Origin of the sequence: Flavobacterium sp. 9AF, assembly GCF_902506265.1 — a bacterium.
Taxonomy (GTDB): Bacteria; Bacteroidota; Bacteroidia; order Flavobacteriales; family Flavobacteriaceae; genus Flavobacterium.
Genome location: NZ_LR733559.1, coordinates 1 through 47,772, shown reverse-complemented (window position 1 = coordinate 47,772; position 47,772 = coordinate 1). Strand labels below are relative to the sequence as shown.

The following is a 47,772-nucleotide window of genomic DNA, read 5'->3' as shown; positions in this document are numbered from 1 at the left end:
TCTTGTGCTCCACCTTTTAAACTAGACATTTGAGACTCTTGTAATTTTGTGATTGCCTCTTTGTTTAATGTTAACCCTTTGTTTAAATTGATTTTTTTCATCTTGTTTTTGTTTTAATGATTAATTAATTATTTAGTTTGATTACATGATAATAATACACATGATCCAGCAGCTGCTTCTTGTGCTCCACCTTTTAAACTAGACATTTGAGACTCTTGTAATTTTGTGATTGCCTCTTTGTTTAATGTTAACCCTTTGTTTAAATTGATTTTTTTCATCTTGTTTTTGTTTAAAAATTTAATAATCAATCCTAGTTTTATGACATCAATTGCTTATCGGTCTATTCTCGGCCAAGAATTTTATTTTTATCTATTTAGTTGCTCTATCTTGTATTTCTTCATTACTAGATCGGTTTGATTTTGAAGAAATATTTTTATTCCCAAATGTGTAACTCACATTTAATCGCACATATCGCGTATCGTAATAATTTTTATAATTTGTTTTTATATCATTATAATAAGTTGTAACCAAAGTTCTGCTGGTATATAAAATATCACTAGCATATAAAGAAATATTTAAATTGTCATCTAGAAGTTTACAGGATAAAGAAAGATCTAGTGGTCCATAACCTTCTATTTTTGCCAATCCTATTTTTGCTGGTAAAACGTAATAGTAAGTAATCCCAAGTGAAAGTGTTTTCTTTTTATTTAATTGAATAGTATTTTGAGTTTGTAAAACCCCATTAAATCCTTCTTGTTCTGCTATAGTTTGGGGAATAGAGGAAGACATTTTGGAATATCCTAAATCAATTGTATTATAAGAAGTTAACCAGCGTAGCTTATCATAAATGTAAGTATTGCTTACACCATAACTTTTCGTTTTTATATAATTATAATAAGTATAATTAATTACTTTAGTAGAAGGATTAATCTCCCCAATTTGTTCATAACCGTTATCTAACCAATTAGTATATAATTTAAATTCATTTTTATGGGTATTAAAAATCAATTCTCCTGAAGTAATAAATGATGGATTTAAAAAAGGATTTCCTTGAATTGTTTTATAAGGATTGAGAACAATTTTGAATGGATCTAGACTTTCAAAAATGGGTCTTTCAAATCGTCTGCTTACATTAAAAGCAATTGATTTATTATCTTCTAAATTATAATTAAGAAAAAGTGTTGGAAATAATTTAGTATATTCATTTTTAAATGTTTGATTTAGTGATTTTGAAAAAGACTTAGTTACGGTATTTTCGGTTCTCAAACCTATTGTTGCGTTTATTTTTTCCGATATATTAAATGTACCTGAAGCATACAAAGCATAAATGTTTTCATCATAATTAAATAAATTAGATTGATTTTCATCTAATACTGCTGTGCCAGTAAACGTATCGTAAAATTTAAAATCATTAGTTGTTTTAGATAAAGAAATTTTTGTTCCAACTTTCATTTGAATCTTTTTAAAAGTAAATGCAAAATCAATTTTGTTAGAAAAATTTTCAAAATTATAGTCTATTCCTGTCGCATTTGAAAATAAAGGCTGAGTGGTATTATTCTCTGTTTTTTCACCTTGATTCTCTCCTGTTTTATCTGACTTTGAAGTAAAATAGTCAAAATCAAAAGAAAGATTTTTACCCAAACTATCTAATTTGATTTGATTATATAAATTGACAGCATGAATTTTTGAATCACTTAGAGTAAGTCCGTTAGAAGATATTGCATATTTAAACGTATCATTTAAGTTGTAAACATTATCTATATTATTTGTTTGATTATCTGTATTAGAATTAGTTCCAGCATAACTTGCTCCTATTTCCCAGTTTTTTGTAACGTTTTGGGTAATTGAAAATCTATAATTTAAGTAATCATTATCATATCTGTTAGGTCCTTTTCCAAGCCAAGTTTCATCTTCATAAAAATTGGTATTACTAAATACATTATTTTTAAGAAATTTACCATTAGAAACGCTGAATGTTAAGTATGTGTCTCTCTTTTTATAGTTAAAAGATAAATCTCTACCATAAGAAAATTGAGTTCTTTGAACACTTGACAATCTTGCATTTATACTCCAAAAATCGTTCTTATGTTTTTTAAGAATAATATTTATAATTCCGCCATTTCCCGCTGCATCAAATTCAGATGGAGGTACAGTTATCACTTCAATGCTAAGTATATTATTACTATTTATCGTAGCCAAATAATTCTTTAAATCATCCCCTGTAAAAGGCATCATTTTACCATTTACCATAATTTTTACAAAATTCTTTCCTAGCATGGAGAGTTTATCATCTCTCATAATAATATTAGGTGTAACTTTCAGAACATCTACTGCTGTTCCTAATTCTTGAGCCACTGTGTTTTCGATATTAAATACTAAGCGATCATTTTTTCTTATTAAAGTGGGCTTTTTAGATTGTACAATAACTTCGCTAAGTGTGTTAATATCTTCTTCTAATATTATTTTTTCTGTTTTGTATTCCTTTAAATCTATTTTTTTTGTTTTGAAACCTAAAAAACTAATTTCTAGATAATAATCGCCTATTTCATTCAACTCAATTTTAAAATTTCCATTACTATCTGTAATATCTCCTCTTTTAATACTTTGATCTATTGCATTATAAATTATCACATTTGCAAACGCTACTGGTTCATTTTTTTGATCAATAACTTGTCCAGTATAAATCGTTTGTGCTTGGCCCAAAAGGACTGAAAAAAGGAAAATAAAATTTAAAATTATTTTGTTCATCGTTATTCTTGTTTAACTACATTTCAAAACTACTTAACTAATTCTTTGGGTTTGCTACACTAAAGAGTAGTTGTATGTTAGTGTATTAAAAACTACACTTTTAGGTAGTGAATGAGTTATTATAGGTTGATTTTCAATAACATTTTCAGGTACCAAAGATTTATTGGTATTATAAAAATCAATTAATCCATCATAACTCATACAAATTGGAATGGTTTCAGAACCTAAATAGTCAATAGATTCACCTACAATTGTTGCTTTTATACCTAATAATGTTAGAATTCTGAGTAATTTACTATCACACTCAGCAAAAACTATATTCCCTTTATTTTTACAAATAGGAGAAATAGCACAAATCATTAACTGTTTGAAAAGTTGGGGATCACTACCTTCTTTTTTGATAGCAAATCTTCCAATATGAAAAATATCATTCAATTCTATATCGCCAACTACGTTTAAAGGGTTAATTCCAAAGATTTTTTGAATAGGAAGAATATCCATAAAATTCCATTTTAAAACACGAATCGACCCCACAATTTCACCTGTATCATTTTTTGAAACAAAAATTTGTGAGTTATTGATGTAATTCATTTCTTCTTTATAAATAGATTTTACATCTTGCTTATATTCTTTTGGAAGAATATTATTGGAATGGTGTTTAAAATTTTCCACCACTACAAATTCAGATAATTTTTTTATCTCGTTTGTTTCTAGTCTTTCTAAATAGTTTTTTGTAAGTATCATAATTGCTTTTGTTTATACTCAAAACTATTTAACATCTACTAGCTCTACATTACACAAAATAGTAGTAATGAGTCAGTTAAATAAAAACTACTCTAAAGTGTAGTTTATAAGATTTTTTTCTTAAAAAAACCTTATATTTGATAGTAAACAAATAAACATGGAAGGCATAAACAATTTTTTTTCACTAAAAAACACAGTTAATGGTGTTTCAGATGATGAGATTTTACAAACAAGTGATTATTTAGAGCCTATAAGAGCTTTTGCAAGAACAACCTATAATAGTATCTATGTTATAGATTATGAAAAAAAAGGATTTGACTATGTGTCGGAAAATCCATTATTTCTTTGTGGTCATACAGGAGAAGAAGTAAAAGAGATGGGATACTTGTTTTATTTTAAATATGTTCTAAAACAAGATTTAGATTTATTATTAAAAATTAATGCTGTGGGTTTTGAGTTTTATGAAAAAATTCCAGTAGAAGAAAGAAAATTTCATACTATTTCTTATGATTTCCATTTAAAAAATAAAGAAGGTAAAATCATATTAATTAATCAGAAATTGACACCTCTTTTCCTTACCAATGATGGCAAAATTTGGAAAGCAATATGTATTGTTTCTCTTTCAAACGAACAAAAATCGGGAAATATTAAAATTTTCAAAAAAGGGGATAATAAAATCTTTACTTATGATTTAGAAGGCGATTTTTGGAAATCAGAAGAAAAAATAGAGTTGTCTGATAGAGAGAAAGAAGTTTTAAGTTATTCTATTAGAGGATTTACTATTACAGAAATAGCTGATGCAATATTTGTTTCTCCTGATACGGTTAAATTTCATCGTCGTAAATTATTTGATAAATTAGGGGTTAATAATATATCAGAAGCTGTTGCTTTTGCAACTAATAATAAATTGATTTAGATTTATCTTATTGAAGAAAAATAAAATTCTGGAAACTTTTTAACTTCTTTTCCTGTTGCAATGTCAAACAAGATTTGTGAACACATAGAAGCTACCATCCAAGAACCAATAGCTAATTGAGGTGGTGGTAAAATCTCAACTTCATTCTTATATTCTTGAATAATATTTTCTAACCATTCTTGAGGATTTCCCCAAAATCTCAAATATTTTGTCGCATATTCTACCATATTAACCTCATTAAAGTTTTCTTCCGATTTTTCTAAAGAACTTAATGATAAGCTATCCGAAGCAATTACACTTACTAAACCCGCCCAGCCTAAATTATATGGATGTAAAATAGGTATACCCTGTGCTTGACAAATGCGATCAAATACCAAAGGAACATCAGATGAAAAATCTAAAGCATTAATAGCTATTTTACTACCTCTTACATACTCTTCCACATTTTCTGAGGTTAAAAAAGTCGTATGAACAGTAATTTTTGCATTGCTATTTATAGCTTCTAATCTCTTTTGTAAAGCCATGGTCTTATCAGCAGAAATGTCTTCCTCTGTATAATTTTGCCGATTTAAATTGGTTAACTCAACTTGATCGCCATCAATAATTGTTATGTTTTCAAAACCCAATCTAAGAGCACATTCTGCAATAACACTTCCAATACCACTACCTCCTAAAAGAATCGGATAATCCTTAATAATTTCTTGCTCTTCCTGAGTAATATAAAGTCGGTTTCTACTATATCTCTTTTCCATTCTAATAATTTTAGTACAAAAGTAAGTCTATCTCAAAAAATACTTTTTACCCTAAAAGGTAGTTTTCATATTTATTTTATAAAATGAAAAGAATCATTTTCAAAATGGGTCAAAAAAATGTAATTTTAACCGTTTATAAGTTATAAACAATTCTTTTAATTCTAAAATATGATTATTAAACCCAAGACTATTGCTTTTGATGCAGATGATACTTTATGGCATAACGAACCTTATTTTGATGAAGCTCAAGCTCGTTTTTGCGAATTATTTCAAGATTTTGCTTCTAATCAAGAAATTTTAGGAATGATTTTAAACCATCAGGTTAAAAATTTACCTCTATATGGGTTTGGAATTAAAGCTTTTACTTTGTCAATGATTGAAACTGCTTTAAAAATTACTAATCATACTATCTCCGGAAAAGGAATTGAAAAAATAATTACTATTGGTAAAGATTTATTACAAAAACCAGTTGAACTGTTACCCAATGTAGAAGAGGTATTAAAAGAACTAAAAGGTGAATATAAATTAATTGTAGCTACCAAAGGAGATTTAAAAGATCAACATAGAAAATTACATGATTCTGGTATTGGTCATTATTTTCATCACATAGAAGTTTTAAGTGATAAAACAGAATTGGATTACACTAAAATGCTCGGCCGATTAGATATTAATGCTAAAGATTTTCTGATGATAGGCAATTCTTTAAAATCAGATGTTTTACCCATTTTAAATATTGGTGGTTATGGTGTTCACATTCCATATCATACCACATGGGAATATGAAAAAATTGATTTTGAAATTAATCATGAAAACTTCAAAGCAATAACCTCAATTACAGAAGTTTTATCTTTGTTGTCTAATTAAATTTTATGAAAAGAGAATTAGACATTAGCAATTGGAATCGAAAAGAACACTTTGAGTTTTTTTCTCAGTTTGACGAACCATTTTTTAGTATAAACTGTACAATTGATGTTACTTTTGCTTACGATAAAGCTACAGAATTACAAATTCCATTTTTCACCTATTACCTTCATAAAAGTTTAGAGGCAGTTAATTTAATTGAAAATTTTAAATATAGGATTAAAGATGAAAAAGTAATTATCTATGACATTATTCATGTTTCATCAACTATTATAAGAGAAGATAAAACTTTTGGTTTTTCCTTTATGAAATATGATGATAACATTTTTGAATTTAATAGAACTGTACAAAAAGAAATTACTAGAATTCAAAATACCTCAGGCTTACTTACTACCTCCTATCCAGAAAATATTATTCACTTCTCTACCATTCCGTGGATTAATTTTACTGGATTAACTCATGCTAGAAATTACAAACATCCTGATAGTTGTCCAAAAATTTCATTTGGAAAATTAATTAATAAGGGGCATAAAAAAAAGATGAATATTAGCGTTGCTGCTCATCATGCATTAGTCGATGGTTATCATATAGGTTTATTCATTGAAAAATTACAAGAATTGTTAACTACTTAGCGCTTCTAGTAATGTAACTTTTAGAAACTTTTAACAAGACATCCTAGGTTTTACGCTATATTTGATTAAAAATCAAAGCTTATGAAAAAAATGTTTATTACTTGTTTTTTACTAATTGGCTTTATCTTTTATGGTCAAGTTACATTGGCAGATGCATCCTTTGAATTCAAAAGAAATACCGATTATCATCAATTAATTACTCAAATGAATCCTGATACACACGAGATTTTTTCATTTGCAGCAGATAAAGAACAATTTATAGGTATAAAATTTAATAGTGCTATTTTTTTTTCAGACAGCATCGTAAGTAAAAAACCATTCAATTTTAGGTTTTTATTAGGTTGTGGCTTTTCTTCTGATCAAAAGCCAATTGCTTATTGGGCAACCGAAGATTTTGAAAAAATTACAGGTGTAGAATTTGATTTTATTTCCCATACTACTAAAACCATTTTATACCCTATATCTTTCAAGAACTATACTATTTTTACCCAATTCTATGAAAATGGTTCGCTTTATTTCATTACAGAACAAAAGACATCAAAAGAAATTCAATTAGTTAAGCTTACAGGTCATGAAATATTGATAAATACTCTAAATTTTACAAGTTTTACTTTTGAAAATGCGAGTAAAAATAAAACAACTTTAAATGACTTATTTGATTTGTATGGTTTAGCTAAAATTGATTTAAATGCTTTTAACTCTTTTTTAGAAGGAGCCAATCCAATTAAGTATTATGTAAGAAATGATTCTCTAATAATTAGTTTAAATCACAATCCATCTAAAACCCAAATTTATACAATAGACTTAAAAAGTTTTGAAATAAAAGAGAATAATTTTATAGCTAATTTAGCTAGTGTAACCCAATCCAATTCTTTATTGTTTGATAAAAATATTGTTATTCTTTCTTTAAATGAAGAAGAATTAGATATTCAGATTTTAGATTTCGAAACAAAAAAAAATATAAAAAAATATAAAATCATAGAAGATTCTATTTCTCCTTTTACTGCTAATTTTTTAGTTCAAACCGAAAATAATTCTCCTAAGAAAATTAAAAACTCTAAGCAGTTTATAAGTAAACTTGCTTCTACTCGCTTAGGAGCATCTTTTTATAAACATAATAACACATATTATGTGACTTTTGGTGGAACCAAAGATGTGGTAAGAAATAGCGATATACTAATGAATATTGGTTTAGAAATGGCTGGTGTAGGAGGAAATTACGGTAATAATTATATTCCTCAAAATGTCTTTTTTGATGTATTATTGGATACAAATTTTAATGAAAAAGAAACAGGTTATCAACCTTTATATATAGATAAAATAGCTCGATTTACTTCTCAAAATAGGTTTGTAAATTATGAATCTTATTTTCCATATAAAAAATTTTATATCTTGAGCTATTATGATTCTAAAACAAAAGAAATTATATTAAGTAAATTTACTAATGGTTATGATTATTAAATCATGTTTCCTATAGCTTATCATCCTATTTACAAACATCCTTTACCAGATGGTCATCGTTTTCCAATGTTGAAATACGAATTGTTACCCCAACAATTACTTTATGAAGGAACAGTTCAACCCAACGATTTTTTTGAACCTAAAATTTGTGATTTAGAATATGTTTTAGCTGTTCATACAAAAGAATATGTAAATCAATTGATTAATTTAAGTTTAGAGCCAAGAGCTATTAGAAAAATTGGGTTTCCTCTTTCTGCAGATTTAGTCGAAAGAGAACTGCGAATTGCTCAAGGAACTCTTTTAGGTTGCCAAAAATCTTTTGATACAAAAATTTCATTTAACATAGCTGGTGGAACTCATCACGCTTATGCTACACACGGAGAAGCATTTTGTTTGCTTAATGATCAAGCCATTGCAACACAGTTTCTACTTAATAATAAATTAGCAAAAAAAATATTAATTATTGATTTAGATGTACATCAAGGGAATGGAACAGCCGAAATATTTAAAAGTAATTCTAATGTTTTTACATTTTCTACACATGGAAAATCAAACTATCCTTTTAAAAAAGAAAAATCAGATCTGGATATTGAATTCCTTGATAATACTAATGATGATGTATTTCTTAAAACCATTTCGGAAATTATCCCAAGATTAATAGAACAACAAAAACCCGATTTTATATTCTATTTAGCTGGTGTTGATATTTTAGCAAGTGATAAATTAGGAAAACTTTCCTGCACAATTGATGGTTGCAAAAAAAGAGATGAAATTGTCTTCGAATTATGCCATGAATATCAAATACCCGTGCAAGTTTCAATGGGTGGTGGTTATTCCCCAGAAATAAAAACGATAATTGAAGCACATACTAATACATATCGAGTGGCTAAATCTATTTTTTAAAAAGTATTCAATTTATGCTTAGATAATTAGAAAATATAGGTCCAATTAATACCATCACTAATTAATATCAATGTCTTTAAATCACCATTAAAAGGCATAACTATTGGGGAAGCTGTTGGGTCTTTTGAATTTTTCGAAAAAAACAAATTTCCCGATGTTGTATATAATAAAACATCTTCACTACCTGAAATATTTCTAAGTATATACGTTCTACCTGGAAAGTTAACAGCATTGGGTAATGAAAAACTATTATTGGCTCCACTTGGAGTTAAAGAAATATAAATTCCATCGTTAATTAAGCTTGGGCTACTTGTAGTACCACCTAAAAAAGTTCCAGAACCAGGAATATTAGCATTTGCAATTCCAATTTCTTTTACAGTTAAATTTCCATTTATATCTAATGTACTTAATGGTACTGTTGTATTGATACCTACTTGTGCAATTATTACTTTAAAGAATAATAAAAACAATACTGACAAAAGTTTACTCATACACTTGAATTTTATATTAAGTAAATATAAATATTTTTTTAAATACAAAATTTAAGTGTTTTATTTTTATGTATTTAACAAATTAGCACACTATTTTATGGTAATTTTACAAAAATAGTGTGCTTTACATATTATTTACCTAAAAGCAATACCTCATTAGCCACTATTTCTGTGATATAACGTTTTACACCGTCTTTATCGTCATACGTTCGATTAGTTAATTTACCTTCAACACCTATTTCTTTTCCTTTGGTTACAAATTTTTCAATAATCTCAGCTGTTTTCCCCCAAGCTGTTACTCTGTGCCATTCCGTCTTTTCTACTTTATCTCCATTATCTTTATAATAAACTTCATTGGTGGCAATAGATAAACTAGCTACTTTCTTTCCTGCTTCTAAATTTTTGATTTCAGGTTCTTGTCCTACATGTCCGATTAACTGTACTCTGTTTTTCATAAGGCTTGTAAAATTTTAAATGGTTTATATAAATTATTATTATATGTTATAAAACGTTAGAATTGAAATTAACATTCATTTTAATATTGCAATGCTTCTCGTTTCATTTCGACAGGGCAAAGATGTAACAATTTTTAAACGACATTCGGTTGTTAGTTATTTACTTTCGTTTGTAAGCGTTTGTAACCGTTTGTAAATAAATAAAACAGTAGTTATTAATTATATAAAACAGGTAAAATAATGGAAGCGACTAATAATAATACAGCTGATAAAATACCTCCAATAAGTAAAAAATGTTTGAATTTATAAATTCCCATACCATAGATAATCGCATTGGTTTGATATCCCATGGGTGTGTAAAAGCTAAAATTGGCTCCAAACATCACGGCATACAATAAGGGTTTCGGATTTAAATGCATTTTTTGGGCTACAACAATTACTATAGGTGCCAAAATAATTGCAGTTGCATTATTCGAAATAAATCCACTCATAAGCATAGTAAAAGCAAATACTAATGCTATAACTGCTGAAGTAGGTACTGATTTTAATAACAAAAACAAATGATTTCCTATAAAATCATCTGTACCCGTGTTTTTCATTGCTATTCCCAAAGGTATCATTCCTGCTAATAAAAAAATAACTTGCCAATTTATTCCTGAATAGGCTTCCTTTAATTGAATACAACCCGTAAATAAACATAAAGCAACACCAATTAGCGCACTTTTTAAAATTGAAAATGTATCTGTAGCTGAAAGGACAATAACTAAAAGGATAGCTAATAATGAAATTATTTTCTTGTAAGTAGGAATATTAGGGAGTGTTAAAACAGAATTTGTAAAAAGCAAGTTATTTGAGTGTGCTATTTTTTGTATTTCACTTACATTACCAGTTAATAAAACTCTATTGCCAGGATTTATGAATTTTTTGGAAAAAAATTTATAAATCATATTCGGATTTTGTTCGTAGTCTTTTTCACTATTTACTGCTTTAACTGTTATATTATCTGGCAATTGTTCATTAAACTCTTTCACCGACATATTTACATACCTCGAATTGGGTAAAATAATTACTTCATGATATTCATTTGTGTATTGTTCTTCTAATAAATCTTGATCAACCCCTAAAATGTTCAAACCTAAACTTTCCGATTTAGAAGTTAAGTCTTCTATTGTTAAATCGAGCCAAAGTATATCGTTTTCTTGTAAAATTTCTGATTTTAAATCACTTTTCAAATAACGTTTACCTCTTTGAATTTTAATCAAACGAATATCATTCTCATCCCATATTTCAGTTTCATAAGGCTTTTTACCAATTAATTTAGAACCTTCTCTTATCTTAACAGAAGTTATATAGGCAAATTTGCTCCCTAGATCAATATTATTTTCTTCTGCATGTTTAGGCAGAAAGAAATTAGATAAAATAAAAACAAGAGGTATAGCAATCAGTATAAAAATAATTCCTGCTAGTGAAAATTCGAAAAACGAGAATGTTCCTATGCCACTTCTATTTGATATTCCAGAAACAATTAAATTAGTGCTTGTTCCCATCAAAGTACAACTTCCTCCTAAAATTCCAGCAAATGATATAGGTAAAAGTACTTTTGATTTATCAATTTTTCCTAGTTTATCTAATTCATTGACTAATTTTATAAAGATAATAACTACAGCCGTTGTTGCAATAAAAGAAGATAAAAGACCTACAACGATCATTAACAAAGGTAAAAATAACCAAATGGGCCAATGCATTATAGGCACAATTCTTTTTGCCATTAAAGCAACTACACCATTTTTTTCTAACCCTATAGCAATAATCATTAAGCAAAGGATGGTTAAAACAGAATTATCTGAAAATCCAGATACTGATTCTTCAGGAGAAACTATCCCAAACAGAAGTAAACTTATAAGAATAAAAAATGCCGTCTTATCTACAGTAAATTTTTCACTTACAAATAACACAAATGCTACTGCTAGAATACCCAAAACAAGGCCTATTTCAAGTGTCATGTCAAAATTATTAATATGTAAAAATACCTGCTATTGGAATAATTTAATTTATATAATTATTATCACTTTTTACAACATTATTACATCACTTGATAACCGTATATAAAATTAGTATCTTTGGTAAAAACCTATTTATATGCCGAATACTATTAGTAAAGTAGAATTAAGAAATCTACAAATTGAAGATTATAAACAATTAAAAAAATCCATGATTGAGGCTTACCCTCAAATGTCTGAATCCTATTGGAAAGAAGATCATATCGAAAAACTTCTTAAAATTTTTCCCGAAGGACAACTCGTTATAGTAGCAGACGGTATCGTTGTAGGTTCCGCTTTGTCTATATTAGTAACTGAGGATTTTGCTTTTAAAACAAAGACTTATAGAGGAATAACAGGTAATTATTCTTTTTCTACTCATAATAAAGAAGGAGACGTTTTGTATGGTATAGACGTTTTTATTAATCCTAATTACAGAGGATTACGATTAGGCAGACGTTTGTACGATGCTCGAAAAGAACTAAGTGAACAATTAAATCTCCGTTCCATTGTATTTGCAGGAAGAATTCCAAATTATGGCAAATATGCAAGTGAAATTAATCCTAAACAATATTTAGAAAAGGTTAAAAGAAAAGAAATTTATGATCCGGTCTTATCTTTTCAATTAAGTAATGATTTTCATGAAGTACGCGTTTTAAAAAATTACTTAGAAGGAGATAAAGAATCTCAAGAATATGCCGTTTTATTAGAGTGGAACAATATCTATTATGAAGACAAAAAGAAACTCATAAATGTAAATAAAAGTATTGTTCGTTTAGGATTAATCCAATGGCAAATGCGTCCATTAAATAATTTAGAAGCACTTTTTGAACAAGCAGAATTTTTTATTGATGCTGTTTCTGGTTACGAAAGTGATTTTGCGCTTTTTCCAGAACTATTTACTGCTCCATTAATGGCAGATTATAATCATTTATCGGAAGCTGATGCCATTAAAGAACTTGCTAAATATACAGATGCCATTCATAAAAAATTCCAAGAGTATGCTATTTCTTATAACATCAATATCATATCTGGTAGTATGCCATATATGGAAAACGGCCATGTATATAATGTAGGCTATCTGTGTCGTAGAGATGGTACTTCAGAAATGTATCGCAAAATTCATATTACACCAAATGAAGTGTTTCATTGGGGAATGACAGGTGGTAACATGATTCAAACATTTGACACCGATTGTGGTAAAATTGGCATCGTAATTTGTTACGATGTAGAGTTTCCAGAATTAGCTCGTTTAATGGCAGATGAAGGCATGAATATTTTATTTGTCCCATTTTTAACGGATACGCAAAACGGTTATACAAGAGTAAAACATTGCGCACAAGCGCGTGCCATTGAAAATGAATGTTATGTAGCTATTGCTGGTTGTGTAGGGAATTTGCCTAAAGTAAATAATATGGATATTCAATATGCGCAAGCAGCTGTTTTTACGCCTTCCGACTTTGCCTTTCCAAGTAATGGAATTAAAGCAGAAGCTACTCCAAATACAGAAATGACGTTAATAGTAGATGTGGATCTAGACTTGTTAAAAGAATTGCATGAACACGGAAGTGTAAACACCATGAAAGACAGAAGACATGATTTATACAGTTTAAAGAAATTGAGATAAAGTTACATCGAACAGAGTCCAGATGACCCAATTAAAATTGTTCTCGACTCCTCTTGAACTGACAACTTAATAAATACAAACATGAATTCAATATTAGTAAAACGTTATCTCCAAACCATTAAAATAACATCGAAGTCTATGAAAAAGAAAATCTTTCTATTCCTATTCATTTCATCCTTAGGTTTCGCACAAAACACACTCCATTATAATGATGAAAAAGGTTCGGAAAAAGCAACCTTAAAAGATATAGAATGGCTTGTTGGAAATTGGACTGGAGAAGCTTTTGGTGGGGTTTTTCAAGAAAACTGGAGCCAAGCTTTAGGCGGTTCCATGCTCTTTGATTTTAAATTAGTGGTAGAAGGTAAAGTTGTTTTTTATGAAGTAGGTCATATCGTAGAAAAAGACAAGACACTTTTGTACCAAATCAAACACTTTGATGCTAATTTAAAAGGTTGGGAAGACAAAGACAAATCCGAAGATTTTAGGTTTATCAAAAAAGAAAAAAACAGAATGTACTTTGATAATTTTACTTTTGAAAAAGTATCTGAAAATGAAATCAACCTTTATGCTTATTTTGAAGATTCTAAAAAAGAAGTCGTTTTTAATTTTAAGAAATAAATGGATATGAAAGCTTTTTTAAAAATTTTGCTATTCATTTTTATAATTAGCTGTCAACCTAAAAAAGATGAAAATATAATTGAAAAATCTATTAACAAAATAGAACATGATACAAATTATGTACGTATCGAAAATAATAAAAAAGACACTATTATCAATCCATCTGATTCAAAAGTAAAAATTATTGTCCTCCAATGTTCAAATGGTTATGGAATGAATGATTTTAGAAAAAATATAGAGATTGAAATTAGCAAGAATAAAGAATTTGAAATTATCGCTTTTCCTAACAAAAAATTGTTAGGAGTTACTTTTCAAGGGGTTTACGATAAAAAATATTGTCAACCAATAATTGACAAATTGGATGTTGATTATATCATTATGACACGCTTTACAGGAAATGTAGAAAACAGTATAGAACCCTTTGAAGAGCCAGTAATTTGGGGTTATGAAACAAAAATTTTGAACACAAAAAGTATGAGTCAAAAAATTTCTATCAGAAAAAGAAATTTAAAAGAATATCAAGAAATTATAACCGATATCAAAAATAATGGGGAAACATTAATCAAAGATATTGAAAATTTGAAATAAGTAAAAATGAACATAGATCAACTTAAATATCCCATAGGACAATTCAATTGTCCGGAAATCATTACAGACGATATCCTTAGTACTTGGATTTCAGAAATACAACATTTTCCCGAACAAATTGTGGCTGTGACCGATGGTCTTTCTAAAGAAGAATTGCATTGGAAATACCGTCCTTATGGTTGGAACATCAAGCAAGTAGTGCATCATTGTGCAGACAGCCATAGTAATGCTTTGATCCGATTTAAATTGGCACTTACTGAAAATAACCCCACCATTAAACCCTATGCGGAAGATGTTTGGGCGGAATTAAGTGATGGCACAGATGATGATATTTCCTATTCTTTATTAATCTTAAAAGGTTTGCATCACAAGTGGCATTTGTTGATGGTAAATATGGATGAAAAAGATTGGGAAAAAACGTACTTCCATCCAGAAAGCAACAAATCGTTCACCTTAAAAAGTGTGGCCGGATTATATGCTTGGCATTGCAACCACCATTTGGCACATATTAAACAAGCTTTATTGCATAAAAATAATTTTTAAGAATGACCAAAGTTTGTTTAGAATGCAACGATAAAATTGTAGGTCGAGAAGATAAAAAATTTTGTTCTGATAGTTGTAGAAATGCCTACAATAATAAAATGAACAAAGATCAGAATAATTTGATGCGTAATGTGAACAACAAATTGCGTAAAAATTATCGAATTCTGTGCGAATTAAATCCAGAAGATAAAACCAAAACGACGAGAAATAAACTTCTAAGTAAGGGGTTTGATTTTGAGTTTTTCACCTCTATTTACCAAACTAAAACAGGTAATACCTATTATTTCTTATACGACCAAGGGTATATGGCAATTGAAAATGATGGATTTGTTCTAGTAAAAAAAGACAGTTAAATGTTTAAAAAAATTACTGATTATAAAAATTTAAATAGTATTATCGGTTTACTAATAATTACTTTTCTAATTCTATTTAATTTATATAACAAAAAAAAACAAGTAGAAATTGAAAAGTATGAGGGTAAAAGTATCGCTTATACTAAACAAATAATTCGTGGTGAAGATTTAAATTCCATAAAGTTTTATTTTTACTATAAAGAGAAACTGTTTTATAGTCAACAAATTTTAAAAGATGAAGAGAAACATAGATCAGATATTCTTAATGATTATTTTCTAGTCACATTTGATACAAATAATTTAGATAAAAATTATATTCATTTAGATAAAAAAATCAAACCTGATTCTGTTACATTAGTAAAAGCAGGGTTTACTTATAAAAAATATTACGAACATGATATTGCTACTAATACTTATATAGAACGTTATAAATGGCGATAACTAATTTTTCAAAAAGAATCCAAATTAAACCCAATATTCCTATTTCAAAATTGAGGTTTTGGTCAGGTTTAGTTATAAGTATTTTTCTAAGCTTTTTTTTATACCAATTTTTTATTTTAGGTAGAGATATTTTTCGGTCATATACGTTTACACCAAATTTTAACTATTTAGAATTTACAGAAAACGAACTCCTTTTTTATAATTTATTTTATGCTTTTTTAGCTTTAATTATTGCACAAACTTTTTTCCTAAAAATAATTTTTGATACCAATAAAAAATTGTGGGAAAAAAGAATTCAATTTAGCCGTAAAAAAATAGTTCACAACCAAAATATATGGATTTGGTTCTTTCTATTTTGTTTTATAAAATTAGCTGTGTTCTACGGAGTTATGAATATGAATAGTCTTTATTGGAGAGATTATACCTTTTCAATTTATGAGCATCTCAATTTTAGTGAAGAATATCCTTATTTATTTGTATTATTTATTTTAGTCTTGTTTTTACAATCCTGGCAAAGTTTAGGAATAATTAGTCGGCATTACTTCAAATACATGATACTTTCTTTTAGCATCATTTCTATTGTAGCATTTGCCTTTTCTAAAATTAACTTAGTCGATTTTGAAAGCTATTTCAAGAAACAACATGCCGAAAACCCTTATATTAAAGGAAATATCGAGTTGCCTAATATTCCTTTTACCGAAGTTCTTTATTCACGAAATAAAACATTACAACTATATGTTTCAAAAAAAGGAGAACTATACTTTTATGGAAAAAAAAGAAATTTCAGTCAACTAAAAGAAATAGTAGTAGCGCTTAATAATGAAGGATTTTATTTTGAAAATCTCAATTACTTTGTACAACTTAATATTGATAAGAATACTTCTTTAAAACAGTTATATAAATTACAAAAAGTTATTACGACTTACTCCGATTTTAAGATTGCTTATAACGCGTATCCTGAAAATCCAAAATTTCCCAAAAGATACTATCAAGACAATCCTGAAGGCATTTTTGAAGAGAGAAGAGTTGCATCTTTTGAAAATGAAATTATGGTTCAATTAACCAAAGAAAATGACATTTTAATTAATAACAGTCCTGTTAATTGTAATGAAATAGCAGAAAATATAGCATTACATATTTTAAAAAACAAGCAGTATACATTAGTAGTAAAACTTAAAGAAGATGCCGTTTTTTCAGATTATATAAACGTTTTATCTTATACTCGAGCAGGTTATTTAAAGGCTTGCAAAATAGTTGCTAGAGAAAAAAATGTAGATGATTATACTTTATATAATAATCCAGAATCAATTTTGCCTTTTAATATTATATATAACTACGCGTTTGAAACTGATAATTTATTAAAATTACCTTTACCTCCTAAACGTCCAGAAGATGACTAAACAAATCTCTTTATTAGGCTGTGGTTGGCTAGGATTGCCCTTAGCCAAAACATTAATTGAAAACGGTTTTTCAGTTAAAGGTTCCACAACTTCAGTGCATAAACTCGAATTATTGCAAGAAAAGGGCATCCAACCTTATTTAATTGCTCTTTACGAAAATACCATTGAAGGAGACATAACTGGTTTTTTAAAGGATTCGGAAGTTTTAGTTATAGACATTCCGCCTGGTTTGAGAAAAGACACTTCCATTTCTTTTGTGGATAGAATAAAAACTTTGGTTACCCAAATAGAAAAATCTGAAATTAAAAAAGTCCTTTTTGTTAGTTCGACTTCTGTCTATGAAGATGTAGAAATCTTCTCAACTCCGCTCGAAGTGACAGAAGAAACACCTACAAATCCGGAAACAGAAAGCGGAAAACAATTAGTTGAAGTAGAACAATTACTATTGGGTAATCCCCATTTTCAAACTATAATTCTACGCTTTGGTGGTTTAATTGGAGAAGATAGACATCCTATAAAATATTTGGCTGGCAAAGAAAATGTAGAAAACCCTGATGGCCCAATTAATTTTATACATCAAGAAGATTGTATTGGGATTATTACAGCAATTATAAATTTTCTTCTCGACTCCGCTCGAAGTGACAATAAACAGCGTAATAAGATGCTGAAAAAAGTTCAGCACGACAATATTATTTTTAATGCAGTAGCACCTCAGCATCCTACACGAGAAGAATATTATCACAAAAAAGCAAAAAATATGAATTTGCCTTTGCCTATCTTTGTTCAAAATTCAATGAGTAAAGGCAAAATCATTTCTAGTGCTAAAATAGAAAAGCTTTTGGGTTATACTTTTAAAAAAGAGATTTAATTAAATGGCCTATTTTAGTGTTTTTCACGAATATATCAAGCAGAAAAAAAAGGCAATTGGGTTGCCTTTTCTTGCATTATGTTGGATTAGTTTTTTTTGGGGAACTACATGGATTGCTTCTAAAGAAGGAGTTAAACATATGCCTGCCATGCAGTTGGTTGTTTTACGTCAATTTTTTGGTGGTATTATCTACTTAACTTATTTTCTTATAAAGAAAGCACCTTGGCCTACACAAAGACAATGGCGTAATATTTTAGTATTAAGTATATTAAATTTCATGTTGAGTAACGGCTTAAGTACTTGGGGTGTGAAATATATTTCCAGTGGTTTGGGTGCTATAATAGGTTCCATATTTCCGCTATGGATTGTGATTATTAGTTTTTTTAGAGGAGAAAAAGTTTCATGGAGAGCCGTATTAGGATTGATTATCTGTTTTTTTGGAATTTGTGTTATATTCTATGACTATCTGCATGATTTTCTAAATCCTGAATTTCGTTTTGGGATTATTCTTTCTGTTATTGCAACCTTTACTTGGGCATTATCTTCTATTTATATTAGAGAAAATAGAACGAATTTCAACCCTTATTTTAGTTTAGGCTTACAAATGTTAATTTCCTGTGTGGCTATTTTTGGGGTAATTCAATCGACAGGAGAAACGGTTCCTTTAAGTGAAATACCTGCTGTTTCTTGGTGGTCAATTGCTTATTTAGTTGTCTTTGGATCCGTTCTAACGTTTATTGCTTTTATTTATGCTTTAGAACATTTACCTAAAGAAGTAAGTAGTTTGTACGCCTATATTAACCCTATGGTGGCTTTGTTTTTTGGATATATTTTATTCAACGAACCTTTAACAGTATCTATTGCTATTGGTGGGTTAGTTACTCTTTTCGGATTATTTTTAGTCAATAAAGCTTTAAAAAAACCATAAAAAAACACCCAAGTAAATTGTACTTGGGTGTTAGCTATTTTTATATAATTTATTAGTCTCTTAATATAACTGTTTTATAGGTTTGACATGGTAATTTAATGGAATCATTTTGCCCAACTAAGCATATTAATTCTTTACTGCAATTCCATCCTTTTATAGAATCGGTATAAAAAAACTCTGGACCACATTTCTCTTTACCCTTACATATAGTATAATTACTTCTCATAGAAGCTTCTTCATTTTCATAATTTTCTATAAAATACAGTTTATTCCCTTTCTTTTCTAACCACTTTGAAATACTAATTTCACCAGATGCATTTGTAACTTTAACAAAAAAATAAGGAAAAGGCTTGTCGCTTATACTCAATTGCTTTTTAATTTCAACCTTAGTTAAATTAATTTTTGTTTTAAATGGCAATTCATTTTCTAAAAATTGTTTAAATTCTACAGTGTCTTTTAGAATTTCATATTGGTTTTCTGATAATTCCTTTGCAAAAAGATAGTTATCACTTTCTATTAAATATTGGCTTACTTGCTTTTTACTGCTACAGGAAATTATTAATAATAAAATAATAAAGTTTACTATTTTCATTTATTTTTTTTAGGGTTCAATTGAAATTGTAGCTGTTTTAGAACAAGTTCCATCTCTTTGAGAACATGTACTACATGTCCATACTTTAACAGATTGTCCATCACTTGTAACTGTGGTTTGTACTGGTAAGCAACCTGCTATACCACAATTAGTACTTGTACAAGTTATAGTACCTCCTTTAGAGTATAAACTTAACGTATCGTTAGTTTTTTTTAATTCAATTGCAGTATTAAAATTGTGATCTTTATCATTTGCATATAATCCATAATAAACTTCTATTTCTCCACTTATTTCTATTTCTTTTTTTAAAATCTTAAAATCACTATATTCGATATGATCTAACCCTTGTTCATCATTTATTTCACTAAATAATTTTTTTAATTCTTCATTATTTAATAAAAGTACTAATTCATTGTTAATCTCTTTTCCAATTAACATTCCATCCTGCTTTATTTTTCCATCAATAACAAAACTTTTAGTTAGTGTTTCATCTTCATCCTTCCCTAGATTTTCATCTTCACATGAAATAAAAAATAGTAATCCTACTAAAAATGCAATTGAACTAATTTTAATTATTTTTCTCATTTTTTTTTATTTATTTTTTGTAAATATAAATGTATGTTTTTAAAATAAATTACAATTTTTCTGTAGTTTTTGTTAAATGTATTTTAGACATTCAACAAATAAATTACCAGATTTTAACTCGTTTTTCTGGAGCTACATACATACCATCACCTGCTTCTACATCAAATGCTTGATAGAAAGCATCTACATTTTGTAACGGCACATAAGCACGATACATTCCTGGAGAATGTGGATCTGTTTTTACTTGGTTTTTAATGGCTTCATCTCTCATTTTACTTCTCCAAATGGTTGCCCAAGAAATAAAGAAACGTTGTTCTGGTGTAAAGCCATCTATTAAACCTGGGTTACCGTTTTCTTTTAAATAGATTTGTAACCCATCATAAGCAGCATTTACACCTCCTAAATCACCAATATTTTCTCCTAGAGTAAATTTACCATCCACATAAATTCCTGGTAAAGGTTGTAACGCAGAGTATTGATCTGCTAAAGCAGTTCCTAAAGAAGTAAATTGCGTTAAATCTTCATCGCTCCACCAGTTTACTAAATTTCCATCTGCATTATATCTTGAACCTGAATCGTCAAATCCATGAGAAATTTCATGACCGATTACGGCACCTATTCCTCCATAATTTACCGCTTCGTCTGCTCTGTAATCGTAGAAAGGCGGTTGTAAAATAGCCGCAGGAAACACAATTTCGTTATAAGAAGGATTAAAATAAGCATTTACCGTTTGTGGTGACATTCCCCATTCTTCTTTATCCACTGGTTTTCCTAATTTATCCAAATTCTCTTGATGTCTCCATAAAGCATATTGTCTTGAGTTTTGGAAATATGTACCTCCGTCTTTTGGATCTGTGATAGTCAATTTAGAATAATCTTCCCATACATCTGGATAACCAATTTTAACTCTTGATTTTTTTAATTTTAATTTGGCATTTTCTTTAGTTTCTTTGGTCATCCATGGTAAATTATCAATTCTGTTTTCAAAGGCTTTAAAAACATTCGCAATCATAGCTTGTGCTTTTGCTTTTGCCTCTGGTGGGAATTTTTTAGCAACATATAATTTCCCGATAGCTTCACCCATTCTTCTATTTACCACTTGCAATGCTCTTTCATCGGCTGGTCTTTGTTTAACAGCTCCTGTTAAGGTTTTACCATAAAATTCAAAATTAGCATTTTCAATTGCAGTACTTAATTCATCTGATGCGCCTCTTAATAGAGTCCATCTCATATAAGCTTTCCAAGAATCTAAATCATTTTCTTTGAAAATAGTTTCTAGAGTAGCCATGTATTTCGGTTGAGATACAATTAATGAATCTATTTTACCTATTCCTACACTTTCTAAATATGTATTCCATTTTACAGTAGGTGTAATTTTCTCTAAATCAGCTACGGTCATAGGGTTATAGCTCTTCCTTCTATCTCTTCTTTCTACTCTATCAAAAGTTGCTTCAGACATTTTTGTTTCTAAAGCCAAAATTTTAGTTGCATTATTTTTTGCTACCGTTTCATTATCTCCAATAAACTGAAGCATTTTTGCTATATGTAATACATATTTTTCTCTTTTCTCTTTATTATCAGGTGCATCAGAAACATAATAATCTCGATCCGGTAAACCTAAACTACCTGTTCCTACATATACTACATTTCGTGTACTGTTTTTAGCATCTGTACCTATATAACTACCAAAAAAACCAACACCTGCTTGAGGTTCCATCTCGGCTATAAAAGCTACTACTTCTTGTGTGTTTTTTAAATTATTTATTTTATCTAAATAGGGTTTTAACGGTGTAATCCCTTTTTTATCTCTACTAATGGTATCTAAAATAGAACGATACAAACTTAAAGCTTTCCCTTGATCTGATTTTGGATCTATCGTTTTATCTTTCAATGCATCCTTAAGAATAATCATTACATCTTCATCTGTTTTTTTACGTAGTTCATCAAAACTTCCCCAACGTGTTCTATCTGCTGGAATTTCAGTTTTATCAAACCATTGTCCGTTTACATAGCGAAAAAAATCATCTGCTGGATCTACTGATTTATCCATAAAATTAGTATTGATACCAACTGGTTGATTCTTGGTTGCTGTTGAAACTTCTCCTGACTTGCAAGAGTTTAGTATCGAAACCAAAAAAAGGAAGCCCAAACTTCCTTTAAAAATTGTTTTTTTCATTTTAAAATGGGTTTAAAGAGTTTAGTTGTTAGACAAATATACCTTATTTGCTTCTTCCTTAAAAAAATGTTATTATTCTTTAACAATTCTTTTAGAAACGATGCCTTTATCTGTATAAACTTGTATAAAATATATTCCTTTTGAAAGCGTGGTTAAATCTATTTCAGTGCTCTCTTGATTCAGTAAAAGATTGGATTTAAATGCAACACATTTTCCACTTATATCGTAAACCTTAATGGTATTCATTTTAAGATTGTCTAACATTACAGTATAAATACCTTTAGAAGGATTAGGAAAAATAGTTAATTCGTTTGTCATAAAACCTTCTAATGACAGCGTTCCATTTATCACAAAGTCATCAATATTCACTCCTAAAGCATTCACAGCTTGGTCGGAATGAAAAACGATTCTAAAAATCACATTAGATTCATTAGTAAGCGTTTGCAAAGGATAAGTGTAAGTGGTCAATGTAGTGTTTGTTCCTGTCCATTGAGCACCTGGACAATTGTAACAGTCATTCCCTGTTGTTAATTGTGTTCTGTCACTATTGTACCAATTGATCCAATTGATGCTATCATTATATCCCAATACTTGCCAATTAGCTCCAAAATTGGTTGAATATTCTACATATACAATATCCCAATTATTTTCTAAATCATATTTCATTGTAAAACTGATTTCTGGATTTGAAATAGTAGATAAATTATAACATTGAGAAACTAAATATGCTTTTGTATTATCTGGATAGTTTCCAGAAAAATTGGTTGTATAAACACTATTGCCATTACTATCCATATCGTTTAAAATATTGTCGGTATGCATACCTCTTTTCCATAAAAACCCTGAATCTCCTTCGATATAAGAAATTAATTCATCCGAGCTATTTGAAAACGAGTTTATCCAACCCACAGTTCCTTGGTCGTTAATTAGTAGAACATTTTCTTGAGAATTATTTTCAGGTCTTCCATCGTTCAAAATAGTAACTGTAACATTTAATAGATGAGTTCCTCTTGTTAATCCACTAATTGTAATGGGATAATTGATTTCATCACAAGGAGATAGATTCCCATTCCAAATTTCATTTACGGAAGGATTACTATCTACCATATAGGCTATTTCTATTGAAGAGATGGAGTTCAATCCTTGATTTTTTAGTATAATAGAAGAAGTAATAGAAGAAGAAGTACATGAGATAGTTTCAGGAATAGTTATAGACTCAATCGCAACATCATCGGTAAAAGCAACATATTCTTCTCCAACATTTACAGCAAACCAAGCATTAGTAACTGCGATTGCTTCAGGACTATTTGAACAATACAAATTGTTTGCTACCCAAATTGTTGCATTTCGAGCATCTATATATGTTGAATTAGGTGTTAAATAATCCCTTTCTGCTAAATAAGCAATTTCTGCTGCTTTTTCAATTCCAATACCTGTTACAGAATAAGTATCTGGTGAAGAGGCATTATTAGTTCCAGTTTCTCCTACTGAAAGTATATAAAACCAGTGATTCATAACCCCAGAATTAGTATGTACTCCTCCACTATCTCCTGTACCAATATACCAATGTGTGCCTTGATAGGTATCTGGAGCATTAATAGAATTTGGATCTTGCATAGATCGTAATGCTGAAGCGCTAATGTCTTCTCCTATTAACCATACAGAAGACGAAATTGGGTTCGTTAGACTTCCCGTTTTACCATAATGTTCAACACATGCTCCCCAAATATCTGAAAACCCTTCATTCATTGCTCCAGATTCATTTTGATAAACTAGATTTGCAGTGTAAGTACAAATAGCATGGCCTATTTCATGGCCACAAACATCTATTGATGTTAAGATATCATAAGCTGTTCCATCTCCATAACTCATTGCAAAACCATTCCAACTGGCGTTATTATAATTGGTTCCATAGTGAACATAGCTTCTTATGATACCACCATTGTCATCAAAACTATTTCTACCAAAAGTGGTGAACCAAAAATCATATGTTTTTTCAGCTCCCCAATGAGCATCTAAAGCTCCATTATCTTTAGCAACATTATCATATTCGGTTGCTGACCAATAATTATCATCGTCTGTAAAATCTAAATTTTGAAAACTGTTAGAATTTTGACAATTAAAAGTAAGAATGCCTTGTCCTCTAGTTTGGTCTCTTAAAACATATTGATTGTCTTCTTCGTTAAAGGTTGTTTCAATGTTTCTGGTTCCACTATATCTTGTATCTGCTGTACCTTGATTTAAAGTAATTTTTCTTTCTACTAATTGTTTTTCTCTTTCCATTTCTTTTTTGGATACTAAACTAATAGCGTGTTTTATAATTGGATTAGAAAATAAAATATTTCCATTTATTGCATCAACATATACCTCTTGTCTTGAAATAGGATTGGTAGCATAAATATCGTATTTGTAAGCCAAATGTATACTTTGAGAATTTGTATTTGGAAATATTACTAATTCACCTAATGGTTTTTTATATTCCATTAATTGGGATTGTATTTCATTTTCCCATAAATAAGATTTGGCATTTACTTTTTTTATTGCTATTTCCAAACCTTCATTTTTAGATACTTTAGGAATTATTGACAAGTTAGATACAGAATATAATTCTCCATTTACCATTGAGGCTTTATTCTCTTTAGAATGTACAATTGCTGTTCCAAATTCTACTTTTAAATTTTTATAAAACTCTTGAAATTTTTCATGCTTTTGACCCGTTCTATCTGTATTGCTATATATAGATTTAAAAGTATAATATTCATCCAAACCATATTCTTTTGAAAATTTAGATAATGCTTCTTGTGATGAATAATTCTTTTTTAAATAAATAGTCTTTTTGATTTCCTTTTTTTTTGCAGAATTACTACCTTTTTGAGCATAGCTGAATGAAAATAATAATACGGTAATTAAAAGTATTTTTTTGTTCATACGCATAGAAATTAAAACAAAAAAGTTGGCCTAAAGACCAACTTTTTTGTTTGATAATAATTATTTCTTTAAAATTCTTTTTGTGATTATTCCAGTTTCGGTATTTATTTTCATAAAATATACACCATTTGAAGCGTTAGATAAATTTACATCTATCTCCTCTTGAGATTGATGTATTTTTCTTTCTAATATTCTTTTACCCGTTATATCAAATACTTCAAGGGAATTAATTTCGATATTTTTAGTGTTAATCGTAAACAAACCATTTGAAGGGTTTGGATAAACAGTGATTGAATCTAATTCAAATGAAGAAGAAGACAATACGGTTCCATTAATAACAAAATCATCTATATTCGCACCCGTTTTATTAACTGATTCGTCAGAATGGAAGACAATTCTAAAAATAATATTTGTTTCAGCGTTGAAAGCATTTAAAGGATAGAAATAAGAGGTATTTACGCTATTTGTACCAGTCCATTGAGCTCCAGGACAATTTTGACAATCATCTGAAGCACCAGAAGAAGCGTTTGTTCTATCACTATTATACCAATTTGGCCCCATTTCACCAAGCACGCTCCAGTTTGAACCAAAATCTGTAGAATATTCGACATAAACTATGTCCCAGTTTAGTTCTAAATCATATTTTAAAGAAAATCTAATTTCAGGATTTGAAATCGAAGTTAAATCATAACATTGAGATACCAAATAAGATTTGATATTGTTTGGGTAATTATTTGACAAGTTTGTAGAGTAAACAGAATTGCCAGCGCTATCCATTAATCCTCCAGTGCGTACAGTTCTAACCCATTGTGAACCAGCACTCCCTTCATTAAATGAAATTAATTCATCTGTTGTGGAAGAAAATGTATTAACAATACCAATACCACCTATTTCGTTTATTTCAAATGTAATGTTTGCATCATTATTATCAGGAAATGCATCATTAGTTATTGTAGTTGATACAGATAAATTATGATCTCCTTTAGTTAATCCTGTAATAGCCGGTAAATTAATTATTGTTGTTGCTAAGGACGCTAAATTACCATTCCAAGTATAAGAATAAGGGGTAGTATCAACCGTATAGTTAAAATTTACAGAAGTAATTGTATTCTGACCATTGTTTTTGATTTCAATTTCTGGAATTACACTTGAACCACAATTATACAAAATTCTAGGACTTTGTATCTGTACTAATTTAACATCATCATTTGGAACTTGTACAGGAATATCTGTTTGCCAAATTCCTCTACCATAAGTAGCTGCCACTAATTTAGCATCATTTAAATTTATCTCTAAGTCAGTTACAGAAACATTGGGTAAATTGGTATCAAATGCTTGGAAAGTAGCCATCGTGTCGTCTTTATAAAATACACCTAAACTTGTTCCTACATAGATAGGATTATCCGTGTTTTGTCCTTGATGCACAATTACATTTTTTCCAATATTTGGAATTCCAGAGGTAATATCATTAAAATTGAATCCTGCATCATTAGATACTAAAACCTTTCCTGTCGTACCTTGAGTAGTTAAGTAAAGTATATTTGAATTACTACTATGACATTCAATTGATGTAATGGTTGATGCTGCTGTATAAACTGGATTGAAATTAATTCCTCTATCTATACTTAAAAACAAAGTTGTTCCATTAGAAACATACATAATATCGTCATTTACTGGAGAAATTTCTATATTTTCAATATCTCCGGAACCAATTGTTCCCGAACTTTGTTGTACCCAATTATTTGCAACTAATTTATATAATCTTCCGTAACCAGAGAAAATTTCTCCAGAATTATTCCCTTTTAAAGGAGTAATCCAATTTCCTCCATCGTCAAAAGTTCCAGTTTCAGCACTAGGTGCACTTACAATACTTGTGATGTTATTTCCAGCATTATTAGATAAATAAAGTGTTCCTCCATATTGAATAAATCCATAGTAGGCATTCTTATCGTTAGAATTAATAGCAGTATCCATACCATCTGCACCATAATAATTTTTCCAATTTCCACTACTATATGCATATCCTCCATTATCTTGAAGACCACCTACCATATTTCCAGCAGATTGTTTCGAAACGGCTATTTTGTAATATTGACTGATTTGAGCAGTTGCTGTTAAATCGGTAAAACTTGTTCCCGCATTTGTAGATTTATAAACACCTCCATCACTTCCACAAAATAAGTTTCCGTTATAAAATTTTAAAAAATGGATATCGGCATGGGTATATGTCGCAGCAGTTGGCGAACTCCAATTGTTTAATTTTGTGAAGTTAGTTCCTCCATTTGTAGATTTCCAAATATTTAAACATCCTGTGTACACTTCTTCAGCATTGGTATCGGAAACTGCTAAAGCCAAATCATAATAAGCCTGATTACTTTCAAGAATATTTGTTGTGTTATTTCTTAAAGTAAAGTTATCACCACTATTTTCAGATCTGTAAATCCCTTGAAAACCATTTCTGTTGTCATCTGGATCTGTAGCTGGGTCAAATGCGGGTAAATTATCCCAATGACTCAGTATATATACATAATTTGGATTTGCAGGAGTTACATCTAATCGCAAGCGGCTAGAGGTAGATGGTAATCCAGAAGTAATTTGGGTAAATGTACTTCCTGTATCTGTAGATTTATAAAATATAGTATTAGTAACACAATAAACTACGCTTGGATCATTAGGTTTAAAACGAACTGAACCTTTTGAAAAATTTCCAGACCTCACGTTTGTCCAAGTACTTCCTCCATTTGTTGTTTTATATAGTCCTACACTAGTAGCACAAAACAAAATTAAATTGTTTGTTGGGTGCATAATAATATCGCCCACATATCTATTTGTCGTAGTAAAAGATAAACCTGTAGTATTCCATGTAGTACCGCCATCTGTAGATTTTAAAACGCCTACAGAATAGGTGTCATTACCATCATTATCACCTGTGGCTATATAAATTACATTCGAATTGGTATGATCCACTACAATTCCTGAAACTCCAATTTGTGGAAGATAGTCAGACATTGGTGTCCAATTCACACCAGCATCTGTAGATTTCCAAATTCCTCCAGCTGGAGAACCAATATAAACTGTATTTGCATTGTTAGGATCTTGATAGACTACATTTACTCTTCCTTGTCCAGAAGACCAAGAACCTGTATTAGTGTGCGTTAATGGTCCTACAGGCTGCCAATTACTTGGAGGTAAAGAAAAAACAGCATTACCATTTTTATTCAATTTAACAGTATTTTTTTCTTGCCATGCTTGATAAAATTCTGATGGAGAAACGATATACCCTTGATCATCTACCAAATTTTTCCAATAATTTTCCCATCTCTTAAAAGGTTTATGCCCAGAACCTTTTACATTTTTATCTCTTGTTGACCAATATTCATTAAAAATAGCCACTTCTTCTTCAAGAGTTAATTTTTCTTTTTTTGCTACATTACTATTTATTTTCCAAGGTGCGGATGAAAAGTACTGTGAAAAGCCTATAGTAGTTGAAAGCAATAAAAGCAAGTATTTGTTTTTCATAATATTAACTATTAATTTTCAAATTTTGCAAATATAAATAGATTTGGTTAAAAAAAATTCGGTTTTTAAAAGATTAACAAGTGTATGGCTATTTATATCTTTGAAAACTTTAAATTTGCATTTTGTTATGAAGCTCTATCAAAAAAAACACTTCGGTTTTATACTTTTTTTTTCGATTTTGTGTATTGTAATTTTTATTAGTATATACCTTCTTTTACAACCTCAAAAAAGATTAAAAGTATATACTCCTAGAGATGTAAATCCAGAATTGGTAGATTCTACCATACAACATATTGGTTATAATCATACTATACCTGATTTTGCTTTTACCAATCAAAATGGAAAGATAATTACTCAAGACGATTATAAAGACAAAATATATGTGGCCGATTTTTTCTTTACCACTTGTCCTTCTATTTGCCCAATTATGACAGATAACATGGTTTGGTTACAAGAAAAAATTAAAAACAACCCTAAAGTAATGTTGCTCTCACATTCTGTTACACCAGACATTGATAGTGTTCCTGTATTGAAAGCCTATGCTAATGAAAAAGGAGTTATTGATTCTAAGTGGAATTTAGTAACTGGAGACAAAAAAGACATTTATTATATTGCGAGAAAATCCTATTTAGTTGTTAAAACAGGAAGACCAGAAGAGCTGTATGATATGGTTCATACAGAAAATTTTGTGCTCATTGATCAACAGAGGAGAATTAGAGGGTTTTATGATGGAACAAATTTAGAAGAAGTAATGAAACTTTATGAAGACATCCTTTTTCTTAGTCAAGAATAATAATTTTCTTCAAAACACTCCTACAGTTCCTAAATATTAACTATTTTTGTATTTTAATTCAATCTAAATAAGTTTGGAAAAAAAGTTGTCAGATTTAAAAAGAGGAGAGAAAGCCTACATTAGTGAAATAAATGTGGACGAGATTCCTTTAAAATTACTTGAAATGGGATGTTTACCAGGCAATTTTATTGAATTAATTCAAGTTGCACCTTTTGGTGATCCTTTTTATTTTAACATCAACGATTCTCATGTAGCTATTCGTAAAGAAACTGCTAAACAGATAATTGTTAGCTTAGAAATTAAGATTTAATTCATGTCCAAATCAATTATAAAAGTTGCATTAATTGGTAATCCTAATGTAGGTAAAACATCTGTTTTTAATCAATTAACTGGTTTAAATCAACAAGTCGGAAATTATCCAGGTATCACTGTAGAAAAGAAACAAGGGATTAGTAAACTGTCCGATGCAGTTAAAGCAAAAATTATAGATTTACCAGGAACCTATAGTTTAAATGCAAGTTCTATAGATGAAAATGTGGTTATTGAATTACTTTTAAACAAAAATGATGAAGATTTTCCAGATGTTGCTGTAGTGGTAACCGAAGTGGAAAATATTAAACGTAATTTACTCCTTTTTACCCAAATAAAAGATTTAGAGATTCCTACCATTTTAGTTATTAATATGGCTGATCGAATGTCATTAAAAGGAATTGAATTTGATATTCCTGTTTTAGAAAGAGAATTAAAAACGAAAATTGCTCTAGTAAGTTCTAGAAAAAAAACAGGAATTAATGAATTGAAATCATTGATATTAAATTATGAATCTTTGTCAACTCAACCCTGTTTAAACGCTTCTATAATAGATCCAGAATATTTCAACAATCTTAGAAGGGCTTTCCCTAACCAACTTTTGTACAAGTTATGGCTCGTAATCACACAGGATGTTAATTTTCTAAATCTAGAGCGGAATCAAATTAAAAGTTCGTTTACAAAATCGCATTCCGATTTAAAAAGATTACAACAAAAAGAAACCATTAAAAGATATCAATTTATTAATGATACTTTAAAAATTGGTCAAAAAATTGATGCAACTAAAGCTTCCGATTTAAGAGCTAAATTAGACCGCATTCTTACTCATAAAATTTTTGGCTACTTAATATTTTTTAGCATTTTACTTCTCATTTTTCAATCTATTTTTGATTGGAGTACCGTACCCATGGATTTTATAGATTCCTCTTTTACTTCATTAAGTGCTTATGCTAAAAATCATTTACCAGCGGGTGAATTTACCAACTTGTTAAGTGAAGGAATCATTCCTGGCATAAGTGGTATTGTTATTTTTATTCCACAAATTGCCTTTCTATTCTTATTTATTTCTGTTTTAGAAGAAAGTGGTTACATGAGTCGTGTGGTCTTTTTAATGGATAAAATTATGAGACGTTTTGGTCTTTCAGGTAAAAGTATTGTCCCTTTAATTTCTGGAACAGCTTGTGCTATTCCTGCCATTATGGGAGCAAGAAATATTGAAAACTGGAAAGAAAGATTGATTACTATTTTGGTTACACCCTTTACAACTTGCTCTGCTCGATTACCTGTCTATGCTATTTTAATTTCTTTAATCATTCCTGAAAAAAGAGTATTTGGTTTTTTAAGTTTACAAGGTCTAACACTTATGTTACTTTATTTGATTGGATTTGGAATGGCCGTTCTTTCTGCTAGTATTTTAAATTATTTCCTAAAACTCAATTGTAAATCTTACTTTGTAATTGAAATGCCTTCTTACAAAGTGCCAATGTTTAAAAATGTAGCTTTAAATGTGATAGAAAAAACAAAAGCTTTTGTTGCTGGTGCAGGTAAGATCATTTTAGCATTATCTATTATTTTATGGTTTTTAGGTTCTCATGGCCCAAATAAAGATTTTAAAAATGCGGAAGCAATTGTTTCATCAGAATTAAAAAAAGACAATAATTCTATCGATACAGAACAACTTGAAAATAAAATTAACAGTTATAAATTAGAACATTCTTATATTGGTATATTAGGAAAAACCATTGAACCTGTTATCAAACCATTGGGTTACGATTGGAAAATAGGGATAGCAGTCATCAGTTCTTTTGCCGCTAGAGAAGTATTTGTAGGCACTTTAGCTACTATTTATAATGTGGGAAATCATAGTGAAGAAGAAGTGACTATTAAAAACAGAATGGCTGCAGAAGTACATCCTATAACCGGAGAAAAGATATTCAATTTTGCTTCTGGAATGTCTTTATTACTTTTCTATGCTTTTGCAATGCAGTGTATGTCGACCATTGCTATCGTAAAAAAAGAGACCAATTCTTGGAAATGGCCTCTGTTACAATTTATTTTTATGAGTGGTTTTGCTTATGTCACCGCTTTAGTAGTTTATCAAATTTTAAAATAATTTGGTGTAATTTTTGATAGATATCTTTAAATTTTTCTTATGTATCGAAAAACGACTTTAATAGTTATTCTATTTTGCATGCTTTGTCCATATAAAATTTTCAGCCAAAAAAAAATTGAAAAATCGAAGCAAGAGTTAACAGAAAAATCAGCAGTTAAACAGGAAAATAATTCCACTTCAAGTAAAAATAATTCTTCCTCGAGTAATAACGAAACTTCGGGAGGTCTTGTTTTAGGAATATTTATTGACGCCACTTTTGCTGTTTTTAAATATGGCATTATAGGTGATTATAAAAATGAAGAGCACTTATTTAATAATGTGAGTCGCTATCCCTATTATGACGGCAATTATGGCAATTTCAATAGTGATGATACCCTGTCTAAAAGTAAAATTAGAATTGATATTGAAGATGTTTTTATATATAGTAACAAAAACTTAATGGGAAATCATTTTAAAGCTAAAATTAGACCTTTTCAATATTTTTATTTTCAAACCGATTTTAGACAAATTTATGAGTTTGACTTTACAAATGACACAAAATATCAGCTTTACCTATCTCATTACACTATTGGTTATGATAGAATTAGAATGGATAAATTTAATTTAGGATGGAATCTAGGAATAAGTTATATTGGAAATGAAGTAAGAAAAACTGCTTTTTCATATGGTGTTTCTACTGATTTCTTCTTAGACAAAAATATTAGCTTTTTTGGAAGTGCTAAATGGAGTAAAATAAATAGTAATCCCGTTAATGCTTTTGAATTGCAAAGCAGATTTCATAAAAAAAATTATTTTATTATTTTAGGATTTGAACACCTAAAAATAGCTACTCCTACCTATAATTTTGTAACTTTAGGCGCTGGTGTTTATTTTTAAATTTTACAAAACATGGATTTTCAACAATTTTTAGTTTATGCAATACTTACAATTGCCATAGCTTTTTTAATTAAAAAACTTTTTTGGAAAAAGAAATCTAAAAAATCTAAATCTTGTGGAGAAGATTGTTCTTGCCATTAATCATACTTTATTAACAACTCATAATCAGCATCTTTAATTTCTTGATCTTTTATTCTTTTAGGTAAAACTCCTATAAATGTAATTGGTTTTTTACTGTAATTATTTGCCCAAATGATGTTTTTTTCATTAGTTTGAGAATTAACAATTAATTCTTTATCCTCAATTAAAATATTCTCTTTAAATACAGAAACAATTATTTCTACTTGCCCTTCCCAAACACAATTCAACCCTTCTGGGCACCTAGAATCAGCAATTACTTTTTTTAATTTTAATTCATAGCCTTCATTTATATACTTTTCTTGGTTTTCTGTTTTTTGATTATCGGAAGCTTCATTTTGTTTAGAAGAACATTGTGTCAAAAAAACAGATAATAGTATGACAATGGTTTTCATGTGTTTCATTTTTATGTTTGTTTGTTTATCAAAAATACATAATTAATTTCATTAATTATCCCAAAGCCACATCTAAACTCATCATTACAATAAAGCCGCCAATAAAACCCAAAGTAGCTATATCGGTATTCTTGTCTTGCTGAGTTTCTGGTATTACCTCTTCAACTACTACAAAAATCATTGCTCCTGCAGCAAAAGCTAAAGCATAAGGAAGCATTGGAGTAAAAAAGGATACGGCAACAGCGCCCAATACTCCTGCTATAGGTTCAACAATGGCAGATGCTTGTCCATACATAAAACTTTTTCTTCTACTCATACCCATTCTTCTTAAAGGCATGGAAACTGCAATACCTTCTGGAAAATTTTGAATTCCTATTCCTATAGCCAAAGTAACAGCACCCGCTATGGATGCTTCTGGTATTCCAGCTGCAACACCTCCAAATAATACACCTACAGCTAGTCCTTCAGGTATATTGTGAAGAGTTATGGCTAAAACTAACAAAGTGGTTCTTTGCCAAGGAGATTTTATTCCTTCTGTTTCTTTAAAGTTGATATGCAAATGAGGTAATGTTTTATCTAATGCAAAAAGAAACAAAGCTCCCATTAAAAATCCAATAGCAGCTGGTAGCACTTTAACAAACCCTTCTCCCTCGCTCATATCTATTGCAGGTGATAATAAACTCCAATAACTGGCCGCAACCATAACACCTCCAGTAAAACCTAACATACCATCCAAAATAGTTCTATTCATATTTTTAAAAAAGAACACGAATGAAGCACCAGCAGCAGTAACTAACCAAGTAAATAAAGTAGCATATAAAGCAGCTATAATAGGGTCTATACTTTCTAAATATTGAATTAATTGTTCAAACATAATTATTGTACATATAAATTAATAGCTATTTTGTTTGAAAGAATTACTTCTTTCTTATCCACTTCAACTTTAATTAATTCGTCAAAGGTATCTTTCTCTAAAATCTTTATTTCTGAACCCAAAGTAATCGTTTGCTTGTCTAAATATTGCAAAAAATCTGCCGAAGAATCTTTAACACCTACACATTTACACATTATTCCTATTTGCATTTCGGAAAGTAATTGTTTTTCTTGTTTTTTTATTTCTCCTTTTTCATTGGGTATTGGGTCTCCATGTGGGTCAAAAGCTGGAAAATCTAAATAAGCATCTAAACTATTAATTAGTTTTTCCGATTTTATGTGTTCTAATTCTTCCGCGATTTCGTGTACTTCGTCCCAAGTAAATTGTAATTTTTCAACTAAAAAAACTTCCCACAAACGATGTCTTCTTACAATTTTTTTGGCTTGCAATAAACCATTATTTGTTAAAGATACACCTTGGTATTTTTTATAGGTTACCACATCTTTCTCTGCTAATTTCTTAAGCATATCTGTTACGGAAGAAGCCTTAGTATCTAACATTCCAGCAATAGCATTAGTATTAACTCCTTTTGGGGAAACCAATGATAAATGATAGATAACTTTTAAATAATTTTCTTCAGAAATTGTCATTTTAAAATAAAATTTAACCAAATATAATAATTATATTCTGTTGTTTTAAAAAATATTTTTAGTTTTGTCTAAATTTTATTTTTATTATTTTGAAAAAAATACTTGTCTTTCTATTACTAATTAATTTTTCTGTTTTTGGACAAACCACTATTACGGGCAAAATAACGGATAAAAAAGATCCTTTAGACTTTGCTTCTGTTTCTATACCAGAACTTAATAGGGGTGTAAATACCAATGAAAATGGAATGTATGTTTTAGAAAATATACCTAATGGCAGTTATACCATTCATTTTTCGTTCATTGGTTATAAAACAAAAAAGAAAATAGTGGTTATAGATAATAATATTTCGATTATTTTAGATGTTGTCCTTGAAGAAAACCAAAGCTTAGATGAAGTTGTTGTTACAGGAACGCTCAAAGCCGTTTCAAGATTGGAAACACCTGTTCCTGTAGAAGTATACACCGCTGCTTTTTTGAAAAAAAATCCAACACCTAATATTTTTGAAGCCTTACAAAATGTAAATGGTGTAAGACCTCAACTGAACTGCAATATTTGCAATACGGGTGATATTCATATCAACGGATTAGAAGGGCCATATACAATGGTAACAATTGATGGAATGCCTATCGTAAGTGGTCTTTCAACGGTGTATGGTTTGTCTGGAATTCCTAATTCTTTAATTGAAAGAATCGAAATTGTAAAAGGTCCAGCTTCTTCATTATATGGAAGTGAAGCAGTGGGTGGTCTTATCAATATTATTACTAAAAGTCCAACGACTGCACCCGTACTCTATGCGGATTTTTTTAGTACGTCTTGGTTAGAAAACAATCTTGATTTAGGTGCAAAATACAATTTAGGTAAAAAAATGCATGCGTTATTAGGATTAAATTATTTCAATTATAATAACCCAGTAGATAACAATCATGATAATTTTACGGATGTGACCCTACAAGACCGAATTTCAATTTTTAACAAATTGAGTTGGGACAGAAAAAGTGAGAAAGAATTTTCAATTGCGGGTCGTTTCTTTTATGAAGACCGATGGGGCGGCGAAATGCAATGGAACAAAAGTTACAGAGGTGGTGATGAAGTGTATGGAGAAAGTATTTATACGAAACGATATGAATTTTTAGGTAAATATGAGCTACCCTTTATAAAAAATGTTACAAGCTCCATATCTTATACGAATCACAATCAAAATTCGGTATATGGAACAACTATTTTTAAGGCAAAACAAGAAATAGCGTATGGTCAGCTTACTTGGGACAAAAAAATTACAAATCACGATTTTTTGGTAGGAATCGCCTATCGCTATCAATTCTATAACGATAACACCACAGCAACAAAAGCACCAGAGAAAAATAAGATAAGTAGTGTTTTCGTTCAAGATGAAATAAAATTATCTGAAAGACATCATATTCTTCTTGGATCCAGATTGGATTATCATTCGATTCATGGCTTTATTTTTACACCAAGAATTGCTTATCGATGGAAACCTACTAAAAATGATATTTTTAGAATAAATGCAGGAACTGGTTTTAGAGTAGTTAATTTATTTACAGAAGAACATGCCGCATTAACAGGATCAAGGGACGTTATTATTAAAGAAAATCTAAATCCCGAAAAATCTTTCAACATCAATTTTAATTACTTAAAAAAAGGTTCAATAGGAGATAATATTCAATCTGTAATGGAATTTTCTAGCTGGTATACTCATTTTAAAAACCAAATCATTCCCGATTACGACACGAATGCCAATCAAATTATTTATGCAAATTTAAATGGCTATTCGAAAACCTATGGTGTTACTGGAAATGTAGAATTTCTTTTCCCATTTGGTTTAAAAACAATGACAGGATTTACCTTGTTAAATTCTAAAAACAAAAGAGATGAGATAGTATCAACCCCTATTTTAACAGAAAAATTTAGTGCTACTTGGGGTATTTCTTACACGCTTTCTAAATGGAATGCAACATTTGATTATACAGGAAATGTGTATGGACCCATGCGATTACCACTTTTAGGTGAATTAGATCCAAGAAGTGAATACTCTCCTTTTTGGAGCATCCAAAATATTCAATTTACCTATAAGAATAGAAATAATTTTGAATGGTATGTAGGGATTAAAAATCTATTAAACTGGACACCTAATAAAAAAAATCCTTTTTTAATAGCTAGAGCTAATGATCCGTTTGATAAAGATGTCGATTTTGATACCAATGGAAATCCTATGGCAACACCTAATAATCCTTATGCTTTAACTTTTGATCCTAGTTATGTGTATGCGCCAAATCAAGGAATTCGTTTGTTTTTAGGAATACGATATTCTCTGCTTTAAGCTGTTTTTTCAAAAGCAATATAGTTTAAAAAAACACCTTCAGAATTAAATTTTGGATAGGCTTCAATGTTACAAAAATACGTTGCTCCATTTTTCTTATAATTCAAAATAATCGCTTGAAAAGGTTCACGCTTACTAATCGCTTTACTTATTTTTTTTGTGGTTTCTAAAGAAGTTTCATTCCCTTGAAACATTTTTGGGGAATTGCCGATTAGTTCTTTGTGATGATACCCATTCATCTGGATTACATTACTAGAAGCAAATACAATTTTAAAATCAGAATCAGTTACAATAACAGAAAGATTATTATCTTTCTTAACTTTTGCAAAATCAACTTTTTGCGACCAATACTTCTGAATTTCATTGAACTCTTTTTGTTCTGCTCTTGGTATTTGGTAAAACTCCCATGAAATTATTGGCAGTGGTAAAAGAGACAAGCTCTCTTCATATTTAGCCCAAGCTTTATCATATTCTTTAAACATAACACATCACTTTACTATTCAAAAATAATGCATTTTTGAATTAAAAGGCTATTTAAGAGCAGGTTTAACGTTTGTTTGACCAAAAATAAAACCGTAAATTCAATATCTTTGGAGAGTGAAACACTACAATTATATATTTTCTGGTACAGGTTTAGCCGCGTTATTAACAGTTTATGAAATGAGCTTGTCTTCTTATTTTAAAGAAAAGACGATACTTCTCATTGATATAGAAGCCAAAAAAACCAACGACAGAACCTGGTGTTTTTGGGATGAAACCCATCTTTTTGATGCTATTGTTTCTAAAAAATGGGATAAAATTTCTTTTATTACTTCTTCTGAAAATAAAAAATGGGGAATTTCTCCCTACTCCTACAAAATGATAAAAGGGATTGATTTTTATGAATATATTTTTAATTTAATTCGTCAAAATCCTAATATTACTTTTCTTAAGGACGAAGTTCTTTATTTTGAAGATCTTGACAATCAATGTAAAGTAACTACAAAAAGTAGCACTTTTTCTTCAGATATTCTATTCAATTCCATATTAAAACCTGAAATTGTAACTTCTCAAAAAAAATATCCTTTACTACAACAACATTTTATTGGCTGGTTCATCAAATCTAAGGAACCTGTTTTTGATTCAGATACGGCTACTTTCATGGATTTTTCGGTAAAACAAAATAATAATACCCGTTTCATGTATTTACTTCCTTTTTCAAAAAATGAAGCTTTATTAGAATATACTTTATTCTCCAAAAAGCTCCTTAAAAAAGAAGAGTATGAGCAAGAAATTAAAAATTATATTCAAAAAATAGGAATTACAGCATATGAAATTCTTGAAAAAGAACAAGGGAATATTCCTATGACTAGCTTCCCTTTTTGGGAACAAAACACAAATAGTATTGTTCATATTGGTTCTGCCGGTGGTTGGACAAAAGCGAGCACGGGTTATACTTTTAAAAAAGCCTATAAAAAAGCTAAAAACTTAGTGCAACTTCTACAAAAAAAGGATATTGATTTTAGTAATCAAAAAGGACTTGTAAAAGATAAATTTTGGTATTATGACTTATTATTCATAGATGTTTTGTACCAAAATAATGAAATGGGAGCGCAATTATTTTCCGATTTATTTCAATCAGGCAATCCAAAATTAATCTTTAAATTTCTAGATGAAGAAACAACATTTTTTGAAGATTTACAGGTGATTTGGAACTGTCCTAAAACCCCTTTTCTAAAAGCACTTCTATCTAGACTCATTCAATAAAAACAAGGTAATTGTCTAAATATAAGTTATTTGTATTAATTTAATTATATTTGTTTTACAACTAAAAAACTAAATTTACAAATATGATTAAAAAATACTATCTGACCTTAGGTCTGATGGTGTGTTCGGTATTACTGTTTTCTTGTAGTGATGATGACTCTAATTATACTGAAATACCCTCACCTGAAGTTTCTCCAGTAACCGTTAACTTGCAGCAAGTACCATACAATAAATTATCTGAATATCATTTCTTTGAAGGACTATTAAAAAATCAATCTCCCTCTCTTGATGTATTACCTTACGCTCCTGCAAGTAGCTTATTTTCAGATTATGCCCACAAAAAAAGATTTGTATGGATGCCAAAAAACACTAAAGCTACTTATAATGGAGATGATAATATTTTAGAATTTCCGATAGGAACTGCTCTTATAAAAACTTTTTATTATGATAATGTTTTACCAAATCATACACAAAAAATAATTGAAACCAGAATATTAATTAGAAAAACAGAGGGATGGAAAGCTTATGATTATATTTGGAATGAAGAACAAACAGAAGCTAATTTAGATACGGCTGAACAAGGTGTCTTTATTCCTATTGAATGGTCTGAAAATGGAATACCTAAAAATACTACTTACAAAATTCCTTCTCAAACAGAATGTATTACTTGTCATAAAATAAATCCAAATCAATCTCAAAATGGTGAAATAACTATTCCAATAGGTGTAAAACCTCAAAATTTAAATTTTGGTTATAATTATGGTAATGAAACTATAAACCAATTGGAAAAATGGAAAAACGTTGGTTTTTTAGATACTAATACTCCTACCAATATAAATGCTACTGTAAATTGGGAAAACACAAATGAACCATTAGAAAAAAGAGTACGTTCCTATATTGATATTAACTGCGGGCATTGTCATCGAACAGGCGGACATTGTGACTATGTGGATATTAGACTTAATTTCAGCAATACAAACATCAATACTTTTGGACTTTGTATGACTCCACTATTTAGTATTCAGAATGGTCCTTTTGTAATTAATGGAGGTGATGCAGATCATTCAGAAATGATTCAGAGAATAAGTTCAACTGAAGAAAGTATTATGATGCCTATAATTGGAAGAACATTAGTACATGAAGAAGGTTTAGAATTAATTCGAACATGGATTAATTCCTTACCAGCAGATTGTCATTAGAATTAAACAACACAATAAAAAACCATAATATGAAAAAAACAATACTTCTTCTTTTCTTGAGTCTTTCTCTGCAATCCTTCGCTCAAGACACTTGTGCTTCAGCACCCGTTATAACTGCTGGAACTTACACGGTAAATCAAATTGATGGAACAGAAGCTCCAACGAGTTGTATTAATAGTACCAATGCAACAGCTGGTGAATGGTACAAATATATTCCATCAAATAGTTATACTGTAACTATAACAACCGATTTACCCGTTAACATCTGTAAAGATACTAGAGTTCATATATATACTGGGGATTGTTCCAATCTTATTTGTGTAACTGGTGATGATGATTCTGGAGACATTCAATGTAATAATGGAAATACAAATTCCTATCTATCAAGAGTAATTTTCAATACTATTCCTGGCACAACTTATTATATTGCTTTCGACAACAGATGGAGTGCCTTGGGGTTTGATTTTCAATTATCTGAAGTTCCTTATGTAGCTCCACCTGTAAGTTTTACCCAACAAACAATTCCTTCAAGTGCTACGATTTGTTGTGTAGTGGATATGAACGGAGATTATCTTGACGATATTGTTACGGTAAGTTCAAATACTATGACAATTTTAAAACAAAATATAAGCGGTGGTTTTACTACTTCAACCATATCTCTACCTGGTTTAACAGCTACGCCTACTTGGAGTATTGCGGCTGGAGATTATGATAAAAATGGTCTTAACGATTTGGTTTTTGGGAGTGGAAGTCGTCTAACCATAATTAAGGCAGACGCTACAGGGCTAAATTACTCCGAAGTGCCTTATCCTCAAAATATTTTTACACAAAGAACAAATTTTGTTGATATTAATAATGATGGAAATTTAGATTTATGGGCATGCCATGATGTGGCTCAAAGTCATGCATATAGAAATATGGGCTCTGGAGATCTTGTCTTCGATATTTCATTGATGCCGACTTTAGCAGTAGGAGGCAACTATCAATCGATGTGGTCTGATTACGATAATGATGGGAATATTGATATGTACCTTGCCAAATGTCGTGGCGGTGCACCTGTGGGTGATGCACAAAGAATTAATCTTTTGTACAGAAACAATGGCGATGGTACTTATACTGAAACTGGTGCAATAGCAGGTATTAATGATGGGGCCCAATCTTGGTCAACAGCAATTGAAGATTTTGATAATGATGGTGACATGGATTTCTTGTTATCAAATATTTCAGACACCAATAAATTCTATCTTAATAATGGCGATGGCACATTTACTGATATTTATACATCTACTGGTATTGATCCGCAAGTAGGTTCATGGGAAATTCAAGCAGCTGATTTTAATAACGATGGTTGGATTGATTTTCTATGGCAAAACGGAAAAGAATTGTATATTAATAATGGAGATTTAACCTTTACTGGATATGATTTAAGCTTTAGCGAAGGTGGAATTGGCGATTTAAACAATGATGGTTTCTTGGACGTACAAATAGGAAATATCGTTTACTATAATACAACTAATACAAATCATTGGATTAAAGTTAATTTAGAAGGAATTGTTAGTAATCGTAATGGTATTGGTGCAAGGGTTGAAATCTATGGTAATTGGGGAAAACAAATTAGAGAAATCAGAAGTGGTCATGGTTTTAGTCATCAAAGTACGATGAATGCTCATTTTGGAATTGGTTCAGAAACAACCGTTAATCAAGTAATTATTAGATGGCCTTCAGGAATTGTTGATGTAATCAATAATCCAAATATAGACCAAGCATTAACAATACTAGAAGGTTCTTCTCCTTTAAGTGTTGCTGATTTCTATAAAGATGAGTTTGAATTGTATCCAAATCCAAGTAGCGATTATATTAATATAACTAATTCAGAAAAATTAAATGTAAAATCAATCACTATTTATGGCATGCATGGTGCGTTAATAAAAAAACTTACGGATGTAGCATCTAAAATTAAAATTAACGATTTAAAAGAGGGAATTTATATTTTAACCTTAGAAACAGCTGAAGGTGAAAAATTCTCTAGAAATTTTGTTAAGAGAAATTAAAGTTCTATTTAGTATACTCATTTTTATAATAAGCGATAACAAATCTTTATGATTTAATTAGATATTCAATTGTTTAATCTTTGTAACTTTGCAACATTAATTAAAATACAAAGAATTATGTATCCAGAAGAAATGGTAAAACCAATGCGTGCAGAACTTTCTGAAGCAGGTTTTAAAGAATTATATACAGCAGCAGACGTTAAAAACGAAATTCAAAAAGAAGGCACTACTTTAGTAGTAGTGAATTCTGTTTGTGGTTGTGCTGCAAGAAATGCTCGTCCAGGTGCAAAAATGAGTTTAGATGGTGCTAAAAAACCTTCTAATTTAATTACAGTTTTTGCTGGTGTTGATAAAGAAGCTGTTGATGCAGCAAGAGAAGAAATGTTTCCTTTTCCTCCTTCTTCACCCAGTATGGCTTTATTTAAAAATGGGGAATTAGTTCATATGCTTGAGCGTCATCATATTGAAGGTCGTCCTGCGGAATTAATTGCAGAAAATCTAAAAGACGCATATAACGAATATTGTTAATTTTAAAAAACAAAATTACAGGAAAACCATCTTTTACTGATGGTTTTTTTGTTTTATATAGTACCTTTGTTAAAAAGTTATTTGTGTTATGCAAAAGATTCTTTCTTATCCCATTTCTATAGTATATTATCTACTATTTTTATTTTGGCTGTGTGTTTTTCACGTAATTCAATGGATATGTTTAAACGTTTTCGGTTATAATGCCCATCGATGGAGCGTAGCCATTCTGAATTTATTTTTGGTACGAACCACTCATTTGTTAGGAACTACTTATGACTTTAAAGGCAGAGAAAAATTACCTAAAAACCAACCTTTAATTATTGTTTCCAATCATCAGAGCTTGTATGATATTCCTCCTTATATTTGGTTTTTAAGGGCTTGGCATCCAAAATTTATTAGTAAAAAAGAATTAGGAAAAGGAATTCCAAGTGTTTCTTATAACTTAAAACACGGTGGTTCTGCTTTAATTGATAGAAAAGATGGAAAACAAGCCTTGGCAGAAATAAAAAAATGTGCAGAATTTATCAATAAAAACAACTATTCTGTCGTTATATTTCCAGAAGGAACACGCGCAAAAAAAGGAGAACCAAAACCTTTTTCTGTAAATGGTTTAAAAATGCTTTACAAATTTGCTCCTGATGCCTATTTTGTTCCTGTGACTATTAACAACTCATGGAAATTAGCTCGTTATGGAACTTTTCCATTAGGACTTGGAAATCGATTGGAATTTCAAGTTCACGAACCTCTAAAAATTTCGGAGTATACTTTTGAAGAAATTTTTGAAAAAACGGAAAAAGTAATTACAGATCATATTAAAAAATAAAAAAATGTCCCTAAAAAATGTTCGCTTAGAAGTAATGCAGTTTTTGGAAAAAAAAATTGATTCCTTCGTGGAAGAATTTTTAATTCCAGTTGAAAAAATTTGGCAACCTAACGATTTACTCCCTAATTCTCAAAATGAAAAATTCTTTGATGAAGTTACCGAATTAAGAGAGATTGCAAAAGAATTACCTTATGATTTTTGGGTAGTTTTAGTTGGAGATACCATTACAGAAGAAGCTTTGCCTACTTATGAGTCTTGGTTAATGGAAGTTGATGGTGTTAGCCAAGAAAACGGTGGAAATGGTTGGAGTAAATGGATTAGACAATGGACCGGTGAAGAAAATCGTCATGGAGATACTCTTAATAAATATTTATATTTATCGGGAAGAGTAAACATGAGAGAAGTAGAAATGACAACACAACATCTAATCAATGATGGTTTTGACATTGGTACGAGTAACGATCCTTACAAGAATTTTGTTTATACGAGTTTTCAAGAATTAGCCACTTACATTTCACACAATCGAGTAGCACAAATGGCTAAGAAATTTGGTGATAATAAGTTGTCTAAAATGTGTCGTTTAATCGCAGGTGATGAAATGCGTCACCACCAAGCTTACAGTACTTTTGTAAACAAAATCTTTGAAGTAGATCCTAGTGAAATGATGTTGGCTTTCCAACACATGATGAAACATAAAATTACAATGCCTGCTCATTTTTTAAGAGAATCCGGACAAAAAATAAGTACGGCTTTCGAACAATTTTCAGATGCAGCGCAACGAATTGGGGTTTACACGGCAAATGATTATGTAGATATCATGCAAAAACTCATTGACAAATGGCAAATTGATAAAATTACTAACCTAACTGATGATGCTGAAAAAGCAAGAGATTTCTTAATGAAATTACCTGCAAGAATGGCTCGTGTTTCTGAAAGATTAGTAATACCAGAAACAGGTCATGTCTTCAAATGGGTGCAACCCGCTTTAGTAAAATAATAGTTTAAACTCTAAATAAAATTCCAAATTCCATGTATTAATGATAGAATTTGGAATTTTTCTGTATAAAAATGACAGTAATAGATACAACCATTCTTTTTGTAAAAGAACAACTACAAAACGCTGAAGGTGGCCATGATTGGTTTCACATTGAACGTGTTTATAAAAATGCTTTATTAATTGCCAAAAAGGAAGAGTGCAATCTTGAAATTGTAAAACTAGGCGCTTTATTACATGACATTGCCGATAGTAAATTTCATCAGGGAGATGAAACCATTGGGCCTAAAACTGCCCGTGATTTTTTGGTGAGCCAAAATGTTGCAGCAGATACCATAAATGCCGTAGTAGCTATTATTGAAAATATTTCTTTTAAAGGAGGTAATTTTGAAAAAAAATATACTTCTAAAGAATTAGAAATCGTACAAGATGCTGATCGATTAGATGCATTAGGAGCTATTGGTATAGCACGTACATTTAATTATGGAGGGTTTAAAAATAGAGCGCTGTATAACCCAGAAATTCAACCGAATCTTAACATGAGTAAAGAAGAATATAAGAAAAGTGAATCGCCTACTCTAAATCATTTCTACGAAAAACTACTACTTTTAAAAGATAAAATGAACACCAAAACGGGTAAAAAAATAGCAGCTGAGAGACACCGATTTATGGAGCAATTCTTAGCTCAATTTTATGCCGAATGGGAAGGCGAAAAATAATAGTATACTACTAATTTAATCATGATTTATTGTTTTCTTAAAGATCTCCTTATTTACAACAGTCATTATAGACTTATTTAATCTTTCCTTAATCATTCGGTAAAAGCTTTATAATTCTAATATTTGAATTTTGCTTTAAATTTAAATATAGTAGTAATGAGCCAAAATTCTTTATCAAGAAGACGATTTTTAGTCAATTCCATTTTAACCACAGGAGGACTTCTTTTAGCTCCAAATTTTATAAGCTGTGATGATAATAGCATTTTTTTTAGCATCCCAGAAGATTATACTCCAGATAATTTTGCTCATGGTGTAGCTAGTTTTGATCCTACCCACGATCAAGTTATCATTTGGACCAGATACAACACTAACAAACCTGAAGTGAAAATTTATTGGCAAGTAGCTTATGATAGTCAATTTACAGCTATTTTTAGAAGTGGTGAAGTAATTACTGATAATACTAGAGATTATACTTTAGCTATCGAACTTCAAAATTTAGAAGCGGATAAAAAAATATACTATCGTTTCTTTAATCAAGAAGACAGAAGTGTTTCTGTTGTGGGAGAAACTATTACATTACCAATTGCAACTGATAATATAAAATTAGCTGTTTGTTCTTGTTCCAATTATCCAGCTGGTCTTTTTAATGTCTATAAAGCTATGGCTAATTCTGATGCTGACATTATAGTGCATCTAGGGGATTATATTTATGAATATGGTCAAGACCAATATGGGACTAATGAAAATACAGTTGCATTAGGTAGAGAACATCTTCCTACTAACGAAATTATAACTTTAACAGAATATAGAACTCGTTACAAGCAATATCGTTCAGATAAAAATTTACAATTGGCTCACCAAAAAAAACCTTTTATTTGTGTTTGGGATGATCACGAAATTGCAAATGATACTTATAAAGATGGAGCTGAAAACCATCAACCCAATGAAGGGAGTTTTGAAGCTAGAAAAGCAGATGCGATTAAAGCTTACAGTGAATTTTTACCTTTGCGTTCAAACGATACTAGCTTAATTTACAGAAGTTTTAACATTGGTAATCTTGTAAATTTAATTATGTTAGATACACGTGTGGTTGCTAGGGATAAACAATTAGATTATGCCAATTATATTGATGGAACTGGTAATTTTAATAGTGCTAGTTTTCAAACCGATTGGTTAGATTCTACACGTACTTTACTTGGTACAACACAACGAAATTGGCTAATTTCACAAGTTACTAGCAGTTCTGCACATTGGCAAGTTTTGGGTCAACAAGTTTTAATGGGTAAAATGTTCATTCCTGCTGAAATGTTATTAAGTTTAGGAGCTGTTGTAGGTGGTTCACCTGCTGCTTTGCAACAATTTCAGCAAACCCTAACAGAATTAGTAACTATTAAATTACGCTATCAAAATGGTGATCCAACACTTACAAGTACTGAAATTGAAAGAATAACTACTGTTCTTCCTTATAATTTAGATGCTTGGGATGGTTATCCCGTAGAAAGAGAAATTTTATACAATAGCTTTGCTGGTAAAAAAGTAGTTTGTTTAGCTGGTGACACTCATAATGCTTGGTACAATAATTTAGTTGATAATAGTGCTAACGAGATAGGAAAAGAATTCGCTACTTCTTCAGTAACATCTCCTGGTCTAGAATATTATTTAGGAATTAATGCTACTAGTATTACTGGCTTTGAAAATGCAATGCAAATTTTAATTAATGATCTTAATTATGTAAATGCATCTGATAGAGGTTATCTTACTTTAACTTTCACGACAAATAATGTAGAATCCAAATGGAATTTTGTGAATACTGTTTTTGACGAAAACTTTTCAGAAAATACAGAAAGAATAGAATCTTATTCCATTTAATTTTTCTTATAAAAACAAAAGGCGGTTTGAAAATTTCAAACCGCCTTTTTTAATTATAAATTGTCTTGTCCTGAAATAGCGATACACAAATTTCATCGTTATGGAAACACCTCAAGAAATTAGCTATGTAAAGCGTACTCAGAAAGACTATTCCATGTCTTTAAAACTTCAAATTGTTCAAGAAATAG

General features: G+C 29.8%; 45 protein-coding genes. 28 read left to right on the top strand and 17 right to left on the bottom strand.

The window, feature by feature from the left end; genetic code table 11:
- The 4 genes from HALO113_RS13775 to HALO113_RS13760 form a co-directional block, all read right to left on the bottom strand.
- The coding region (locus HALO113_RS13775) for a class I lanthipeptide (protein ID WP_201297654.1) at nucleotides 1-101 on the bottom strand (101 nt) is incomplete at its 3' end.
- Between the two features lie 27 nt (nucleotides 102-128).
- Complete coding sequence (locus tag HALO113_RS13770) at nucleotides 129-278, bottom strand: class I lanthipeptide (protein ID WP_201297652.1); 150 nt, start codon at nucleotides 276-278, stop codon at nucleotides 129-131.
- Between the two features lie 91 nt (nucleotides 279-369).
- A complete protein-coding gene (locus HALO113_RS13765; protein WP_159779670.1) occupies nucleotides 370-2,748 on the bottom strand; it encodes an outer membrane beta-barrel protein in 2,379 nt (792 codons plus the stop codon).
- Nucleotides 2,749-2,802: 54 nt separating this feature from the next.
- The gene (locus HALO113_RS13760) at nucleotides 2,803-3,492 is read right to left on the bottom strand and encodes a hypothetical protein (protein ID WP_159779669.1); all 690 of its coding nucleotides are present in this window, start codon (nucleotides 3,490-3,492) and stop codon (nucleotides 2,803-2,805) included.
- Between the two features lie 157 nt (nucleotides 3,493-3,649).
- Between HALO113_RS13760 and HALO113_RS13755 the strand changes: the two genes are divergently transcribed.
- The gene (locus tag HALO113_RS13755; protein WP_159779668.1) at nucleotides 3,650-4,408 is read left to right on the top strand and encodes a response regulator transcription factor; all 759 of its coding nucleotides are present in this window, start codon (nucleotides 3,650-3,652) and stop codon (nucleotides 4,406-4,408) included.
- 2 nt (nucleotides 4,409-4,410) lie between these two features.
- Here the strand turns inward: HALO113_RS13755 and HALO113_RS13750 are convergent, their stop codons facing one another.
- A complete protein-coding gene (locus HALO113_RS13750; protein ID WP_159779667.1) occupies nucleotides 4,411-5,160 on the bottom strand; it encodes a ThiF family adenylyltransferase in 750 nt (249 codons plus the stop codon).
- Nucleotides 5,161-5,328: 168 nt separating this feature from the next.
- Between HALO113_RS13750 and HALO113_RS13745 the strand changes: the two genes are divergently transcribed.
- The 4 genes from HALO113_RS13745 (at nucleotide 5,329) to HALO113_RS13730 (ending at nucleotide 9,017) form a co-directional block, all read left to right on the top strand.
- A complete protein-coding gene (locus tag HALO113_RS13745; protein ID WP_201297650.1) occupies nucleotides 5,329-6,024 on the top strand; it encodes an HAD family hydrolase in 696 nt (231 codons plus the stop codon).
- A 5-nt stretch (nucleotides 6,025-6,029) separates the two neighbouring features.
- Nucleotides 6,030-6,653, top strand: coding sequence for a chloramphenicol acetyltransferase (locus HALO113_RS13740; protein ID WP_159779666.1), 624 nt, complete (start codon nucleotides 6,030-6,032; stop codon nucleotides 6,651-6,653).
- Between the two features lie 81 nt (nucleotides 6,654-6,734).
- Nucleotides 6,735-8,114: a hypothetical protein gene (locus HALO113_RS13735; protein ID WP_159779665.1), complete on the top strand. Its 1,380-nt coding sequence runs from the start codon at nucleotides 6,735-6,737 to the stop codon at nucleotides 8,112-8,114.
- A 3-nt stretch (nucleotides 8,115-8,117) separates the two neighbouring features.
- Nucleotides 8,118-9,017 carry a histone deacetylase gene (locus tag HALO113_RS13730; protein WP_159779664.1) on the top strand — a complete coding sequence of 300 codons (900 nt, stop codon included), beginning with the start codon at nucleotides 8,118-8,120 and terminating at the stop codon, nucleotides 9,015-9,017.
- Nucleotides 9,018-9,043: 26 nt separating this feature from the next.
- On the opposite strand, the gene HALO113_RS13725 is transcribed toward HALO113_RS13730, so the two are convergent.
- The 3 genes from HALO113_RS13725 to HALO113_RS13715 all read right to left on the bottom strand — a co-directional run bounded on the left by HALO113_RS13725 (nucleotide 9,044) and on the right by HALO113_RS13715 (nucleotide 11,966).
- On the bottom strand, nucleotides 9,044-9,508 hold the full coding sequence (locus tag HALO113_RS13725) for a hypothetical protein (protein WP_159779663.1): 465 nt from the start codon (nucleotides 9,506-9,508) through the stop codon (nucleotides 9,044-9,046).
- 131 nt (nucleotides 9,509-9,639) lie between these two features.
- Nucleotides 9,640-9,963: a single-stranded DNA-binding protein gene (locus HALO113_RS13720; protein WP_159779662.1), complete on the bottom strand. Its 324-nt coding sequence runs from the start codon at nucleotides 9,961-9,963 to the stop codon at nucleotides 9,640-9,642.
- Nucleotides 9,964-10,178: 215 nt separating this feature from the next.
- Nucleotides 10,179-11,966, bottom strand: a complete 1,788-nt coding sequence (locus HALO113_RS13715; protein ID WP_159779661.1) for an SLC13 family permease — start codon at nucleotides 11,964-11,966, stop codon at nucleotides 10,179-10,181.
- Between the two features lie 136 nt (nucleotides 11,967-12,102).
- On the opposite strand from HALO113_RS13715, the gene HALO113_RS13710 reads away from it, so the two are divergent.
- The 9 genes from HALO113_RS13710 to HALO113_RS13670 all read left to right on the top strand — a co-directional run bounded on the left by HALO113_RS13710 (nucleotide 12,103) and on the right by HALO113_RS13670 (nucleotide 19,368).
- A complete protein-coding gene (locus tag HALO113_RS13710) occupies nucleotides 12,103-13,629 on the top strand; it encodes a bifunctional GNAT family N-acetyltransferase/carbon-nitrogen hydrolase family protein (RefSeq protein ID WP_159779660.1) in 1,527 nt (508 codons plus the stop codon).
- A 138-nt stretch (nucleotides 13,630-13,767) separates the two neighbouring features.
- On the top strand, nucleotides 13,768-14,247 hold the full coding sequence (locus HALO113_RS13705; protein WP_159779659.1) for a DUF6265 family protein: 480 nt from the start codon (nucleotides 13,768-13,770) through the stop codon (nucleotides 14,245-14,247).
- Between the two features lie 6 nt (nucleotides 14,248-14,253).
- Nucleotides 14,254-14,835, top strand: coding sequence for a hypothetical protein (locus HALO113_RS13700; protein ID WP_159779658.1), 582 nt, complete (start codon nucleotides 14,254-14,256; stop codon nucleotides 14,833-14,835).
- Between the two features lie 6 nt (nucleotides 14,836-14,841).
- Entirely contained in the window at nucleotides 14,842-15,378 is a 537-nt protein-coding gene (locus HALO113_RS13695; protein ID WP_159779657.1) for a YfiT family bacillithiol transferase, read from the top strand.
- 2 nt (nucleotides 15,379-15,380) lie between these two features.
- Nucleotides 15,381-15,731 carry a hypothetical protein gene (locus HALO113_RS13690; RefSeq protein ID WP_159779656.1) on the top strand — a complete coding sequence of 117 codons (351 nt, stop codon included), beginning with the start codon at nucleotides 15,381-15,383 and terminating at the stop codon, nucleotides 15,729-15,731.
- The gene (locus HALO113_RS13685) at nucleotides 15,732-16,172 is read left to right on the top strand and encodes a hypothetical protein (protein WP_159779655.1); all 441 of its coding nucleotides are present in this window, start codon (nucleotides 15,732-15,734) and stop codon (nucleotides 16,170-16,172) included. It abuts the gene before it with no gap.
- Between the two features lie 395 nt (nucleotides 16,173-16,567).
- Nucleotides 16,568-17,572: a hypothetical protein gene (locus HALO113_RS13680; RefSeq protein ID WP_159779654.1), complete on the top strand. Its 1,005-nt coding sequence runs from the start codon at nucleotides 16,568-16,570 to the stop codon at nucleotides 17,570-17,572.
- Nucleotides 17,565-18,440 carry an SDR family NAD(P)-dependent oxidoreductase gene (locus tag HALO113_RS13675; RefSeq protein WP_159779653.1) on the top strand — a complete coding sequence of 292 codons (876 nt, stop codon included), beginning with the start codon at nucleotides 17,565-17,567 and terminating at the stop codon, nucleotides 18,438-18,440. The genes HALO113_RS13680 and HALO113_RS13675 overlap by 8 nt, the downstream gene beginning before the upstream one ends.
- A 4-nt stretch (nucleotides 18,441-18,444) precedes the next feature.
- A complete protein-coding gene (locus tag HALO113_RS13670; protein WP_159779652.1) occupies nucleotides 18,445-19,368 on the top strand; it encodes a DMT family transporter in 924 nt (307 codons plus the stop codon).
- Between the two features lie 52 nt (nucleotides 19,369-19,420).
- On the opposite strand, the gene HALO113_RS13665 is transcribed toward HALO113_RS13670, so the two are convergent.
- The 5 genes from HALO113_RS13665 to HALO113_RS13645 all read right to left on the bottom strand — a co-directional run bounded on the left by HALO113_RS13665 (nucleotide 19,421) and on the right by HALO113_RS13645 (nucleotide 29,168).
- Nucleotides 19,421-19,960 carry a hypothetical protein gene (locus HALO113_RS13665; RefSeq protein ID WP_159779651.1) on the bottom strand — a complete coding sequence of 180 codons (540 nt, stop codon included), beginning with the start codon at nucleotides 19,958-19,960 and terminating at the stop codon, nucleotides 19,421-19,423.
- 9 nt (nucleotides 19,961-19,969) lie between these two features.
- The gene (locus HALO113_RS13660) at nucleotides 19,970-20,545 is read right to left on the bottom strand and encodes a hypothetical protein (RefSeq protein WP_159779650.1); all 576 of its coding nucleotides are present in this window, start codon (nucleotides 20,543-20,545) and stop codon (nucleotides 19,970-19,972) included.
- A gap of 103 nt (nucleotides 20,546-20,648) precedes the next feature.
- On the bottom strand, nucleotides 20,649-22,721 hold the full coding sequence (locus tag HALO113_RS13655; RefSeq protein WP_159779649.1) for a M13 family metallopeptidase: 2,073 nt from the start codon (nucleotides 22,719-22,721) through the stop codon (nucleotides 20,649-20,651).
- 72 nt (nucleotides 22,722-22,793) lie between these two features.
- Nucleotides 22,794-25,649, bottom strand: a complete 2,856-nt coding sequence (locus HALO113_RS13650; RefSeq protein ID WP_159779648.1) for a M4 family metallopeptidase — start codon at nucleotides 25,647-25,649, stop codon at nucleotides 22,794-22,796.
- A 60-nt stretch (nucleotides 25,650-25,709) separates the two neighbouring features.
- Entirely contained in the window at nucleotides 25,710-29,168 is a 3,459-nt protein-coding gene (locus HALO113_RS13645) for a T9SS type A sorting domain-containing protein (protein ID WP_159779647.1), read from the bottom strand.
- 127 nt (nucleotides 29,169-29,295) lie between these two features.
- On the opposite strand from HALO113_RS13645, the gene HALO113_RS13640 reads away from it, so the two are divergent.
- From HALO113_RS13640 to HALO113_RS13620, 5 genes are all read left to right on the top strand, one after another.
- Nucleotides 29,296-29,961, top strand: coding sequence for an SCO family protein (locus HALO113_RS13640; protein ID WP_159779646.1), 666 nt, complete (start codon nucleotides 29,296-29,298; stop codon nucleotides 29,959-29,961).
- A gap of 73 nt (nucleotides 29,962-30,034) precedes the next feature.
- Nucleotides 30,035-30,271, top strand: a complete 237-nt coding sequence (locus tag HALO113_RS13635; protein WP_159779645.1) for a FeoA family protein — start codon at nucleotides 30,035-30,037, stop codon at nucleotides 30,269-30,271.
- A 3-nt stretch (nucleotides 30,272-30,274) separates the two neighbouring features.
- Entirely contained in the window at nucleotides 30,275-32,383 is a 2,109-nt protein-coding gene (gene feoB, locus HALO113_RS13630) for a ferrous iron transport protein B (protein WP_159779644.1), read from the top strand.
- 39 nt (nucleotides 32,384-32,422) lie between these two features.
- Nucleotides 32,423-33,259: a hypothetical protein gene (locus HALO113_RS13625; protein WP_159779643.1), complete on the top strand. Its 837-nt coding sequence runs from the start codon at nucleotides 32,423-32,425 to the stop codon at nucleotides 33,257-33,259.
- 12 nt (nucleotides 33,260-33,271) lie between these two features.
- Complete coding sequence (locus tag HALO113_RS13620; protein WP_159779642.1) at nucleotides 33,272-33,400, top strand: FeoB-associated Cys-rich membrane protein; 129 nt, start codon at nucleotides 33,272-33,274, stop codon at nucleotides 33,398-33,400.
- Here HALO113_RS13620 and HALO113_RS13615 read toward each other — a convergent pair.
- Genes HALO113_RS13615 through HALO113_RS13605 form a run of 3 tightly spaced genes read right to left on the bottom strand, consistent with a single transcriptional unit; the run spans nucleotide 33,397 to nucleotide 35,316 of the window.
- Nucleotides 33,397-33,792 carry a hypothetical protein gene (locus HALO113_RS13615; protein WP_159779641.1) on the bottom strand — a complete coding sequence of 132 codons (396 nt, stop codon included), beginning with the start codon at nucleotides 33,790-33,792 and terminating at the stop codon, nucleotides 33,397-33,399. The two genes, HALO113_RS13620 and HALO113_RS13615, sit on opposite strands and share 4 nt — an antisense overlap.
- Nucleotides 33,793-33,847: 55 nt before the next feature.
- On the bottom strand, nucleotides 33,848-34,666 hold the full coding sequence (locus HALO113_RS13610) for a ZIP family metal transporter (RefSeq protein WP_159779640.1): 819 nt from the start codon (nucleotides 34,664-34,666) through the stop codon (nucleotides 33,848-33,850).
- A gap of 2 nt (nucleotides 34,667-34,668) precedes the next feature.
- A complete protein-coding gene (locus HALO113_RS13605; protein WP_159779639.1) occupies nucleotides 34,669-35,316 on the bottom strand; it encodes a metal-dependent transcriptional regulator in 648 nt (215 codons plus the stop codon).
- Nucleotides 35,317-35,405: 89 nt separating this feature from the next.
- On the opposite strand from HALO113_RS13605, the gene HALO113_RS13600 reads away from it, so the two are divergent.
- The gene (locus HALO113_RS13600) at nucleotides 35,406-37,655 is read left to right on the top strand and encodes a TonB-dependent receptor domain-containing protein (RefSeq protein ID WP_370519385.1); all 2,250 of its coding nucleotides are present in this window, start codon (nucleotides 35,406-35,408) and stop codon (nucleotides 37,653-37,655) included.
- On the opposite strand, the gene HALO113_RS13595 is transcribed toward HALO113_RS13600, so the two are convergent.
- On the bottom strand, nucleotides 37,652-38,137 hold the full coding sequence (locus tag HALO113_RS13595; protein ID WP_159779638.1) for a PAS domain-containing protein: 486 nt from the start codon (nucleotides 38,135-38,137) through the stop codon (nucleotides 37,652-37,654). The genes HALO113_RS13600 and HALO113_RS13595 overlap by 4 nt on opposite strands.
- 115 nt (nucleotides 38,138-38,252) lie before the next feature.
- On the opposite strand from HALO113_RS13595, the gene HALO113_RS13590 reads away from it, so the two are divergent.
- From HALO113_RS13590 to HALO113_RS13555, 8 genes are all read left to right on the top strand, one after another.
- Nucleotides 38,253-39,401: a lycopene cyclase family protein gene (locus HALO113_RS13590; protein WP_159779637.1), complete on the top strand. Its 1,149-nt coding sequence runs from the start codon at nucleotides 38,253-38,255 to the stop codon at nucleotides 39,399-39,401.
- A gap of 83 nt (nucleotides 39,402-39,484) precedes the next feature.
- Entirely contained in the window at nucleotides 39,485-40,600 is a 1,116-nt protein-coding gene (locus HALO113_RS13585; protein ID WP_159779636.1) for a hypothetical protein, read from the top strand.
- Nucleotides 40,601-40,629: 29 nt separating this feature from the next.
- Nucleotides 40,630-42,651, top strand: a complete 2,022-nt coding sequence (locus HALO113_RS13580; protein WP_159779635.1) for an FG-GAP-like repeat-containing protein — start codon at nucleotides 40,630-40,632, stop codon at nucleotides 42,649-42,651.
- Nucleotides 42,652-42,768: 117 nt separating this feature from the next.
- On the top strand, nucleotides 42,769-43,179 hold the full coding sequence (locus tag HALO113_RS13575; RefSeq protein ID WP_140997914.1) for a BrxA/BrxB family bacilliredoxin: 411 nt from the start codon (nucleotides 42,769-42,771) through the stop codon (nucleotides 43,177-43,179).
- 88 nt (nucleotides 43,180-43,267) lie between these two features.
- Nucleotides 43,268-44,002, top strand: a complete 735-nt coding sequence (locus HALO113_RS13570; RefSeq protein ID WP_159779634.1) for a 1-acyl-sn-glycerol-3-phosphate acyltransferase — start codon at nucleotides 43,268-43,270, stop codon at nucleotides 44,000-44,002.
- A 4-nt stretch (nucleotides 44,003-44,006) separates the two neighbouring features.
- Nucleotides 44,007-44,999, top strand: a complete 993-nt coding sequence (locus HALO113_RS13565; protein ID WP_159779633.1) for an acyl-ACP desaturase — start codon at nucleotides 44,007-44,009, stop codon at nucleotides 44,997-44,999.
- Between the two features lie 71 nt (nucleotides 45,000-45,070).
- On the top strand, nucleotides 45,071-45,715 hold the full coding sequence (locus HALO113_RS13560) for an HD domain-containing protein (protein WP_159779632.1): 645 nt from the start codon (nucleotides 45,071-45,073) through the stop codon (nucleotides 45,713-45,715).
- Between the two features lie 156 nt (nucleotides 45,716-45,871).
- Nucleotides 45,872-47,584, top strand: a complete 1,713-nt coding sequence (locus HALO113_RS13555; RefSeq protein WP_159779631.1) for an alkaline phosphatase — start codon at nucleotides 45,872-45,874, stop codon at nucleotides 47,582-47,584.
- The last annotated feature ends 188 nt before the right edge of the window (nucleotides 47,585-47,772 follow it).

Excerpts from the sequence above, each read along its gene's own strand:
- HALO113_RS13770 (WP_201297652.1), bottom strand. The coding sequence starts at position 278 with ATGAAAAAAATCAATTTAAACAAAGGGTTAACATTAAACAAAGAGGCA.
- HALO113_RS13765 (WP_159779670.1), bottom strand. The coding sequence starts at position 2,748 with ATGAACAAAATAATTTTAAATTTTATTTTCCTTTTTTCAGTCCTTTTG.
- HALO113_RS13760 (WP_159779669.1), bottom strand. The coding sequence starts at position 3,492 with ATGATACTTACAAAAAACTATTTAGAAAGACTAGAAACAAACGAGATA.
- HALO113_RS13755 (WP_159779668.1), top strand. The coding sequence starts at position 3,650 with ATGGAAGGCATAAACAATTTTTTTTCACTAAAAAACACAGTTAATGGT.
- HALO113_RS13750 (WP_159779667.1), bottom strand. The coding sequence starts at position 5,160 with ATGGAAAAGAGATATAGTAGAAACCGACTTTATATTACTCAGGAAGAG.
- HALO113_RS13745 (WP_201297650.1), top strand. The coding sequence starts at position 5,329 with ATGATTATTAAACCCAAGACTATTGCTTTTGATGCAGATGATACTTTA.
- HALO113_RS13740 (WP_159779666.1), top strand. The coding sequence starts at position 6,030 with ATGAAAAGAGAATTAGACATTAGCAATTGGAATCGAAAAGAACACTTT.
- HALO113_RS13735 (WP_159779665.1), top strand. The coding sequence starts at position 6,735 with ATGAAAAAAATGTTTATTACTTGTTTTTTACTAATTGGCTTTATCTTT.
- HALO113_RS13730 (WP_159779664.1), top strand. The coding sequence starts at position 8,118 with ATGTTTCCTATAGCTTATCATCCTATTTACAAACATCCTTTACCAGAT.
- HALO113_RS13725 (WP_159779663.1), bottom strand. The coding sequence starts at position 9,508 with ATGAGTAAACTTTTGTCAGTATTGTTTTTATTATTCTTTAAAGTAATA.
- HALO113_RS13720 (WP_159779662.1), bottom strand. The coding sequence starts at position 9,963 with ATGAAAAACAGAGTACAGTTAATCGGACATGTAGGACAAGAACCTGAA.
- HALO113_RS13715 (WP_159779661.1), bottom strand. The coding sequence starts at position 11,966 with ATGACACTTGAAATAGGCCTTGTTTTGGGTATTCTAGCAGTAGCATTT.
- HALO113_RS13710 (WP_159779660.1), top strand. The coding sequence starts at position 12,103 with ATGCCGAATACTATTAGTAAAGTAGAATTAAGAAATCTACAAATTGAA.
- HALO113_RS13705 (WP_159779659.1), top strand. The coding sequence starts at position 13,768 with ATGAAAAAGAAAATCTTTCTATTCCTATTCATTTCATCCTTAGGTTTC.
- HALO113_RS13700 (WP_159779658.1), top strand. The coding sequence starts at position 14,254 with ATGAAAGCTTTTTTAAAAATTTTGCTATTCATTTTTATAATTAGCTGT.
- HALO113_RS13695 (WP_159779657.1), top strand. The coding sequence starts at position 14,842 with ATGAACATAGATCAACTTAAATATCCCATAGGACAATTCAATTGTCCG.
- HALO113_RS13690 (WP_159779656.1), top strand. The coding sequence starts at position 15,381 with ATGACCAAAGTTTGTTTAGAATGCAACGATAAAATTGTAGGTCGAGAA.
- HALO113_RS13685 (WP_159779655.1), top strand. The coding sequence starts at position 15,732 with ATGTTTAAAAAAATTACTGATTATAAAAATTTAAATAGTATTATCGGT.
- HALO113_RS13680 (WP_159779654.1), top strand. The coding sequence starts at position 16,568 with ATGAATAGTCTTTATTGGAGAGATTATACCTTTTCAATTTATGAGCAT.
- HALO113_RS13675 (WP_159779653.1), top strand. The coding sequence starts at position 17,565 with ATGACTAAACAAATCTCTTTATTAGGCTGTGGTTGGCTAGGATTGCCC.
- HALO113_RS13670 (WP_159779652.1), top strand. The coding sequence starts at position 18,445 with ATGGCCTATTTTAGTGTTTTTCACGAATATATCAAGCAGAAAAAAAAG.
- HALO113_RS13665 (WP_159779651.1), bottom strand. The coding sequence starts at position 19,960 with ATGAAAATAGTAAACTTTATTATTTTATTATTAATAATTTCCTGTAGC.
- HALO113_RS13660 (WP_159779650.1), bottom strand. The coding sequence starts at position 20,545 with ATGAGAAAAATAATTAAAATTAGTTCAATTGCATTTTTAGTAGGATTA.
- HALO113_RS13655 (WP_159779649.1), bottom strand. The coding sequence starts at position 22,721 with ATGAAAAAAACAATTTTTAAAGGAAGTTTGGGCTTCCTTTTTTTGGTT.
- HALO113_RS13650 (WP_159779648.1), bottom strand. The coding sequence starts at position 25,649 with ATGAACAAAAAAATACTTTTAATTACCGTATTATTATTTTCATTCAGC.
- HALO113_RS13645 (WP_159779647.1), bottom strand. The coding sequence starts at position 29,168 with ATGAAAAACAAATACTTGCTTTTATTGCTTTCAACTACTATAGGCTTT.
- HALO113_RS13640 (WP_159779646.1), top strand. The coding sequence starts at position 29,296 with ATGAAGCTCTATCAAAAAAAACACTTCGGTTTTATACTTTTTTTTTCG.
- feoB (WP_159779644.1), top strand. The coding sequence starts at position 30,275 with ATGTCCAAATCAATTATAAAAGTTGCATTAATTGGTAATCCTAATGTA.
- HALO113_RS13625 (WP_159779643.1), top strand. The coding sequence starts at position 32,423 with ATGTATCGAAAAACGACTTTAATAGTTATTCTATTTTGCATGCTTTGT.
- HALO113_RS13620 (WP_159779642.1), top strand. The coding sequence starts at position 33,272 with ATGGATTTTCAACAATTTTTAGTTTATGCAATACTTACAATTGCCATA.
- HALO113_RS13615 (WP_159779641.1), bottom strand. The coding sequence starts at position 33,792 with ATGAAAACCATTGTCATACTATTATCTGTTTTTTTGACACAATGTTCT.
- HALO113_RS13610 (WP_159779640.1), bottom strand. The coding sequence starts at position 34,666 with ATGTTTGAACAATTAATTCAATATTTAGAAAGTATAGACCCTATTATA.
- HALO113_RS13605 (WP_159779639.1), bottom strand. The coding sequence starts at position 35,316 with ATGACAATTTCTGAAGAAAATTATTTAAAAGTTATCTATCATTTATCA.
- HALO113_RS13595 (WP_159779638.1), bottom strand. The coding sequence starts at position 38,137 with ATGTTTAAAGAATATGATAAAGCTTGGGCTAAATATGAAGAGAGCTTG.
- HALO113_RS13585 (WP_159779636.1), top strand. The coding sequence starts at position 39,485 with ATGATTAAAAAATACTATCTGACCTTAGGTCTGATGGTGTGTTCGGTA.
- HALO113_RS13580 (WP_159779635.1), top strand. The coding sequence starts at position 40,630 with ATGAAAAAAACAATACTTCTTCTTTTCTTGAGTCTTTCTCTGCAATCC.
- HALO113_RS13575 (WP_140997914.1), top strand. The coding sequence starts at position 42,769 with ATGTATCCAGAAGAAATGGTAAAACCAATGCGTGCAGAACTTTCTGAA.
- HALO113_RS13570 (WP_159779634.1), top strand. The coding sequence starts at position 43,268 with ATGCAAAAGATTCTTTCTTATCCCATTTCTATAGTATATTATCTACTA.
- HALO113_RS13565 (WP_159779633.1), top strand. The coding sequence starts at position 44,007 with ATGTCCCTAAAAAATGTTCGCTTAGAAGTAATGCAGTTTTTGGAAAAA.
- HALO113_RS13560 (WP_159779632.1), top strand. The coding sequence starts at position 45,071 with ATGACAGTAATAGATACAACCATTCTTTTTGTAAAAGAACAACTACAA.
- HALO113_RS13555 (WP_159779631.1), top strand. The coding sequence starts at position 45,872 with ATGAGCCAAAATTCTTTATCAAGAAGACGATTTTTAGTCAATTCCATT.